Source organism: Ochrobactrum sp. SFR4 (assembly GCF_019730395.1).
GTDB lineage: Bacteria > Pseudomonadota > Alphaproteobacteria > Rhizobiales > Rhizobiaceae > Pseudochrobactrum.
In genome coordinates, this window is sequence record NZ_JAAPBB010000005.1 from 171590 (window position 1) to 229260 (window position 57671).

The following is a 57671-nucleotide window of genomic DNA, read 5'->3' on the forward strand; positions in this document are numbered from 1 at the left end:
CGTACCTTTGTGCCGGAAGATAATGGTGAAATCAGAATTTATCTGAATCATAAAGGGTCAAAAATTCAGGTTGTCGTTGAAGATAATGGTCCGGGTATCGGCGCTGAAAATATTGAGCGTATTTTCGAGCGTTTCTATACGGATCGCCCGTCTTCTGAGGCTTTTGGCCAGAATTCAGGTCTGGGGCTTTCAATCAGCCGGCAGATTATTGAAGCACATGGTGGTACACTGACGGCTTCTAATATTCCTGACCCTGAAGATGCAGAGCATTGGCTGGGCGCACGGTTTCTGATTGATCTGCCGGCGGAATTACAGGAAAACACCAGACGTCAGCGTGCACAGGCAGCACAGAATACGGAAAACGGATAACAGGGCGGAGAAACGCATGAGCAATTCTGAAAGTTTTGTGTTTCACGCCACATCTCTGGTTCTTGGTTCCTTTGGCATTTTAATATGTGGTGCTTCCGGCTCGGGAAAATCATCGCTGGCGCTCACTCTGATAGAACGCGCGCAGCAGACAGGCCGTGTCGGTACATTGATTTCTGACGACCAGACGACGATCAGTGCGGAAGAGGGGAAACTGATTGCTTTCACGCCTTCAGCGATTGCCGGTGCTGTTGAAATTCGCGGGGCCGGTTTATTTGAAGTGCCTTATCAGCCACAGGCAGAGATCAGCTTGCTGGTAGAGCTGGTGAGTGCAGATAAAGCGCCTCGTTATCCGGCAGATGATAAGCGCGAACTGGCAGGAATTATGGTTCCTGTGCTGGTCTTGCCGGAACTGGCAGGGGATTGCGATTCGCTGCAATGTGCCAGAGCGATAGAAGCAACTTTATTTATGAAACGCTGGGGCAGTCGTGAAACTGCCTGAAATCCATTATTTTTTAACGGCTGGTTTATAATAAAATCTGTGTTTCAGTGCGGCATAACCGACGAAAGCCGTGGGGGGCTTTATTTTTTGCTTGCACTCATTATTCTCGGTGCCAACATAGAAGGTCTGGCCAATATTGAAAATCTGAGCCTGAATTCAGATAATATTGGCCACACAATTTATATCTTAGGGGTAAATGTCTGAACTTTTGGTTCGGATTGAGCTTACAAGCTTTTATATTGTGAGTGCGACAATGGAAAAGCGACCAGCAGGAGCAGTTTAATAATGATCGGACTCGTGCTTGTTACGCACGGAAGGCTGGCCGAAGAGTTTCACCATGCTGTTGAGCATGTTGTCGGCCCTCAGGAAAATTTCGAAACCGTTAGTATCGGTGCCGATGATGATATGGAAAAACGCCGTGAGGATATTGTCGCGGCGGTTGATAAGGCTGATCAGGGGCAGGGTGTTATAATTCTGACCGATATGTTCGGCGGAACGCCTTCCAATCTGGCAATTTCAGTGCTTGATGCGGGCAGGGTTGAGGTCATTGCCGGAGTTAATCTGCCGATGCTGATTAAACTGACCAGTGTGCGTCAGTCCGGTGATATGGAAGCATCATTGCGTGAAGCGCAGGATGCAGGCCGTAAATATATTAATGTTGCCAGTCAGGTACTGACGAGCAAATAACAAAGTCAGGTACTGACGAATAATCAGATTAGGTCCTGACGGGAAAAATAAATATGGCTCAGGTTGCTGTCAGCGGATGTTATGAGCCTGATAAGGCAGAGACCCGCAAATTTACAATCGTGAATAAGCGGGGTCTGCATGCGCGGGCTTCGGCAAAATTCGTGCAATTGGTGGATAGTTTTGATGCTCATGTCCGTGTTGAAAAAGACGGAATGAGTGTTGGCGGCACATCGATTATGGGGTTGATGATGCTTGCGGCATCACCGGGATGTTGCATTGATGTCAGCGCCTGCGGCGTTGAGGCAACAGCCGTGCTTGATGCGCTGGAGCAGCTTGTCGGCGATAAATTCGGCGAAGAATGCTAAAGATGCTTACTCTCCGTTTTAAAAACACCGGTCACACCGGTGTTTTTTATTTTTAGCGATTTTTCCAATCAACATAAAGATATAAAGATTGCCTTATATTTTTGTTTGAGCCGCTTTCTCTGATCTGCTACACATATTTTATTGAAGTTGTAACAGCTGAAAGCGGAGTGCAGATGTCTGTATCGGGAGAATATATCATCAAGGATATCGGTCTGGCTGACTGGGGACGCAAGGAAATTGTCATTGCGGAAACAGAAATGCCGGGTTTGATGGCATCGCGTGAGGAATTCGGGCCGAAACAGATATTGAAAGGCGCACGGATTTCCGGTTCTCTTCATATGACAATCCAGACAGCCGTACTGATTGAAACACTGCAGGCGCTGGGTGCGGAAGTACGCTGGGCATCCTGCAATATTTTCTCGACACAGGATCATGCAGCGGCGGCGATTGCGGCTGAAGGCACGCCGGTTTTCGCCATTAAAGGGGAAACGCTGGAAGAATACTGGACCTATACGGACAAAATCTTCCAGTGGCCGGATGGTGAGCCTTCCAATCTGATCCTCGATGATGGCGGCGACGCTACTATGTATATTCTGATCGGTGCACGTGCCGAGGCCGGTGAAGATGTTTTGTCTAATCCTGGCAGCGAAGAAGAGGAAATTCTCTTCGCGCAGATCAAAAAACGTATGGCCGAAACACCGGGCTTTTTCACCCGCCAGCGTGTGGCACTGAAAGGTGTGACGGAAGAAACGACTACCGGTGTGAACCGTCTTTATCAGTTGCAGCGCGCCGGTCAGCTACCTTTCCCTGCGATTAATGTTAATGACAGCGTAACTAAGTCGAAATTCGACAATAAATACGGCTGTAAAGAGTCACTGGTAGACGGTATCCGACGCGGTACCGATGTGATGATGGCCGGTAAAGTGGCAATTGTCTGCGGTTATGGCGATGTGGGTAAAGGCTCAGCACAATCGCTGCTTGGTGCCGGTGCCCGTGTTAAAGTCACAGAAGTTGATCCGATCTGCGCCCTGCAGGCGGCAATGGACGGTTTTGAAGTGGTGACCTTGGATGATGCCGCAGCGGATGCGGATATTGTCATTACCACAACCGGCAATAAAGACGTCATCACCATCGAGCATATGCGCAAGATGAAAGACATGGTGATTGTCGGCAATATCGGCCATTTTGATAATGAAATTCAGGTTGGTGCACTGCGTAATCTGAAATGGACGAATATCAAGCCGCAGGTGGATATGATCACCTTCCCGGATGATAAACGTCTGATCCTGTTATCTGAAGGTCGTCTGCTCAATCTCGGCAATGCGACCGGCCATCCGAGTTTTGTGATGTCGGCCTCTTTCACTAATCAGGTACTGGGTCAGATCGAGCTGTTCACCCGTGGCGAGACTTATAAAAACGAAGTTTATGTGCTGCCGAAACACCTCGATGAAAAGGTTGCGCGGCTGCATCTGGCCAAGCTTGGCGTGAAGCTGACTGTGCTTTCTGAGGAACAGGCTGCATATATTGGTGTGACACCGCAGGGACCGTTTAAATCGGATCACTACAGGTATTAACTATAGTTTAATTAACATACAACATATTGTGGCCGGAAGGATTGACATTCTTCCGGCCTTTATTTTTGCGCCCGCAGCGCTTCAAACAGATTCCCTGTAGCTGTATTGTGCTATGATTCGAAGATAATGGCAGAAAATTCTGCCGCTGATTTTTAAACAGTTATGAAGCAGCAAATGCTGCGGCGGAGAATTTTAAGGCATGTCAGGTGTCAGTTCATTTCGAAATATTGGCTCTGTTATAAGCCGTCATTTTCGCAAAGCTCTGGCAGCGACAGCCGCATTTTCTTCTGTTTTATTCTCCGGTCAGGCACTGGCACAAAGCTATGATATCGGGCGGATTCCGATGCCGGGCGGCAGCACATTAGGCCCGAATGAAGTGGTGCAATTTGCCATTGTTGTAGGGGTAACAGGTGCTGCACTTTTGTCGGTCAGCTGGATCATCCGCAGCCGTAACCGTGTAAATCGCGAGAACAGTGCTTTGCGTGCCCGTGTTGCTGATCTCAGCCATGCGGTAACACGTAGTGAGACCCTGCTTAACCTGAAAGATCAGCGTATTGTGGTTTGGGCAGGGGCAGAACCGGCAAAACGCGGGACACCACAACATAATACGCAGACAGAAGTGCTGGGTCAGTTACCGGTGGCCAGCGGAGTGCCGCAGGATCCTGCGGCTTTTTTAAGTTTCGGGCGCTGGTTGCGCACCGATTCCGTGGTGGCATTGGAGCGCGCGATTTTATCACTGCGTGAATATGGCCGCTCTTTTGATTTTCTGGTTGAGACCAATAACGGCACGATGCTCGAAGTGCAGGGGCAGACAACCGGTGCCTATGCCATTACCCGCTTCATTAATGTAGACGGTGTTCAGGCCAGAGCGGCACAATTGCAGGTGCAGAATAATGAGCTGTCCGACACGCTGACAATGCTCCATGCACTTCTGAACCGTCTGGATCAGACTGTTTGGACACGCGATGTGGAAGGACGGCTGAACTGGGCGAATAATGCCTATGTACAGGCTGTCGGTGCAAATGATCTCGATCAGGTGTTGCAGGAAGGGCGTGAATTGCTGGGCGAACAGGCGCGTCAGAAGATTGAGCGCGAGCGCGTTCTGTCAGCCGATCCGTCCGCGGCTAATCTGAGCCATCAACCGGTTATGATGCAGGCAGCACAACAGGGCACATCCATTGCCACTTTCCGTGACCGGCTGGCCACTGTAATTGCCGGTGACCGTCATATGCTGGATGTGGCGGAGGTTTCCTGTTCAGCCGGTTCTGCCGGTTTTGCAGCCAATATGAGCGATCTGGAGCAGGTGCGGGCAGAATTGCAGCGCACACTCCGCAGTCACGCGGAAACGCTGGATCAGCTTTCAACAGCTGTGGCGATTTTTGATCCTGAAATGAAGCTGCAATTCTTCAATCAGGCTTTTGCCAAATTGTGGTCGCTGGATATTGCCTATCTGGAAAGCCACCCGAGCAATGCCATGCTCTTTGATGGTTTGCGCAGTGACGGTAAATTACCAGAACAGCCGGAATGGCGGCGCTGGAAAGAATCTATGCTATCGGCCTATCGTGCTGTCGATCCGCAGGAACACTGGTGGCATCTGCCGGACAGCCGCACCTTGCGTGTGGTTGCCAATCCGCATCCGCAGGGCGGCGTGACCTGGTTCTTCGAGAATATGACCGAGAAATTTGATCTCGAAAGCCGTTATAATACTTTGATGAAAGTGCAGGGTGAAACGCTGGATCATCTGGCCGAAGGCGTGGCCGTGTTCGGCGCTGACGGGCGTATCCGCCTGTCCAATCCGGCCTTTGCCGAATTGTGGTCGATCCCGCCGACAATTGCCGTTGAAGGCACGCATATTTCAGTTATCCGTAAGCAATGTAAAGAACTGGCCGATGACCGCTATTGGGATGAATTTGTCTCGGCAGTCACCGGTATTGCTGACAAGCGTGAAGGCACGCAGGGGCAGGCAGAACTATCCACCGGCACAATCCTTTCTTATGCCGTGGTACCGCTGCCAAAAGGCCAGATGATGCTGACCTTTGTTGATGTGTCGGATACGGTGCATGTGGAACGTGCGCTGAAAGACAAAAACGAAGCGCTGGAACTGGCTGATCAGATCAAGAATGATTTCGTCCAGCATGTATCCTATGAGCTGCGTTCGCCGCTGACCAATATTATCGGCTTTACCGAATTGTTGCAGACGCCGGGCTTCGGTGAGTTGAACAACCGTCAGCGCGAATATGTTGAACATATCAGCACATCTTCCCTGACTCTGCTGACCATTGTGAATGATATTCTGGATCTGGCGACCGTTGATGCCGGTATTATGGAGCTGGATGTCAGCGATGTACCGGTCCGTGAGGCGGTTGCAGCTGCCGGTGAGCGTGTGGCGGACCGTCTGCGTGAACATAATATTGCGCTGCAGATTAATATTGAAGATGCCGTCACCAGTTTCAGGGGGGATGCCAATCGTGTGCATCAGGTGCTGTTTAATCTGCTGAGCAATGCAGCCAATTATGCACCGGAAGGTTCGGCTATCGGTTTGAATGCGCGTCTTGACGGCGATCATATTCTGTTTAGCGTACAGGACAACGGGCCAGGCATGCCTAAGGAAGTGCTGGACACGGTCTTCAAGCGCTTCCAGTCACACAGCAATGGCGGTCGTCGTCGTGGTGCAGGGCTGGGTCTGTCACTGGTGAAAAGCTTTGTGGAGCTGCATGGCGGCACAGTTGATATCCGCACGGCACCGTCCTCAGGCACAACTGTGCTTGTACGTTTCCCGCTGGATGCACGCCTGTATCGTGCGGCAGCGGAATAACCGGATCAGACTGTCTTTTCCTCTGAATATCATTATTCTCATCATGTCCGGAGTTGACGGGCATAGTGCTTTAATAACGGAAGCTGGCATGGCTGATGAACAGGATAGCAGCACTCTCTATACGCTAGAGCTGGTGCTGGAAAATGAAGCGGCGATGGTCCGTTTTGCGGAAGATATTGCACTGGCTCTCACAAAGGGGGATCTTGTCACCTTAAAAGGTGATCTGGGTGCAGGCAAGTCCACTTTAGCGCGGGCAATTATTCGCACGATTGCCAATGATGATTTCTACGAAGTGCCAAGCCCGACTTTTACACTGGTGCAGTCGTATCCTGAATTACGTTTACCCATAGCCCACACAGATCTCTATCGCCTGTCCTCACCGGAAGAGCTGGATGAGCTGGGGCTCGATGAGGCGCTGGAAAGCGGCGCTGTGCTGGTGGAATGGCCACAGCAGGGCGAGGGCGTTTTGCCTGCACCAACTATTGCGATCAGTATTGATCATGAAGGTGACGGTCGTCGCCTGACGATGGAAGTCACAGCCAAAGCGGCACGGCGTATTTCCCGCTCGCTCGGTATTCGTAGTTTTCTCGGAAAATCAGGTCGTCATCATGCCAGCCGCCGTTATCTGCTGGGCGATGCATCCCCGCGCGGCTATGAACTGATTACCAGTGACAGCGGCACTGAAATCCTGATGAATGCACCGGCAATGCCTTATGATCCGCCGGTCAAAGATGGCCGTCCGTATCGACAGATTGCCCATCTGGCGGAGAATATGGATGCTTTCGTTGCAATGAGCCGGTTGCTGTCTGAGAAGGGCTTTCGCGTTCCGGAAATGCGCGCCATCAATCTCGATCGTGGCTTTCTGCTGATGGAACATCTGGGCACGGAAGGTGTGCTGGATAGCGAAGGTAAGCCATTGGCTGAGCGCTATGTAGCGGCAGCACGGATGCTGGCGCATTTGCATCAGCATGACTGGCCGCAGGATATTACAATCAATGAAGACCGCACGCATCATCTGCATGTGTTTGACCGTGATGCGATGCTGATTGAAGCAGAATTGCTGCCGGTCTGGTATCTGCCTTACTGCCAAGGTGAGCCTGCCAGTGCAGATCAGGTACAAAGCTTTGAACAGGCATGGGACAGCGTGTTCAAAAACCTTGAGCATGCAGAATATAATCTGCTGATGCGCGATTATCATTCACCGAATATTCTCTGGCAGGAGAAGGACGAAGGCATTGATCGCCTTGGCATCATTGATTTTCAGGATGCGATGATCGGCCCGTCGGCCTATGATCTGGCGTCACTGGCAATGGATGCGCGTGTGACAATTGCGGATGATCTGCAGGATCAGATTGTAGCGGCCTATTGTGATGAACGTCGCAAGCTGGCCAAGGCTTTTGACCAAGAGGTCTTCCGTTCGGCCTATGCGATTATGGCTGCGCAGCGTAACACCAAAATTCTCGGCATTTTTGTGCGCCTGTTCAAACGCGATGGTAAGCCGGCTTATTTGCAGCATCTGCCGCGCATTCAGGCCTATGCAGCCCGTGCCTTGCAGCATCCGTCGCTCGCACCGGTGCGCAAATGGTATCAGGACAATGGTCTTTTGCAGGATTAATACCCATGCCGGATAAGAAGAACTCAGAAGTATTCGCCCCTGATACCGCCATGGTACTGGCGGGTGGCTTGGGTACGCGGATGCGCCCGCTGACCCTGACCAAGCCAAAGCCGCTGATCGAAGTTGCAGGACGCACCTTGATTGATCGCGGGCTGGATGCGTTGGTTGAGGCCGGTGTTAAAAAGGCAGTGGTTAATGTGCATTATCTGGCCGATCAGATGGAAGAGCATCTGAAAACCCGTGATGACATTGCGATCACCATTTCCGATGAGCGCGAACTGCTGCTCGATTCCGCAGGCGGTATTGTCAAAGCTCTGCCGGAGCTCGGCGATAAGACATTTTATATCCTCAATGCCGATACATTTTGGGTGGATAGCCAGAATTCCAATCTGAAGCGTCTTGCGCAAAGCTGGGATGAAAGCAGAATGGATATTCTGCTGATGCTGGCAGACCGGCATCACTCCACCGGCCATGAAGGGCGCGGGGATTTTCATCTCAATGAAAACAGCACATTGCGCCGTGTGCCTGTGGATGAGCGTTCCGATTATATTTATGCCGGTGCGGCACTGGTTAATCCGCAGCTCTTTGCCGGTAAAGAGATCAGTGTTTCTTCGCTCAACAGCTATTTTAACGCCGCCATTGCCGCAGGCCGGCTTTACGGTATGGTCATGCAGGGACATTGGCTGACGGTTGGTACACCGGAAGCGATCAGCGAGGCAGAAGCTGCCCTTTTGACACTCGCGTAAAGCAGAATATTCAGTTTTAGGGAGACGGGTCTATGAGCGAGCGGCGTCCGCGTCTTTATTCGATTGCACCGGGAACACCATTTCTGCCGCGTTTTGCCGATGCTTTGCTGAATGGTGAGCTGATCGAAGGCTTTGGCGCTGATGCAGGCAATCCGCTGGCTCTGGCAGACGCGGTAATCTATGTGCCGACACGTCGTGCAGCGCGCGCTCTGCGTGCTTTGCTGGTTGACCGGAATCCGGCTAATGCCGCTCTTTTGCCGTCTATCCGCCCGCTCGGTGACGTGGAAGAAAGTGCCGCGCTGTTTGACAGTGCCGCAGAAGAGTTTCTTCAACTTACTCCGCCGATGAGTGAGCCGGAACGACTATTATTGCTCGCGCAACTGATCCGCCCGTGGCGTGAAAGCCTGCCGTCGCATATTCGTGCTATGTTCGGCGCAGAGGATATTGCCATTCCGGCAACGACTGCTGATGCTATCTGGCTGGCGCGTGATCTGGTGCGGCTGATGGATCAGGTGGAGACAGAAGGGGCAAGCTGGAGCGAGCTTGGTCTGATTGCACCGGAAGAACTGGCCGACTGGTGGCGGGTGACACTGCAATTTCTGGAAATTGTCACCAAAATCTGGCCGGATGTGCTGGCCGAGCGCAACCGCTCCAATGCTTCGCAGCATCGCAACTGGCTGATTGAATTTGAAACACAGCGGATGCAGAAAAATCCGCCGCAAGGCCCTGTGATTGTGGCCGGTTCCACCGGTTCTATTCCGGCAACAGCGAAACTGGTAGCAACGATTGCCCGTTTGCCAAAGGGTGCCGTGGTGTTTCCGGGGCTGGATCGTGATCTGGACGAGAAGGCGTGGACCTTGCTCGCAGACGGGCTGAATAATCCGTCCACCTATGGCCATCCGCAATATGGGTTGCGCAAGCTTTTGGATCAGATGCAATGCCGCCGTGACGATGTTCGGCATCTGGATATTGAAAATCCTGCAAAGCGTATGCGTGAGCACATTGTCAGTGAGGCACTGCGTCCGGCAGAAACCACAGACCTATGGGGGCATTTGCGGCTGGATGCACAGGCTGTGCGCGATGCGATGCAGAATGTGGCACTGATCGAAACCGCCAATGAGCGTGAAGAAGCACTGGCAGTAGCACTGGCTTTGCGGGATGCGATTGAAGCACCGGATAAAACCGCAGCTTTGGTGACGGTTGATCGTAATCTGGCACGGCGTGTGGTGCTGGAGCTTACTCGTTTCGGCATTGATGCGGATGATTCCGGTGGTAAACTCCTGCGCGATACGGAAGCGGTTATTCTGCTGCGCCTGTTGATTACCTGTGTATTTGAACCGGGGGATCCGGTGGCACTGCTGGCATTGGCCAAACATCCGCTGGTGCGGCTGGGGCAAAAGCGCGGTGATCTGCGTCGTGCCGCGGAAATGCTGGAACTGGTTGCGTTACGCGGCGGTACGGGCAGGGCGGATATTGCCGATCTGCCGGGCTTCCTTGAACAAAAAATGATGGAAGCCTCTGCCAAGCCTTATGAACCGGCCTGGCAGGATAATATTGCGGCAGCAGAGCTGCTTCAGTTGCAGACTTTCTGTGCGGCAATGACTGCGGCTGTGGCACCGCTGACCGATCTCATCCGTATTCAGGCGCGGATTGAAGTACCGCAGATCATGCGGGCGAGTGTCGAGGCACTGGAAAATCTGGCACGGGATATCGATGATACGGTGCATCTGCTCTATCAGGGACAGCAGGGCGAGCAGTTCAGTGCATTTCTGCGTCAGCTGATTGCCGCTGATACAGGACTGGATTTTCTGCCGGAAGAATGGCCGGATATGTTTGAAGCGCTGCTGGCCAATGAAACGGTCAAGCCGCATCCGGGTGGCCATCCGCGTGTCTTTATCTGGGGTGCGTTGGAAGCGCGTCTTCAGACTGTTGATACGGTGATTGTCGGCGGGTTGAATGAGGGGATCTGGCCGGCGAAAACCCGCAATGATCCGTTTATGTCACGACCGATGAAGGGCATGATCGCTCTTGATCCGCCGGAAGTGCGTACCGGCCTTGCCGCGCATGATTTTGCCATGGCAACGGGTATGGAGCAGGTGATTTTCTCCCGCTCGCAGCGCTCTGAAAATGCACCGACTGTACCGTCGCGCTGGTTACTGCGACTGGAAACGGTAACGGGTAAAGCGGTAACGGACGCTATGCGTGAGCGCGGCGGGAAATATCTGTATTGGGCGCGTCTGCTTGATGTGAGCCCCGATGTGCCGTTTGTCTCGCGTCCGGAGCCGAAGCCGCCGGTTGATGCGCGACCGAAACATTTCTCGGTGACAGAAATTGAAACACTGCGCCGCGATCCTTATGCAATCTATGCCAAGAAAATCCTGCGTCTGCGTGCTCTGGAACCGCTGATCCGCGATCCGGCTGCGGCTGAGCGCGGAACGCTGTTTCATGACATTCTCGGTGAGTTTACCCGCCGCGATATTGATCCTCTGTCACCGCAGGCAGAAGAAGAATTGCTGGAAATCGGGCGCGGTGCTTTTACCGATGCTGATCTGCCACCGGAGATCGAAGCCGTGTGGTGGCCGCGTTTTACTGCGATGATACCGGAGTTTTTGCATTGGGAGCGTGAGCGCGCGCCTTATGTGCGTGAGCGCCATGCGGAGATTTCATCGGCAAAAGCGGTTGTCGAACCACTGGCCGTGACACTGTCCGGTCGTGCTGACCGTATTGATGTGATGCGCGACGGCACGACGGTAGTGATCGACTATAAGACCGGCTCGACCCCATCAGTGCGTCAGGCTCATGTGCTGTTGTCCCCACAGCTGGCACTGGAAGCGGCCTTGCTTAGGCGCGGTGCCTTTAAAGAGATAGGCCAGAGTGATGCGCAGGATTTGCTTTATGTACGTTTGCAGGGCGGCGGACGGCTCAAGCCGGAATCCATCCTCAGTACGGATCGCGGTGCCAGCGTGAAGACGGCTGTGGAACTGGGTGAAGAATCGTGGGCGCGTCTTGGAGAATTGCTGACGGAATATAATCGTGAGGAGCAGGGCTATCGTTCCCGTGCTTTGCCGTTCCGTGAAAGTGATCTGACAGGTGATTATGATCATCTGGCGCGTGTTCTGGAATGGTCCGCGGGCGGAGCAGACGAAGGCGGAGATGCATAATGAAACCTAAAATCATCCCGCAGGAAACCATTGATGCACAGGCCAAGGCCGCAAACCCTTACGATTCCGTCTGGGTATCGGCCAATGCCGGTTCCGGTAAAACCCATGTGCTCACAGAGCGGGTGATCCGGCTGCTGCTGGAGGGCACAGACCCGTCCAAAATCCTTTGTCTTACCTATACCAAAGCCGCCGCGGCAGTGATGCAGAACCGTGTTTTCCAGCGCTTGTCGGAATGGGCGGTGCTGGACGATGAGGGACTGAGTAAAAAGCTCAAAGATCTGGAAAAGCGCGAACCCGACGTAATCCGTCTTGAAATTGCACGGCGTTTGTTTGCCCGCGCTTTGGAAACGCCGGGCGGTTTGAAAATCCAGACCATCCATGCTTTTTGTGAATCTATCTTGCACCAGTTTCCGCTCGAAGCGAATATCGCCGGTCATTTTGAAATGCTCGACGATATGATGCAGACGGCATTGGTAGGGGAAGCACGGCGACAATTGCTCGAAGTGGCCTCCACCTCTGCCCATGCAGGTCTGGCTGAAGCTTTTGCCACGGTGCTGGAAACTGCCGGTGAAATGGGGCTGGAAAATCTGCTGGATGAAGCGGTGTCGAAGCGCCATGCCTTGCATGGATTTATCCGGCAGACCGGTGTTGCCGAAACCCGTCAGGATGTTTTCTACCGTCATTTTGGTTTTGATCCGGAAGATACTGAAGCCGATATTCTCTCCGCTCTCTGGCCGGTGGCTGAGTTTTCCGAAGATGTGCTGGATGCGGTGATGAACCTGCGCAAGCCTGCTGCCCGTGCGCAGGATGTTGTGCTGCAATTGCGGATGATTAAACCGCAGACCACATCGGCACAAATGCAGGATATTCTGCGCAAGGCATTTCTCAAATCCACAGGCGAGCCGAAAAACGGCTCATGGGTGGCAACCGCTGCGGTTAAAGCGGAACTGCCGGATTTTGAAGACGACTTTAATCGTGTCGCAGCCGATATTCATGAAGGGCTCGACCGGCTTAAACTGCTGAAGCTGATCCGGCTCAATCTTGCAGCCTTCACGCTGATTGATGATCTGCTGTCGCGTTATGAGAAGATGAAGCGCAATCGCGGCTTGCTGGACTTTGATGATCTGATCAACCGCACCGTCTCACTGCTGTCACGCAACGGTGCAGGCATGTGGGTGCAGTATAAGCTTGATCGCGGTATCGACCATATTCTGGTGGATGAGGCGCAGGATACCAGCCCTGAACAGTGGCAGGTGATCAATATGCTCTCCGCCGAGTTCTTCTCCGGCTCAGGGCAGCGCGATGTCCGTCGCACTCTGTTTGCTGTGGGTGATGAGAAGCAGTCGATCTATTCTTTTCAGGGCGCACGTCCTGAGGATTTTGCCGCGACCGGTAAGGCGGTTTCACGAATGGCAGCCCGTGCGGAATTGAGCTTTGAAAAAGTCAGTCTCAACTTCTCTTTCCGCTCCACACCGGATGTGTTGTCGGCGGTGGACACGGTATTTTCGCGTGAAGAGGCTTTTCGCGGACTTGGTATTGAGCGGCAGCCGACCGTCCATGCTGCGATCCGTTCCAATGATGCCGGTGAGGTTGAGGTCTGGGATATTCTGACGCCGGAAAAGGTTGAAGAGGTTGAGGACTGGCGTACGCCGATTGACCAGCTGCCTGCACCGGCCGTCAAGCTGGCTGAGCAGATTGCCACCACTATCCGTCATTGGCTGGATACGGGCGAGCCGATCCATGGCAAGGGGCGGCGCATGGAGCCGCGCGATATTATGGTGCTGGTGCGCAAGCGTGATCTGTTTATGCCTGCGCTGTCCCGTGCATTGAAAAATCGCGGTGTGCCGGTGGCCGGTGCTGATCGTCTGCGCCTCACCAGCCATATCGGGATTAAAGACCTGATGGCTGTCGGGCGCTTTGTGCTGCAACCGGCGGATGATCTGTCACTGGCAAGCGTGCTGAAAAGCCCGCTCTTTGGTTTGACTGAGGAGCAGCTTTATCGCCTTGCGCAACCGCGCGGCACCAAGCAGACGCTTTATGCAGCTATGGAGAAGCTGGGGGACAGCGATGCGCCGGATGCGGGCGCATGGCAGGTGCTGTACACAAAACTGCGTCGCTGGCGCAATATGGCCGATACAATGCCGGTCTTTGAGTTCTATGCCCGTATTTTGGGCCAAGATGGCGGACGGCGTAAATTGCTGGCGCGCCTCGGGCCGGAAGCCGGTGACGTGATCGACGAGTTTCAGAATTACGCATTGGCAACCGAGCGCAGTGGCCTGCCCGGGCTACAGGCCTTTTTGGAAACGCTGGAAGCAGCTTCGCCGGAGATCAAGCGCGAGCTGGATCAGAACCGCGATGAAGTGCGTATCATGACGGTTCATGCCTCCAAGGGGCTGGAAGCGGCTGTGGTTTTCATGGTTGATCCCGGCAATGCCGCATGGTCGGCAGGACGTGCACCAAAGCTGCTGAGCTTTGATATGGCAGAGCCGGATGGGTATGAGGGCAAGGGTTTTCTCTGGCTGCCGAAAAGCGATTACGGCACCGGTTTTACAGCGGAGCTGCTGGAAGAGCTCAAAACCCGATCTGAGGAAGAATATCGCCGCCTGCTTTATGTGGGCATGACCCGTGCGGAAGACCGGCTGATCCTGTGCGGCTATCGCGGTGAGCGCGAGAGCGAAAACACATGGTTGAAGCTGGCCGCTGACGGGCTGGGTGATGAGGCTGTAGCCTATGATCATCCGGTTGAGGGTGTGAGCGCACGTCGCTATCGCAAGACAGAACTGGCGGAACTGGAGATACAGGACAAAGCGGATGCGGCTGAGACCGCCTATCCGCCATTGCCTGAGCATTATCGCAGGCCGCTGGAGCCGGAGCAGGGGCTGCCACGTCCGCTGACACCATCCGGTGCCTCCGCTTTGATTGAGGCTGATGCCGAGCAGGTTGTGCGCAGCGGCTCGCCGGTTCTGGAGCAGGGCGCACAGACCGAGGGCGGTGGCCGCAGTTTTGGTTTACAGCGCGGTACGGTGATCCACACATTGTTGCAACGCCTGCCGGATTTGTCTGCGGAACAGCGCGAGCAGGCGGCACGGCGTTATCTGAATATTGCTGTCGGTGATTGGCACGAATCACAACGCGAAAAAGTACTGGCAGCGGTCAGCACTATTCTGGAAGATTCGCAATTTGCTGCGGTATTTTCACCGGCCTCCAAAGCGGAAATCTCGCTGATGGGTAAGCTGCAGCTGCGCGGCAAAGAACAGGTTGTTTCCGGCCAGATTGACCGGATTTGCGTTGAAGAAGACCGTGTGCTGATTGTGGATTATAAGAGCAATCGCCCGCCTGCACGGACGCAGCAAGAGGTGCCGCAGGCTTACATTACCCAGCTTGCATTGTATCGCGCGCTGGTTGAGCCGCTTTATCCGCATAAACGTGTTGAAGCTGCACTCCTGTTTACTGAAGGGCCGCATCTGATTGTGCTGGATGAGGATGTGATGGAACAGGCGCTGATTGCTCTGGGTAAAGCCGTATGACGGGATGTGAAGCATGATCTGTTAGTTGTAGTTTCCGGTAACAAACCGGCTCCTGTATTGACATGGAAACTGCTTTATTATTGACCTTTCATCACAATGACACCACATATCAGCTAATAATGAATTTCATAGCAGGCTTTGGCCTGTAACAGCGAAAGAGGAAAGCCAATGGCGACCGTTAAAATTGACAATAGCAATTTCGAATCCGATGTGCTGAAAGCTTCAGAACCGGTTGTGGTTGATTTTTGGGCGGAATGGTGCGGACCTTGCAAAATGATTGCACCGGCTCTGGAAGAAATTTCATCGGAAATGTCCGGTCAGGTGAAGATCGCTAAAGTCAATATCGATGAAAATCCGGAACTGGCTGCGCAATATGGCGTACGTTCCATCCCGACATTGCTGATGTTCAAAAATGGTGAAATCGCTGCCAATATGGTTGGTGCTGCACCAAAGAGCCGTCTGGCCGACTGGATTAAAGCTTCGGCTTAATCGGATATGAACTACCAAAAAAGCCCCGCATGAGTGTTCATGCGGGGCTTTTTTATAAAGATCATCGCTTACTGCGGTGGCGTATTGTTCGCTGCCAGCACATCACCTGCCAGATAAAGCGAGCCGCCGATCAGAATGCGCGGCGCAATCACCTCATCTTTGACCTGTTCCTTGATGACTTTCAGCCCTTCAGCCACACTGGCAACCGGCAGAGCTTCCAGACCGGCTCTGCGTGCAGCATCGGCAAGCGTTTCATGGTCGATGCCGGAATCGCTGGAGCTGATCGCTACCGTATAGACCTGTCTGGCCATGCCGGTGAAAGCCTCAAAATAACCGACCGGATCTTTGGTGTTGATCATACCGGTAATCAGATAGAGCGGACGCGGATCGCGTTCTTCAAGTTCGGCAAGCGCCTCGGCAATCACCACGCCAGCACCCGGATTGTGCCCGCCATCAAGCCAGACTTCAGCCTTTTCAGGGGCAAAGCGCATCAGGTCACCCTGTGTCAGACGCTGCATGCGGGCTGGCCATGTCACAGATGTCATAGCTTTCTCAACAGCCTGATCGCTTAGAGCAAAACCGGCTTCGCGTACGGCTTTGATGGCTGCTGCGGCATTGGCAATCTGATGACGGCCCGGCAGGCGCGGTAAGGCTAAATCAATCAGCCCGCTCTCATCCTGATAGACCATGCGGCCATGTTCCTGATAGGCAAGGAAATCCTGCCCGAAAACGCTGACAGGGCAGCGCAGACGGTCTGCAATATCAATCATCACCTGACGGGCATCATCGCTGCTTTGGAAGCCGATGACCACCGGACAGCCGCGCTTGATAATACCGGCTTTTTCGGCGGCAATGATTTCGACTTTATCGCCGAGATAGGACTGATGGTCGAGCGAAACCGGCATAATCAATGAGACAGCAGGCTTGGTGATGACATTGGTGGCATCAAAACGCCCGCCAAGGCCGACTTCCAGAATAACCGCATCCGCAGGATGTTCGGCAAAGAGAACAAAGGTCACTGCAGTCAGAAGCTCGAATACGGTGATCATATGCTCACCATTCGCTTCCGTTACCCGTGCAATAGCATCTGAAAGCGTTGCATCATCAACCAGCTGGCCAGCCTCGCCTTTGCGCCCCAGACGATAGCGCTCATGCCAGTTCACCAGATGCGGGGAGGTATGCACATGCACCGCCAGCCCTTCCGCTTCCAGTAATGCGCGGGCGAAAGCGGTAGCGGAGCCTTTGCCGTTGGTTCCGGCAATATGGATAATCGGCGGCAGCTTGTCCTGCGGATTGCCCAGCGCTTCCAGCAGACGGCTGATGCGCTCAAGTGAGAGATCAAAACCCTTCGGGTGTTTTTCCAAAAGGCGTTCAATACGATGTGCGGCGGTGAGATTTTGTGTCATGGCAGATCCGAAAATGCTCTGATAATCACAGATGAACTGACCAGTTTGCGGTCTGTTTTGCAACAGGTACTTAGAAAAGAAAACGCGCTGCTATAAAAGCAGCGCGACAGGTAAATCGGGCCGACAAAAAAACTGCCGGTCAGAATAAAATCTTATCAGGCAGAAGCGGTGCGGGCTGCTGTTTCAGCAAGCTCAGCCTTCGCTTCACTCGCAGGCTGCTTCATCATGATTTTCAGGATGCGGGCAACGGTTTCCTTCATCTCCAGACGGGAAACCACCATATCAATCATGCCGTGATCCAGCAGATATTCCGCGCTCTGGAAGCCTTCCGGCAGCTTTTCACGAATTGTCTGTTCAATCACGCGCGCACCGGCAAAACCGATCATTGTGCCCGGTTCGGCAATATGAACATCGCCGAGCATGGCATAAGAAGCGGTTACGCCGCCGAAAGTCGGGTTGGTCAGCACCACGATATAAGGCAGACCTGCTTCTTTCAGCATTTCCACAGCAACTGTGGTGCGCGGCATCTGCATCAGTGACAGGATACCTTCCTGCATACGCGCACCGCCGGAAGCGGTGAACAGAACCAGGGGACGTTTCTTTGCAATGGCTGTTTCTGCTGCTTTGATGATCGCGTCACCGGCAGCCATGCCGAGGGAGCCACCCATGAAAGCGAAGTCCTGCACGGTGGCAACAATCGGCAAATCTTCAATCGTACCCAGCGCATTGATGATGCAATCATCCTGCTGCGTGCGGTTACGATAATCCTTCAGACGATCAACATATTTCTTTTCATCGCGGAATTTCAGCGGATCTGTTGCAACCTTAGGGTTTTCCAGAACTTCATATTTGCCTTCATCAAAGAAGAAGCGCAGACGGTCTTTAGCCGGAATGCGCATATGATGGCCGGAAGCTGGGATCACCCACTGATTGCTTTCCAGATCTTTGTGAAACACCATTTCACCGGTTGACGGGTCCTTGATCCAGAGATTCTCCGGCATATCCCGACGCCCCAGCATGGAGTTGAGCTTCGGACGGACATAATTCGTAATCCAGTTCATATGGGCTTTCCGTTGTTCTTAATTTTAGACGTCTTTGTGTCTTTAAACATAAATCGTATAAAACACAAAGAAAGCCGCAAATTTGCGGCACTCTGTTAATTATCTATTTTACGCTGCTTATTGGACAGGAGCAAGGCGGGCGCTGCGAACACCGGATGCAAGCTCACTGACAACAGCTGTTGCTGCGGCTACAGGATCACCCTGAACCTTGTCATTCGCATCCAGTGTACCTGCAATCGCCGCCACAATCGCGGAACCGACAACCACACCATCAGCCGAAGCACCGATAGCCTGTGCCTGTTCAGCGGTGCGGACACCAAAGCCCACGCAAACCGGAAGGTCTGTGTGGCTTTTGATACGGGCAACTGCTTCGCTGACCTGTGCAGTGTCGGCCAGCGCCGAACCGGTAATACCGTTCATTGACACGTAATAAACAAAGCCGGAGGTGTTTTCGAGAACCTTCGGCAGACGCTTTTCATCTGTGGTCGGTGTGGCCAGACGAATGAAATTGATGCCGGCTTTAATGGCCGGAATGCACAATTCTTCATCCATTTCCGGCGGCAGATCGACAACAATCAGACCATCAATACCGGTTTCCAGTGCATCTTTGATGAAGCGGTCAACGCCGTAAATATAGATCGGGTTGTAATAGCCCATCAGCACGATCGGTGTTGTGTCATCGCTCACGCGGAAATCACGCACCATCTGCAGAGCCTTCGGCAAAGTCTGGCCAGCATGTAGTGCGCGCAGGGCTGCTGCCTGAATGGCAGGACCGTCTGCCATCGGATCGGAGAAGGCCATGCCGATTTCAATCACATCAGCACCGGCCTTTGGCAGGGCTTTCATGATTTCAACCGATGTTGTGTAATCGGGATCACCGCCCATGAAATAAGTGACCAGCGCAGGGCGACCCTCAGCGCGGAGTGCCGCGAATTTCTCATCCATACGTTTTGTCATGATTACATTTCCATTCCGAGAATTTCGCCGACAGTGTGCACGTCTTTATCGCCGCGACCGGAGAGATTGACGATCATGATCTGACCCTGATCCATTTCCGGTGCCAGCTTCAGAGCCTGTGCAATCGCATGGGAGGATTCCAGTGCCGGAATAATGCCTTCCGTGCGGGTGGTAATCTGGAAAGCTTCCAGTGCCTCGTCATCCATAACCGGCACGTAATTCACGCGGCCGGTATCCTTCAGCCATGAATGTTCAGGGCCGACACCCGGATAATCGAGACCGGCAGAAACCGAGTGGCCTTCAAGAATCTGACCGTCTTCATTCTGCAGCAAGTAAGTGCGGTTGCCATGCAGCACACCCGGATTGCCTGCGGTCATGGAAGCGCAATGCTTGTCACCATCCAGACCAAGGCCACCGGCTTCAACACCGTAGATTTTTACCGATGTGTCGTCTAGGAACGGGTGGAACAGGCCGATGGCATTGGAACCGCCGCCGACAGCTGCGATAATCGCATCCGGCAGACGACCTTCACGTTCCAGCATCTGTTCACGGGCTTCAGTGCCGATTACAGACTGAAAATCGCGAACCATTTCCGGATAAGGATGCGGGCCGGCAGCTGTACCGATCAGGTAATAGGTGTCTTCCACGTTGGTGACCCAGTCACGCAGGGCTTCGTTCATCGCGTCTTTGAGCGTGCCGTTACCGGCGGTCACGGCATTGACCTTGGCGCCGAGCAGTTTCATGCGGAACACATTCGGCTTCTGGCGTTCAACGTCCGTTGCGCCCATATAAACCACGCATGGCAGACCAAAGCGCGCAGCAACGGTGGCCGATGCCACGCCATGCTGACCGGCACCGGTTTCCGCGATGATGCGGGTTTTGCCCATACGCTTGGCAAGCAGAATCTGGCCGAGGCAATTATTGATTTTGTGGCTGCCGGTATGGTTGAGGTCTTCGCGTTTGAAATAAATCTTCGCGCCGCCCTTGCCGCCTTTGGCTTCAGCCTGCTCACGGACATAGCGGGTCAGACCTTCAGCATAATAGAGCTTGGAAGGGCGACCGGCATAATGAGTGGAGAGTGCCTGCAATTCGGCTTTGAATTCCGGGTCTTCTTTGGCTGCATCATAGGCAGCCTGCAGATCAAGGATCAGCGGCATCAGGGTTTCAGCAACGAAACGCCCGCCGTAAATACCAAACATGCCGTCTTCATTCGGCCCGGTTTTGAAAGAATTGAGCTCGCTCGACATGAGATATGCTTCCGATCTTTGATTCAAATGGATGCCTGATAAGGCAGTCTTATTTCGTATTGCTTGCTTCACGCACGGCTGCAAAAAACGCATCAATCAGATGCACGTCTTTTTTGCCCGGCTCGCTTTCAACACCTGATGAAATGTCGATAGCAAAGCTGCCTGTTTTGGCAAGAGCCACATTAATATTTTCTGCGTTCAGACCGCCTGAAAGCATGTAATTGCCCAGATCCTGCCGTGCTTTCAGAAGGTTCCAGTCAAAAGAGACACCATTGCCGCCCGGCAGTTCTGAACCCTTTGGTGCCTTGGCGTCAAACAGAAAGCGGTCTGCAATGCCCTGATAGGAGGCAACCACATCAAAATCGCTGTTTTCGCGGATGGAAAAGGCTTTCATCACCGGCAGGCCGTAGCGTTGCTTCACCTGAGCCACCCGTTCCGGTGTTTCATTGCCGTGCAATTGCAGAATATCCGGCTGCAGCACAGCGACAATTTCATCAAGCTGTGCATCATCGGCATTCACAGTCACAGCGACGATTTTGGCTTTGCCACGGGCAGCAGCGGCAAGTCTAGCTGCTTGTGCAGGCTCGAGATGACGCGGGCTTTTCGGAAAAAAGATGAAACCGATATGGCTGGCGCCATTTTTCAGCACGGTTTCCACGGCTTCCGGCGTTTTCAGGCCGCAGATTTTAACTTCGATAGCGGAGGAGGACATTTGCTTAATTTCAGACTGTTTATTGAGTAGGTATGGAGTTTAGCGCGTAAAAAGCCATAGGGACAGCTTAATCCGCCACTGAGGCAAAGGAAACCGCATGGAGTGCACTGCCATGTCGTTTGAGCCATGCCCGTGATGTTGGTGTATCTGGGCAGAGTCTGGTGCAAAGCGCCCAGAAATCCGGCCCGTGATTCATTTCGATCAGATGGGCAACCTCATGAGCGACCAGATAATTGATCACCTCTGCCGGTGCCATCATAATACGCCATGAGAATGCCAGATCTCCCTTCGAAGTGCAGGAGCCCCAGCGACTGGTTGTGTCTTTAAAGCGCACAGATGTTGCCGGTTTGCCGATGCGCCCTGTATGTACCAGCACCAGCCCGTTAATATCGAGCTTGGCCAGTTTTTTGAGATAATCGGCAATGCGTCGCCCCATATGGTGGGTATCGCCATGCACAATCAGTATGGCCTGACCGTTTTCATCGTGATCCTGCCGTGTGGTGCCGCGCTTGGCCGGTTCATGCACAACCCGGTGCGCAATGCCACGGATATGAATAGTGCTGCCGTCCATGAAAGGCACCGTGACGGGTACTTTGGATATCTGTGCTTCAATCCAGCCGTGATGTCGGGCGATAAACAAATCAAGCTCACGCTCCGGCAAGCGTGGCGGAACGGTAACACGGATAGCTTTGCCACCGGTTTCAATACGCAGGGTCAGTCTTTTGGCGCGCGGATTTTCCCATACACTCAGCGGCAGATTGCGTCCCGCAACGGAATAAGCCCGCTCGGCACGCAGTGCTTTCGGCGCAGGCTGTTTTTTAGCTGCTTTTTTAAGCGGAGGTTTGCGGAACAAGGACAGGATCATGCGGGGATCATAGGTGATTCGCCAATGGAGTTATAAGCGGAACTATAAGAAAGGCGCATCTGCCGATGCGCCTCTGAGATGGTATGTAAGTATGCGCGCTGGTTACAGCTCAATCACATCATCTTTCGATGTGTTTTTACGGCGCTCAGCCATGAAGCGTTCGAATTCCTCACGGTCGCGGGCGCGACGCAGTTCACGAATATGCGCTTCAAATTCAGAGCGGGCTTCATCAAGCTTGCGGCGTTCTTCATCAAGGCGTTTCAACTCAGCATCACGCCAATCATCAAAGGCGCTGTTGCCGGTCGATTGCATACCGCCGGTGAAGCGGGAGAAATCCTGACCTTTGCGGCGGCATTTACCGACAAATTCATCAGTCGCCTGATTGATGTCACGTTTCACGCCGGGCAGGCGGTCGCCCCAAATGATATAAGCCAGCATGGCAAGACCAAGCGGCCAGAAAAAGATAAAGCCTAAGACCATCAGTGCAATTGTTGCCGGTGTCCAGGCTGGGCGGATCAATGCGGATGTGTTCATGAGATGGCTCCGTAAATCGGCTTGACGATCAGAAGTGATCATCAATTGCTAAAATACGTGGTGTGAGCCGGAGGGAAATTCAAGAAAAACCCCGCAAAATCGGTGTTTTTGCGAGGTTTCAGGATATCGTTTTTCGATAATTCAAAGCTGATTTTTAAGCTTTTTCAAAGATTTAAATTTTCAGCGATTTTTTGATAAATGATCCATTCCGGCAACGATCAGACCGGCAATCAGTGCCCAGAATGCGGAGCCGATGCCCAGAATAGTAATGCCCGAGGCGGTGACGGCAAATGTGATAATAGCGGCAAAGCGCTCATGCTCGTTTTTCAAAGCGAGTGACAAGGCATTGATGAACGGGCCAATCAGGCCAAGACCAGCAATCAGCATAATTAATGCTGGCGGCAGCACTGCGAAGACCGCCACCAGTGATGCGCCGAAAATTGCAAAAATCAGATAGCACAGCGCATAGAACGGGCCGGTCAGCCAGCGCTGTTTCGGATTGGGATGGGTATCATGGCCGGTGCAAATCGCGGCTGAAATTGCCGCCATATTGCTGGTATGGGCACCGAAAGGTGCAGAAATCAGCGAGACAAGGCCGGTTACCTGCAGGCAGGCTGCTGTTGGCGGTTCATAACCGGCAGCGCGCAACACAGCAAAACCGGGCAGGTTCTGGGAAGCCATGGTCACCAGATAAAGCGGCAATGCCAGTCCGATCATGGCAGACAGGGAGAATTCCGGCACGATCATCGTCAGGGTGGAGAGTTCCGGTGTCGGCAGATTATCAGCACGGCCGAGCAGCAATGCGAAAATCACACCGCCGATCAGCACACTGATGACAGCCATTGCCGGATTATAAAGGCGGATAATCAAAAACAAGCCGATCAGCGGCAAAACCAGCAACGGGTCGAGCGACAGTGTTTTGGCAGCATTGATCACAAAGCTCGACAAAACACCGGCCAGCATTCCGGAGGCGATGGATGCGGGAATTCGCTCGACAAATTTTGCCACCGGTTTGATCAGACCGGTGATGATAATTGCAACAGCGGTGACGATGAATGCGCCGACAGCCTCCTGCATGGTAAAGCCGATGCTGGCACCGATTAGCGCCAGCCCCGGTGTCGACCATGCGGTGATAATCGGAATGCGGTAGCGCCAGCTGAGATAACCGGACGAGACAGCAAGCGCCAGTGATATGGCTGTGACCCAGCTTGCCGTCTCGGCCTGCGTTGCGCCAAGTGCAGTCGCTGCCGCAATAATCAGCGCCAAAGTGCCGCCAAAACCAACAAAAGCTGCAACCGCAGCCGATGCTACCACTGAAAACCGCATGATCCCCTCCCGATTATTGCAGACTTTTTATTGTTATATTTGCGCGATCATGGCTTCCACGGTGCGTGTCAGCAAATCAAGATCCTGTGGGCGCGAGAGGCGATGATCACCGTCGCGGATCAGCGTCAGTGTCACATTATCAACCGGCAGATGTTCGACGAGGCGCAGCGCATGGGCATAAGGCACATCAGGATCTTCCATCCCCTGCAGAATATGCACGGGGCAGCCGGTTTCAATAATACCGTTGAGCACCTGATTGCTACGTCCGTCCTCAATCAGATTTTTGGTGTAGATATAAGGCTGTGGTGAATATTCTGACGGCTCTTCCATATAGCCTTGTGTTTCAAGCTGGTTTTTCTGATCTTCAGTCAGCGCTGGTTCCACCAAGGCTTGTGTAAAATCCGGTGCGGGGGCAAGCAGGATCAGGCCGGCAGGCTTTTTTCCGGCTTTGATGAGTTCCTGCGCCATACGCAGAGCAATCCAGCCGCCCATTGAGGAGCCGATCAGAATCTGCGGGCCGGTTGTAAAGGCGTGATAGGTGGCAAGGCTCTGTTCCAGCCAGAGCGAGATTGTACCGGCTTTGAATTCACCGCCGGATTCACCGTGGCCGGAATAGTCAAAACGCAGCATAGCGTGATTGTTTTTCTCAGCCCATTGATCGAGATGCTGGGCTTTGCCGCCGAGCATGTCGGAGCAATAACCGCCAAGCCAGACAAGACCCGGAGCTTTGTGACCTTTTCTGTGGCGCAGGGCAATTGATGTGCCTTTGACATCAAGAAACTGCGGGGCCTGATCGGTCATGGGATACTCCTGACTATGCTTATAAATTTTAGGCGCATAAATTTTGCTTTATGACGAAACATTGCTGTCACAAGCTATAAACTTGAAATTCTGCGAGGCAATGCTCATTTTAAAAGCAGGCACACAGATGCCGATTTCTCATGATAGTAATGAAACTGTGATGAGAAGCAGCTTTTAAGCCGGTTTTCGGGTGATTTTACTGCATTGATATTGCCCCAAGGGGGGTGATTTGCATTTCAAAAGATGCTATTGACTTTCGCGCTGCACTCCGTGTCTTAGATGGCTGAAGATGCAGTTGCGGTATTCGTAGCCCGTATCCGGACATGAATTCACCGTATATGTTTAATAATTCGAGGAGAATACGACCATTCGCCGACCGTTCAGAGCGACGCCGGTCCAGAAAGACGGACCGCGCTCCAACCGAGATATCCGGGTTCCCCGGGTTCAGCTTATTGACGCCGAAGGCCAGAACCATGGCACAGTGACGATTCAGGAAGCCATTGCACTCGCTGAAGAGGCGGGTCTGGATCTTGTTGAGATTGTTCCTAATGCGGAGCCGCCGGTCTGTAAGATCGTTGATCTTGGCAAGCTGAAATATCAAAACCAGAAAAAAGCTGCCGAAGCGCGTAAGAAGCAAAAGACGGTTGAGATCAAAGAACTCAAAATGCGTCCGAATATCGACGATCACGATTATGAAGTGAAGTTGAAGGCTGCAGGACGTTTCTTTGAAGACGGAGATAAGGTCAAAGTTACTTTGCGTTTCCGTGGCCGTGAAATGGCGCATCAGGAACTTGGCATGAAGCTGTTGCAGCGTGTTAAGGAAGATACTGCGGAAATCGCTAAGGTTGAAGCAGAGCCAAAGCTTGAAGGCCGTCAGATGATGATGGTTCTCGCACCGCGCGGATAAGCGTTGACGCATATTGCGTGCAGAAGCGATAGCAGTTTCTGTTTTTGCAAAATGAAATGGCCGCCTACGGGCGGCTTTTTATTTAGACTCTTTAGAGTTGCTTTTTACTGTATTTATGCGTATTGAAGCGCTGTTCAAACCGACCGGCAGGGCATGCCGTGGCGGTTTTGTATGCTTTTCGGGCTTTGGTCGGCCTGAAAGTACAATCGAGTCTTTGTCTTATTGCAGACAAAACGTCTTGAAAATAAGACCCGGAGTGCAGCGCACGAGGGGGATTTAAACAAGAGGCGTGGAGTATCGCAGATACGACAGGGACTAAAATTAAGGAGTAGCAAAATGCCCAAGATGAAGACCAAATCTGCTGCCAAGAAACGGTTCAAAATCACCGGTACTGGTAAAGTGATGGCTGCTGCAGCTGGCAAGCGTCACGGTATGATCAAACGTTCAAACAAGTTCATTCGCGATGCACGCGGCACTATGGTTCTCTCCGAGGCCGATGCCAAAGTTGTTATCAAGAATTACCTGCCGAACGGCCTGTAAGCATTAGTTTAAGGATATCATACCATGGCACGTGTTAAACGCGGCGTGACAGCTCACGCAAAGCATAAAAAAGTCCTGAAGCAGGCTGAAGGTTTCCGCGGTCGTCGTAAAAATACGATCCGCACTGCTAAAGCTGCTGTCGATCGTTCGAAACAGTATGCATACCGCGATCGCAAGAATCGCAAGCGCACTTTCCGCGCTCTGTGGATTCAGCGTATCAATGCTGCTGTTCGCATGCATGGCCTGACCTATGGCCGTTTCATCGATGGTCTTGCTAAAGCGAACATCGAAGTAGATCGTAAGGTTCTGTCGGATCTGGCTATTCATGAGCCAGCAGCATTCGGCGCGCTCGTTGCATCCGCAAAGAAAGCGCTTGAATATCTGAAAGACACAACTCCAAACGCTTTTGAGTCCGCTGTCAACTAAGCCAGCCGCTCTTCCAAAGCTTTTGAAATTGTATTTGGAGAACCCGCGCTGGTGGTACTGGCGCGGGTTTTTCGTTTGAAATATCAAAGCATATCGCAAAGCGCGGAAACCGGTTTTCCTGTTGCGACATGCGACAGTGAATAGAATCTGGAGCGAGCGCAGTGGGTACGATTAAACTCAACACGCTCTAGAAAAACATCAGATGTTGTTGCACGGCACAATTATCAAGGATCTGAATAATGAGCGATCTCTCACTACTCGAACAGGGCATTATGGCAGAGATTGCCGCTGCCGGTGATGAACAGGCGATTGAGGCCGTGCGTGTTGCCGTTCTCGGTAAAAAAGGATCGGTTTCTGAGAAACTGAAATCCTTGGGCGCTATGTCTCCTGAAGAGCGTCAGACGCAGGGACCGGCCATTAATGGTCTGAAAAACCGCGTCACTGAAGCGCTGGCGACCCGTAAAACCGACCTGCGTAAAATTGCGATTGCTGAGAAGCTGGAGCGCGAAAAGGTTGATGTGACCTTGCCGGTGCGCCCTTCCGCTGCATCGCGTGGCCGTATTCACCCGATTTCTCAGGTGATTGATGAGATTACGGCAATTTTTGCCGATATGGGCTTCTCGATTGCAGAAGGCTCGGACATTGAAACCGATTATTACAATTTTACAGCGCTGAACTTTCCTGAAGGTCATCCGGCGCGTGAAATGCATGATACATTCTTCTTCAAGCCGGATGAAAATGGCGAGCGCAAATTGCTGCGCACCCACACATCGCCGGTTCAGGTGCATACGATGGAGAAGTTTGCTGCTCTGCGTGACAAGGAAGGCCGCGATGAGCCGATCCGTATTGTCATTCCGGGTAAGACCTATCGCATGGATTCCGATGCTACGCATTCGGCAATGTTCCATCAGGTTGAAGGTCTGGTTGTCGATAAATCGTCGAATGTCGCCAATATCAAATGGGTTCTGGAAGAATTCTGTAAGGCGTTCTTTGAAGTGCCTTCGGTCAAAATGCGCCTGCGCCCGAGCTTCTTCCCTTTTACTGAACCGTCGATGGAAGTTGATATCCAGTGCGATCGCTCCGGTGGCAATGTGAAGTTCGGCGAAGGTAATGACTGGCTCGAAATTCTCGGTTGCGGCATGGTGCATCCGAATGTGTTGCGCAATGCAGGTTTTGATCCGGATATCTATCAGGGCTTTGCCTGGGGTATGGGGATCGACCGCATCGCAATGTTGAAATATGGCATGCCTGATTTGCGCGCTTTCTTCGATGCGGATGTGCGCTGGCTCAATCACTATGGTTTCCGCCCGCTTGATCTGCCGACATTGTTCGGCGGTCTGAGCGCGTAAATACAGGAAGGTATAAACAGATGAAATTCACACTTTCCTGGCTCAAGGATCACCTTGAAACCGACGCCACGCTGGAAGAAATCCTTGAAAAGCTGACAGATATCGGTCTGGAAGTGGACGGGGTTGATGATCGCGCGGCCTTCAAAACTTTTAAAATCGCCAAAGTGCTGACCGCTGTTCAGCATCCGGATGCGGATAAGCTGCGCGTTCTCACCGTGGATACCGGTGAAGGCCAGCCTGTACAGGTTGTGTGCGGAGCGCCAAATGCCCGCGCCGGTCTGGTGGGCGTGCTCGGCAAGCCCGGCGATTATGTGCCGGGTCTGGATGTTACATTGTCTGTCGGTAAAATCCGTGGTGTTGAAAGCTTCGGCATGATGTGTTCCGAGCGTGAGCTGGAACTGTCGGATGAGCATAACGGCATTATCGATCTGCCGGAAGATGCGCCGGTAGGCATGAGCTTTGCGACCTATATGGGCATTGATGATCCGATTATTGAAGTCGGTCTCACACCAAACCGTGCGGATTGCACCGGTGTGCATGGTATTGCCCGTGATCTGGCCGCAGCCGGTCTTGGCAAGCTGAAAGGTGATGTGATTGCGCCGGTCAAAGGTGCAGGCGCTACACCGGTTAAAGTTATTCTCGATCAAGATGCTGACAAGCCGTTCTGTAACGGTTTCTCGCTGCGTCTGGTGAAGAGTGTTAAAAACGGCCCGAGCCCGAAATGGCTGCAGCAGCGCCTCACAGCAATTGGTCTGCGTCCGATCAATGCGCTCGTAGATATTACCAATTATGTGACCTTCGATTACGGCCGTCCGCTGCATGTGTTTGATGCTGCTAAAGTGCAGGGCAACCTGACCGTTCGTGCTGCCAAGGACGGTGAGACCGTGCTGGCTCTCGATCAGCGCGAATATAAGCTGTCTGCAAATCATTATGTGATTACTGATGAAAAAGGCGTGGAATCCATTGCCGGTATCATGGGCGGTGAACATTCCGGTTGCGATGAAAACACCACCGATGTGCTGATCGAATCCGCTCTCTGGGATGCACGCATGATTGCGCGTACCGGCCGTGAGCTGGGTATCATCACCGATGCACGTTATCGTTTTGAACGTGGCGTTGATCCGGAAATGATGGAATCCGGTGTGGAGCTGGCGACAAAACTGGTGCTGGATTTCTGCGGCGGTGAACCAACCGAAACAGAGACTGTCGGCTATACACCATATAGCCCGCGCGCCATTGCGTTTCCGGTATCGGAAGTCAAGCGCCTGACAGGTCTTGAAGTTGCCTATCAGGATGCCGCTGATATTCTGACACGTCTCGGCTTCGCCGTTGAAGGCGATGGCAAAGCTGTTCTGCAGGTCAAGGTGCCGTCATGGCGCGGCGATGTGGAAGGCAAGGCCGATCTGGTTGAGGAAGTGATGCGTATTCACGGTATCAATCAGATTGAACCGCAGCCATTGCCGAATATGGGCAGTGTAAACACCAAAATCCTGACCACGTTGCAAATCCGTACTCGTCTTGCCAAGCGCATTCTGGCAACACGCGGCATGATGGAAGCTGTGACCTATTCCTTCATTTCGGAAGAACAGGCAAAAGCTTTCGGTGGTGGTAAGCCGGAACTGAAGCTGGCAAACCCGATTGCTGCGGATATGTCGGATATGCGTCCGAGCCTTTTGCCGGGTCTGCTCTCGGCAGCGCAGCGTAATGCTGACCGTGGTTTTGCTGATCTGGCACTGTTTGAAGTGTCGGGCACCTATGAAGGCGATAAGCCGGAAGACCAGCGCCGTGTGGCTGGCGGTATCCGTCGTGGTACGGCCGGTGTTGAAGGTGCAGGCCGCTTCTGGTCGGGCAATGCGCAGAATGTTGGCGTGTTTGATGCCAAAGCTGATGCGCTGGCTGTTCTTGAAGCCTGTGGTGCACCGGTTGACCGCATTCAGGTCGAAGCCGGTGGTCCGTCATGGTATCATCCGGGCCGTTCCGGCACGCTGAAACTCGGTCCTAAAGTAGTGCTCGGTTACTTCGGTGAGTTCCATCCGGATGCACTGGAACTGCTGGATGTGTCCGGCGCTCTGTGCGGTTTTGAGGTGTATATTGATGCGATCCCTGAGCCTAAGCAGAAGTCCGGTGCAACCAAACCTGCACTGACATTGTCTCAGTTCCAGAGCGTGAAGCGTGACTTTGCTTTTGTCGTCGACAGCACAGTTGAAGCAGCAGCAATTGTCCGTGCGGTAAATTCTGCTGAGAAGAAGCTGATTGCCGGTGCGCAGGTGTTTGATATCTTTACAGGTGCATCACTGGGTGAAGGCAAGAAGTCCATCGCCGTGGAAGTCGTCTTGCAGCCGCTCGACCGCACCCTGACTGAAGAAGATCTGGAAGCAACAGCTAAGCGTATCGTCGAAGCTGTGACCAAGCAGACCGGCGGCACATTGCGCGGTTAATCCGGACGAGGCTGATTTAGCTAATATTGAAAACAAAAAACCCGCCATTCCGGCGGGTTTTTTATAACTCTGTATTTAGCCGCGCAGGCCTATGCAATTGCCCCACGGATCGCGGATCTGGCACATGCGTAATTCGTCCTGAATATTTAAAGGACCCCGATAGAGAGTGCCGCCAATAGAGAGCAAATGCGCGATAGCTTTATCAAAATCCTCCACCTGCCAATAGACGACAGAGCCGGCAGCACCTGAGGCTACTTTTTCATCCGCCGGTACAATTTCCAGATCAACGGAACCGATTTTAAGATAGTCAAAGTCAAATTCTTCCAGCCGCTGTGCCACAGCCTGCGGAAAAGCCCGCTGATACCATTGCAGGGCTGCAGCAACATCACTGACATGGATGAGGACGGAGGCGATTGTCTGATTGGTCATGTGTTTCTACCGGTGATCCGGATGCCACCAATCGGGCTTCATATCTTCGAAAGACGTGTATTCCGGTGCAAATTCCGGCTGGTTATTGTCGTCAAAACAGCCAAGCAGCAGGGCTACAACCGGCTCATCATCAATTGCCCCGATGGAGCTGCCACAGGCAGAACAGAAGGCGCGCTGGGAATAATGGGAAGAACGATAGGTGGCCGGTTTTTCGCCTTTACCTGTCCAGCGCACAGCTTGGGCTGCAAATTCCACCCAGACGGCGGTGAGCGCACCGGTATGTTGCTGGCAGTTCTTGCAGCAGCAGCTGTGGGGTTTAAGCTTCAGAGGATCGCCTATGGCCTCAAAGCGGATGGAGCCGCACAGACAGCCGCCGCGATAGGTTTTCATCATTGTTTTGATGTCCCGATTCGTCAGGCAGCTACTGTTACCCGCTGCGGCATGGCACGCATAGCCATTTCAATAATGCTTTGGATCACTTCTCTGTTGCCGCCATCGCGGGCTTCATAGGACAGGCTCTGCAACATAGCATGATAGAATTCCGCCATCTGGGTCAGATCGGTGCCTTTCGGCAGATCACCGTCTTGCAGAGCACGTTCACAACGGGCAAAAATCCGCTCAAAAGAAGTCTGGCGAATAGCTTTGAGAAACTCTTTGACTTGCTTGTTTTCCGGTTTGCACTGGATGCTGCTGACGCTGACCATGCAGCCGCCTGCAGGGCAGGCATAGACCTTATCCGCATGGGTTTCGAGCATAGCGCGAATGCCCTGCTGAATGGTTGCAGCCTGATCCAGTGCAACAAGCGGCGCACCGCCGATTGTTGCGGTATAGTGATCGACCGCCTCACGGAAGGCCTGCTCCTTGGAGCCGAAAGCCGCATAGAAGCTGGGTGGTGTAATGCCGATGGCCGCAGTAAAGTCGTTAATCTGGGCGCATTCATAGCCTTTTTCCCAGAAAACCTTCATCACACTGTTCAGCGCAACTTCCCTGTCGAAACTGCGGGGTCTGCCGCGTAAAGCCATCTCATACCTTTCTTTAGTATGTCTTATATAATTCACTTGACCGCAGCATTCAAGTTGCTATGAATTATGTAATCTTCACTACATAATGAGATTCACGATGAATGATGTTTGCGATTCTGCATTAGCCGCAGAACGAGCGCCTGATATTTCTGTTAGCACAATTACAAAATCCGGAACGGATAAACCTGCAATTCCGCTGGTTGTTTATTGCTTATCACTTGGTTTTTTTGCTCTTACCACGTCTGAACTGATGATTTCCGGCATGTTGCCCTCGTTGCAGCAGGCTTTCGGCCGTTCCATTGCCGATATCGGCAATCTGATTTCACTCTATGCCATGGGCATGGTTGTTGGTGGCCCGCTGGTGACAATCCTGTTTCTGGCGCTGAAAATCGAGAATAAACGCGGGCTTTTATTTCTGCTGATTTTCTATGCACTGGCACAAAGTGTGGCGGCCTCAACCAGCAATTTTGAAGTTTTAATGGTGGCGCGTGTTGTAACCGGCATGGCAGCGGCGACCAGTTTCGGTCTGATGCTGGCGATTACGGCTCAATTGGTTGATCCGAGTATTCGCGGGCGTGCCTCATCGCTGGTTTTTGCCGGATTGATGATTTGTACAGTCTTTGGTGTGCCTGCGGCGACAATGATTGATCATGCATTTGGCTGGCGCGCCAGTTTCTGGGCGATTGTGGTGCTGGTATTGTTTTGTGCGCTCGTCATTGCACTGAAAATTGAAACTGCGCCGGAAGGAAAGGGCGCCGATCTGCGCTCGGAACTGAAAGAAATGGCAAAACCGAAGCTCTGGGCTGCCTATACAACCAGCGCGCTGGTAATTGGTTCGTCCTTCGCGGCCTATAGCTATTTCTCTCCGATCATAACGGAACTGTCCGGTTTCACATCTGGGCAGGTGCCGGTGCTGCTGGCGGTCTATGGTGCCGGTAACATCCTTGGTAATTATATCGCAGGGCGTTTTGCTGATCGTTATACGTTCAAAACTTTGTCGATCGGTATCAGCCTGATGGTCTTTGCGATGTTGCTTTTTGCCTGTCTCCCGCAGTCAAAAATTGCTGCTGTGACTGCAATCATAATGATTGGTCTGACCGGTATCGCGCTTAATCCGGCTTTGGTTGCCCGTGTTATGCGGATTGCGCATCCGGGTGCATTGGTCAATGCTATGCACGCCTCGGTGATCAATATTGGTCTGGCATTCGGCCCATGGGCGGGTGGTCTGGCAATCTCATCGGGTCTGGGGTTGAATGCGCCACTGTTTGTCGGCTTCGGCATGGCTTTGGCCGGGTTGCTGACAATCCTGCCGCGCGCTTTACGTAATGTGTGAAAGAAAAGGCGCTGTTTGACAGCGCCTTTTTTGTTTGAAAGACTCGTTTTTACAGATAGGTCATGGCCAGCGAGGCGTCGGTATAGCGTTTGCCTGCAACCTGATCCGGTGTGATAGCTGCACCGATATGTGCAAGTTCTTCTGTACTGAGTACAACATCCAGCGCCTTCATATTCTCATCAAGCCGGCTGATTTTACGGGTGCCGGGGATCGGCACAATAAAATCTGCCTGATGAAGAACCCAAACCAGCGCCAGCTGTGCCGGTGTGATCTGCTTATCGGCAGCAATCTGTTCGAGGAGATCAATCTGGGCATTATTTGCTGCGAGATTTTCCGGCTGGAAGCGCGGCAATCCTTTACGGAAATCATCATCTGCCAGATCAGCCTGTGTGCGGACACTGCCTGCAAGCATACCGCGGCCAAGCGGGCTGTAAGGTACAAAGCCGATGCCAAGTTCACGGCAAACCGGTAAGACGCTGTTCTCCGGATCACGCACCCAGAGCGAATATTCGCTTTGCAAGGCAGCAATCGGATGCACTGCATGAGCGCGGCGCAGTGTTTCAGGTCCCGCCTCAGACATGCCGATGGTGCGGATTTTACCCTCATTGATCAGATCTTTCAGCGTACCGATCACATCTTCAATCGGTACAGCCGGATCAACACGATGCTGGTAGAACAGGTCAATGACATCTATGCCGAGCCGTTGCAGGGAGGCTTCAGCCACGGCACGGATATGATCGGGATGGCTGTTCACGCCGGTTGTTTTGCCATCTTCGATTTTAAAACCGAACTTCGTGGCGATGGTCACTTTATCACGGTATGGTTTCAGTGCCTTGCCGAGCAGTTTTTCATTCTCAAAAGGCCCGTAAACTTCTGCGGTGTCGAATAGTGTTACCCCAATATCAACGGCATGGTGCAAGGTGCGGATCGCTTCCGATTCATCCTGCCCGCCATAGGCATAGCTCATCCCCATGCAGCCAAGACCAAGGGCTGAGACTGTGAGTTCGGCGCCAAGTTTACGCATTTTCATGATTGTTTCCTTCCGCAGAGCGATGATACATTTTGTATTTCATCCGGTGATGAAAACATATGCTTGTTCGCATTGTTCGATAATCCGGTTTTATTTTTACAGGCTGTTCTGTAAAACAGATCAATGAAACGTTCACAGCTCTCTCAATTAGCGGTTTTTGCTGCAGTTGCCGATCATGGCAGTTTTCGCGCGGCGGCAAAAGATCTGGCCATTGCTCCTTCCGCCGTCAGTCAGGCTGTTGCGCAGCTTGAAACGGCGCTTGGTATAACCTTGTTGTTACGCACCACACGCTCAGTGCATCTGACAGAAGCAGGGCAGAAACTGCTTGCCGAACTTGCACCAGCACTGGGTAATATTGATACGGCATTGCAGACTGTGCAGGATATGCGTGACGCACCTGCAGGAACGGTAAAAGTCAGCACACCGCGTTCAGCCGCACATATTTTTCTGGCGCCAAAATTCAAAAGCTTTGGTGAAGCCTATCCGGATATTGTGCTGGATATCCACATTGAGGATCAGTTTGTGGATATTGTCGCGGCTGGCTTTGATGCCGGTATCCGGCTTGGGGAAAGTCTCGCAAAAGATATGATTGCGGTGCCGCTCGGGCGCGCCTTGCGTTGTCCCGTTGTCGCTTCTCCCGCCTATCTGGAGCAGTATGGGACGCCGCAGCACCCGCAGGATTTAATCGCGCATCGTTGTATCCTGAAGCGGTATTCTTCGGGTAGCTTGCACCAATGGGAGTTTGAAAAACAAGGGCATAGACTGGACGTTACCCTCAACGGCCCGCTGATACTGGATGATAATCATCTCCTGTTACAGGCAGCGCTGGACGGTGCAGGGCTTGTCTCATTGCTGGAGCCATCTGTGGCAGAGTATCTGCAAAAAGGTATGCTGACAGAGGTATTGCCGGACTGGGCACAACAATTTCCGGGCATGTATATTTATTATCCGAACCGGCGTAACATGCGTCCGGCGCTTCGTGCTTTTATTGATTTTTTCAAATTATAACGGACGGAAATCCCATGTCGCATCTGCGTTATTCCGGCTTGCCTGCTGAACAACAGCAAGCCGTTTTTCTGGATATTGTCCGTAGCAGTCCGCTTCTGAAGGATGTGCTGAGCCGCGCACAACTATTGAACCTGCCTGATTGGTATATTGTATCGGGCGCGCTCTATAATCTGGTGTGGAATGTGCTGACCGGCAGGCCGGAAACCCATGGTATCAAGGATGTGGATCTGTTTTATTATGATGCATCCGACATATCTTACGAGGCAGAAGACCGGATTATTAAATCAGGTGATGAGATATTTTCCGGGGTCACTTTGCCAGTGGAAATCCGTAATCAGGCGCGGGTACATTTGTGGTATGAAAAGCATTTCGGACTGGTGTGCCCGCCTTTGCGCTCCAGTGAGAACAGTATTGACCGCTTTGCTTCAAAAACCCATGCGGTTGGCACAAGACTTGAACCGAATGACAGTCTGAAACTCTATGCGCCTTTCGGTCTGGATGATATTTTCTCGCTCCGGCTGACACCCAATCCGGTGGCTGATAATCGTGAAACACATCATATCAAAGGTCTGCGGGCACAGCAAAACTGGCCGGAAGTGACAGTTGTTCCGTGGCCTGAAATGACTGCACTCAATTCATAACGGAAAGGTATCCTTATGTTCCGCTGGGGTATTTTATCAACCGCCAATATTGGTATCACGCAGGTACTTCCTGCAATTGCGGCATCTGAAACCGGTGTGGTTCAGGGCATTGCCAGCCGTGATGCAGCACGCGCCCGTGCTGTGGCTGACCGTTTTAATGCGCCTTTGAGTTTCGGATCCTATGAGGAATTGCTGGCAAGCGATCAGATAGACGGCGTTTATATTCCGCTGCCGACATCCCAGCATATTGAGTGGTCTTTGAAAGCGGCAGAGGCAGGCAAACATGTGCTCTGTGAAAAGCCGGTTGCTTTGAAGGCAGAGGAGATTGACCGTCTGATCACTGCGCGCGATCGCTATCAGGTAGTGATCTCCGAAGCTTTCATGGTTTATTATCATCCGCAATGGGCAAAAGTGCGCGAGCTGATCTCCTCCGGCCAGATCGGCCGCTTGCGCATGGTACAGGGCTGCTTCACATATTTTAATAATGATCCGGCGAATATGCGCAATCAGGTTGGACTTGGCGGCGGTGCTTTGCCGGATATCGGGGTCTATCCGACTGTGGTGACGCGTATGGTGACAGGGCAGGAGCCGCAGGAAATCTTTGCCCGTATTGAACGCGATCCGGATTTCGGCACTGACCGTTATGCAACTGTGCTGGCACGTTTTGCGGATTTTGATCTGAGTTTTTATGTGGCAACACAGCTATCTGGGCGTCAGCAGATGGTCTTCCATGGCGATAACGGGATGATTACGGTTCATGCGCCGTTTAACGCCGGAAAATATGATCATGCACGGGTCACATGGCATGACGGTTCACACACCGCTTCACAGGAATGGACTTTTTCCAATATCAACCAATATAGCCTGCAGGCTGATGCTTTTGTGCGCTTTGCCCGCGGGGAGAAAGAAGTGCTTTTCAGTCTTGAAAATTCAAAAGCTAACCAACATGTTATTGACAGGATTTATACAGCAGCCGAAAAGCAGTGACATAAAGCGCATCCTAAAAAGCGGAAACCGGTTTTTAGATAAGATGTGCGGCATGCTTCGTGCTGTAATAATTTTTTAAATTCTGAAAAAACCGTCAAAATCGATCAAAACAGATAAAAAACGCATCAAAATGCGGGATTTTTGTCGCAACCGCGGGCTTGTGGCTTGCAGTGAAAATCCCCCCTTCTTATATACCCCTCGACTCGTGGCGATCAGGCGTTTAAAAGCCGGTTCGTTTTGTCAAAAACCCGATAGGGGCTGCCACATGGAATGCTCGGCAGAGGTCCCGGCAGTTCGCTGAATGGAGAAGAATAAATATGGCTAAAGTAATTGGTATCGATCTGGGAACGACCAACTCCTGCGTCGCCGTTATGGACGGTAAGACTGCGAAGGTCATTGAGAATGCTGAAGGTGCACGTACAACGCCTTCGATTATTGCTTTTACCGATGGTGACGAACGTCTCGCTGGCCAGCCTGCGAAACGTCAGGCTGTTACCAATCCGGAAGGCACGCTGTTTGCTGTTAAGCGCCTGATCGGCCGCCGCTTTGATGATCCGATGGTCACCAAAGACAAAGATCTCGTACCTTACAAGATCGTTAAGGGCGACAATGGCGATGCATGGGTAGAAACCCATGGCAAGAAATATTCACCTTCGCAGGTATCCGCGATGATCCTTCAGAAAATGAAGGAAACCGCTGAATCCTATCTCGGTGAAAATGTAACGCAGGCTGTTATTACAGTTCCTGCTTACTTCAACGATGCTCAGCGTCAGGCAACCAAAGATGCCGGTAAGATTGCCGGTCTGGAAGTTCTGCGTATCATCAACGAACCAACCGCTGCGGCTCTGGCCTATGGTCTCGATAAGAGCGAAGCCAAAACTATTGCTGTTTACGACCTTGGTGGTGGTACATTCGACGTATCGATCCTCGAAATCGGCGATGGCGTGTTCGAAGTGAAGTCCACCAATGGTGATACTTTCCTCGGCGGTGAAGACTTTGACATGCGTCTGGTTGAATATCTGGCAGCAGAATTCAAAAAAGAGCAGGGCATTGATCTGAAGAACGACAAGCTCGCTCTGCAGCGCCTCAAGGAAGCCGCTGAAAAAGCGAAGATCGAACTGTCTTCTGCTCAGCAGACCGAAATCAACCTGCCGTTCATCACCGCTGATGCAACCGGTCCTAAGCACCTTGCCATCAAACTGTCGCGTGCGAAGTTTGAAAGCCTGGTGGATGATCTGGTTCAGCGCACCATTGAACCATGTAAAGCTGCACTGCGCGACGCTGGCCTGAAAGCCGGTGAAATCAGTGAAGTTGTGCTGGTTGGTGGTATGACCCGTATGCCGAAAATTCAGGAAGTTGTTAAAGCTTTCTTCGGCAAGGAGCCACATAAGGGTGTGAACCCTGATGAAGTGGTTGCAATGGGTGCTGCTATTCAGGCCGGTGTTCTGCAGGGTGACGTTAAAGACGTTCTGCTGCTCGACGTAACACCGCTGTCGCTTGGTATTGAAACACTTGGCGGTGTGTTCACTCGTCTGATCGACCGCAACACAACCATTCCGACCAAGAAATCGCAGACTTTCTCGACCGCTGAAGATAATCAGTCGGCTGTGACGATCCGCGTTTCGCAGGGCGAGCGTGAAATGGCTGCAGACAACAAGATGCTCGGCCAGTTTGATCTGGTTGGCATTCCGCCTGCACCACGCGGCGTACCGCAGATTGAAGTGACTTTTGACATCGACGCGAACGGTATCGTGAACGTGACCGCGAAAGATAAAGGCACCGGTAAAGAACATCAGATCCGTATTCAGGCATCCGGTGGTCTGTCCGATGCTGATATTGAGAAGATGATCAAAGATGCGGAAGCCAACGCCGATGCCGATAAGGCGCGCCGTGAAGCTGTGGAAGCCAAGAACCAGGCTGAAGCTCTGATCCATTCAACCGAAAAGTCGCTGAAAGATTACGGCGATAAAGTTTCCGGTGATGACAAGGCTGCGATTGAAACAGCTCTTGCTGCACTGAAAACCGCTGTTGAAGGCGATGATGCGGAAGACATCAAAGCGAAAACACAGACCCTTGCTGAAGCTTCCATGAAGCTTGGTCAGGCTATGTATGAATCAGCACAGGCTGAAGAAGGTGGCGATGAAGCCGCTGATGTCCGTGCTGATAAGGACGATGTTGTTGACGCCGATTTCGAAGAAATCGACGAAGACAAAAAGAAATCCTGATTTATCAGGTTGAAAGGCAAAGCCCGGCTTAGTGCCGGGCTTTTGTCCATTCAGTTGCCTGCGGTCTTGCAAGTCTTTCACGGCATAATGCAAAATTCCGGGCGCATGAATTTACCCGTCTCTGGACATCGGTTTGCGGTGTCACCACATAAACCGGACGGGATGAACAGGTCAGCGCCGGATATTGGTTTGTTAAAAATCAGGGCTGCGACAACCTTCAATGACTGTCTGAAAATGTTCTGATCGGGGCGGCATCATCAGACAACAGCCATCGGGACGAATGGTTTATGAAAGTGGATTATTACGAAACGCTCGGCGTTATCAGAACTGCGGATGATAAGGTTATTAAAACGGCCTATCGCAAACTGGCAATGCAATATCATCCGGATCGCAATCCGAATGATGCGGAAGCAGAGCGCAAATTTCTTGAGCTGGGCGAAGCCTATGACGTGTTGAAAGACCCGCAAAAACGTGCGGCCTATGACCGTTTCGGTCATGCAGCCTTTGAAAATGGCGGTGGCGGTGCCGGCGGATTTGGCGGCTTCGGTGGCGGCGGTTTTGGTGCCGGTGGCTTTGCTGATATTTTCGAGGATATTTTCGGCGATGTTATGGGTGGCGGTCGCAACCGTCGGACCAATGGCCGTGAGCGCGGTGCTGATCTGCGCTATAATATGGAAGTAACACTCGAAGAAGCCTATGCCGGTAAAACGGCACAGATCAGTGTTCCGGGCTCTATTTCCTGTGAGGAATGCACGGGCACGGGTGCCAAGAAAGGCACACAGCCGGTTACCTGTACAACTTGCGGCGGCGCCGGTCGTGTGCGTGTGGCTCAGGGCTTCTTCTCAGTGGAGCGTACCTGCCATACCTGTAACGGCCGCGGCCAGATGATTAAAGATCCGTGCCCGAAATGTGACGGCGCGGGACGTATCAGTCAGGAACGCAATCTGTCGGTTAATATTCCGGCAGGAATTGAAGACGGCACACGCATTCGTCTGACCGGTGAAGGTGAAGCCGGTACACGCGGCGGACCGAGCGGTGATCTTTATATCTTCCTGTCGATCAAGCCGCATGAATTCTTCCAGCGCGACGGATCTGACCTTTATTGCAAAGTGCCGATCTCGATGGCGACAGCGGCTCTTGGCGGTCAGTTTGAAGTGGCAACGCTTGACGGTACACAAACCCGTGTGAAAGTGCCGGAAGGCACCCAGAACGGCAAACAGTTCCGCCTCAAGGGTAAGGGCATGCCGGTGCTGCGCCAGCAGACAACCGGCGATCTTTATATCCAGATTGCGATTGAAACACCGCAGAACTTAAGCAAGCGTCAGCGTGAATTGCTTGAAGAGTTTGAGCAGATTTCGTCAAAGGAAAACAGCCCGCAATCGACCGGCTTTTTCTCGCGGATGAAAGAATTCTTTGAAGGCATCCGCGATTAGAGTGCCGTGCGCCCCATTGGGCGCACAAAACTCGCTCTGACACTTTAAAATTATGCTCTAATCGCTTTGACTGCAGAAAATAACCGGAGCGGCATTTGTATTTCATGCGAATGCCGCTTTTTTATGCGCCATATTTTATGGTGTTCCTGAAGAAAAATATCATCTCTCTCCGTTTTTGCCTTGCTTCCGCCGTGAAACGCGGCAATTCTTTGTCTGCTGGCGACATATGGGAGTATTTGATGGCTGGGCTGATACCAAAGAAACTTGCACAAAAATTCGATGAAGAGATTCGCTTCTTCAAAGGCTGGATCGATAAGCCGAAAGCTGTTGGTGCCATTTTGCCAACAAGTGGTGTTACAGCACGCCGCATGGCCAGCATTGTTAACCCGTCATCGGGGCTGCCGGTTCTGGAACTGGGACCCGGCACCGGTGTGATTACCAAAGCCATTCTTGAGCGCGGGATTGAACCGCAGAACCTGTATTCAGTTGAATATTCGGCTGAGTTTTTCCACCATTTGCAGAACACTTATGCGGGGGTGAACTTCCTGCAGGGGGATGCCTTTGATCTTGATAATGTGCTCGGTGAAGCACGGGATCAGCAGTTTGACAGCGTGATTTCCGCCGTGCCGCTGCTCAATTTCCCGATGGAAAAACGACTGGCATTTCTTGGCGATTTGCTAACCCGTATTCCTGCGGGGCGTCCGGTCATGCAGATTTCTTACGGGCCGGTTTCACCGCTGCCGGTCGGGCGTGGTGCTTATAGTGTCGAAGGCTTCGATTTTATTCTGCGCAATCTGCCGCCTGCGCGCCTGTGGGTTTATCGCCGGATTCTGGTGTAGATTGCGGCCATCCGTAAAGTGCAGCACAGAACGCCGTATCAGAATGTTGATGCGGCGTTGCTTTTTTATATGCGGCGCTAAATAGTGATGTTCTGACTATTTAATTTGCGTGTCATTGAAAGGATCAGCTCTATGTCCTCAGTTCTCGTTTTTGCCGGTTCCACCCGTAAAAATGCCTATAGCGGTCAGCTTGCCGGTGCTGCTGTGCAGGAACTGACACGGCAGGGCGCAGAAGTAACCTATATTTCGCTGAAAGATTATCCGTTGCCGATTATGGATCAGGATCTGGAGGCGGAAGAGGGCATTCCGGAAAATGCTTATAAGCTTGCACGGTTGTTTGCGGCGCATAAAGGACTGCTGATTGCTTCGCCTGAATATAATTCATCGATCCCGCCGCTTGTGAAAAACACGCTGGACTGGATCAGTCGTATTCATGAAGATGGTGGTAAACCATTTCAGCCGACATCGCATCTGACTGTGGCACTGTGCTCGTCTTCACCTGGCGGTTTTGGCGGTATGCGCGGTCTTTATCATCTGCGCTCAGTTATGATGATGCTTAATACCCAGATTATTTCTGAACAATGTTCGGTTGCTCATGCCCATCAGGCCTTTAACGAGGATGGTGCATTGCGCGATGAACGCACAGCGCAGACCCTTGCTCGTGTTTGCCGCAGCCTTATCAGCAAGATCTGATCTTTTCACTCAGCACTTGTTGTGCGATGAGGGATAAATTTCAGATCAGAATGAAGTGCGGAGACAGATTATGGATGTGAGCAGCGTGCGCGACCGGTTGATTGTTGGCCTTGATGTGCCGGATGTAATTGCGGCGGAAAAGATCGTTGAGGAACTTGGCGATACGGTTTCGTTCTATAAAATCGGTTACCAGCTGGTGTTTTCGCAAACGGCAAAGGGCGGTGGTCTGGATTTTGCTTCACACCTGCTCTCGATGGGCAAAAAAGTCTTTCTCGATGTGAAACTACTCGATATCGATAATACAATCGCTAAGGGCGTGGAAAATATCGCCAAGCGCGGTGTGACCATGATGACGCTCCATGCCTATCCGAAGGCGATGCGTGCAGCTGTGGAAGCTGCCAAAGGCTCAGACCTCTGCCTGCTTGGTGTGACTGTGCTGACCTCGATGGATCAGGCGGATATGCTGGAGGCCGGTTACACTATGTCACCGGAGGAACTGGTGCTGCGCCGCGCGCAGCAGGCAAGTGATGCAGGGATGGGCGGTATTGTAGCCTCTGCCGCTGAGTCGGCCGCTATCCGTAAAATAGTCGGGCCGGATATGGCGATTGTCACGCCGGGTATCCGTCCTGCGGGCAGTGAAGCCGGAGACCAGAAACGTGTGATGACACCAGCAGATGCACTTCGCGCCGGTTCGAGCCATCTGGTTGTGGCGCGTCCGATTGTTGGTGCTGCAGACCGTAAAGCGGCGGCACAGAGCATTCTGGAAGAAATGGCCGCGGCTGTGTGAAAATTATGAATGGGAGTAAATGATGACGAAAGCTTACTGGATTGCCCGTGTCGATGTGCGTGATGCTGAGCGTTACAAAGATTATATCAGCACAGCCAAGCCCGCTTTTGAGCGCTTCGGTGCCAATTTCATTGCCCGTGGCGGCGTTGCCCATGCGGTAGAAGGGCAGGGACGCGCGCGTAATGTCATCATCGAATTTCCAAGCATGCAGCATGCACTGGATTGTTATAATTCGCCGGAATATCAGGCAGCGGTGGTAATTCGTCAGACTGTTGCCGATGGTGAGGTTATAATTGTTGAAGGCAATGCAGCCTGATCACATTAATGTAGTTAGCATTATAAATACCGGCCTTTACTGGCCGGTATTTTGTATTAAATATGCGTAGCAGTTACTGAAATTATGAAACAGAGGGCACTATGGCTTTGAAAATTGCGGTTCAGATGGACCATATCAATTCCATTCGTATCGCGGGTGATACCAGCTTTGCTTTGTGCCTTGCGGCACTCGATCGCGGCCATGAGCTTTATCATTACACACCGGATCGCCTGTCGATGCGTGATGGTGTTGTCAGCGCGGCTCTGGAGCCGTTGCAGGTGCGTGATATTGAAGGCGATCATTTCACACTCGGTGAAGCCGTGCATACGGATTTGTCGGAAATGGACGTTATCCTGCTGCGTCAGGATCCGCCTTTTGACATGAATTATATCACCACAACCCATCTTCTGGAGCGTATTCATCCGAAGACATTGGTGGTGAATGATCCGGCATGGGTGCGTAACAGCCCTGAGAAAATCTTTGTTACAGAATTTCCGGATCTGATGCCGGAAACACTGATTACCAAAGACTTGCAGGAAGTGCTCAAATTCCGCAGGGAGTTCGGCGATATCATCATCAAGCCGCTTTACGGCAATGGCGGCGCAGGCGTCTTCCACCTGACGACAGATGACCGCAATCTGACCTCACTGCTGGAAATGTTTGAACAGATGTATCGTGAGCCGTTTATCGCCCAGCGTTATCTGAAAGATGTACGCTCCGGTGACAAGCGCATCATCCTCATCGATGGTGAACCTGTCGGTGCCATTAATCGTGTGCCTGCGGAGAGCGATGCCCGCTCCAACATGCATGTCGGCGGCCGTGCTGAAGCCACAGAGCTGACGGCACGAGAAAAAGAAATCTGCGCACGCATCGGACCATCGCTGAAAGAGCGTGGCTTTATTCTCGTCGGCATTGATGTGATCGGTGACTATATGACCGAAATCAACGTGACTTCACCAACCGGTATCCGTGAGATCAAGCGCTTCGGCGGTGCGGATATTGCGCAATTGTTCTGGGATGTGGTTGAAGCCAAGCGCGCTTAAATTTCATCTTTATAACTAATTGATATAATTAATAAAACACCGGAAACTCATTTGCGGTTCCGGTGTTTTTGTTTGTTGATGTTGTGCATTTCCCCTGCTTAAAATGACGTATCGGGTGGGGGCGTGAAATGATTGCACGGGTCAGTACAGTTGCTTTTCAGGGCATAGAGGCCAAGCTTGTTGATGTGCAGGTGATGGCTGCACCGGGCAAGATGAGTATGTCGATTGTCGGCCTGCCGGACAAAGCAGTGGCTGAGAGCCGTGAGCGGGTGCAGGCGGCGCTCCATGCTTCCGGTCTGTCAATGCCGGTGAAGAAAGTGACCATTAATCTGGCACCGGCGGATTTGCCCAAAGAAGGTTCGCATTATGATCTGCCGATTGCTATGGGGCTGATGGTAGCGGTCGGTGCGCTACCGGAAGATTGTCTGCAATCCTTTGTCGTGCTCGGAGAACTGGCGCTGGATGGCACAATCGCGCCGGTTGCCGGTGTGCTACCCGCAGCGATAACCGCCAATATGCATGATCTCGGATTGATCTGCCCGCAGGCTTGCGGGGCAGAGGCTGCATGGGCTGATGCGGATATGCCGATCCTCAATCCGCGCAGTTTGATCGCACTTGCCAATCACTTTCGCGGAACACAGGTATTGTCCCGTCCGCAACCGGCCATACAGAGCTTTTCAGAGGGGCCGGAGGCATTTCCTGATCTGGCGGATGTCAAAGGGCAGGAAACAGCAAAGCGCGCGTTGGAGGTGGCTGCAGCGGGCAATCATAATTTGCTGTTTGTCGGCCCTCCGGGATCGGGTAAGTCCATGCTGGCGCAGCGTCTGCCCGGTATTCTGCCGCCCTTGTCTCCACGGGAGATGCTCGATGTCTCGATGATTGCCTCAGTTTCCGGCATGTTATCCGGCGGTAAGCTCACAGACCGGAGGCCGTTTCGCAGCCCGCATCATTCGGCTTCTATGGCGGCAATGGTTGGCGGCGGGCATAAAGCAAAGCCCGGCGAGATATCCATGGCTCATCACGGGGTGCTGTTTCTTGATGAATTACCGGAGTTTTCGCCGCAGGTGCTGGATTCGATGCGTCAGCCCTTGGAAACCGGTGAATGTATGATTGCCCGTGCCAATCATCGCATCAGCTATCCGGCGCGGTTTCAATTGGTAGCAGCGATGAATCCGTGCAAATGCGGTATGGCCGGAGAGCCGGGCTTTACCTGTGCGCGGGGGCCGCGCTGCCGCAGCGATTATCAGGCGCGGATATCAGGGCCATTGCTGGATCGTATTGATCTGCGTGTGGATGTGGCTGCTCTCAAACCTTCTGATTTGATTTTAACAGGGCAGGCAGAAAGCAGCGCTGCTGTGGCTCAACGTGTGGCGCAGGCGCGGCAAATCCAGCAGGAGCGTTACCGGCAATCGGGCATGGCGCATATTATGACCAATGCGGCCTGTCCGCCCAATATTCTTGAGGAGGTAGCCGCAGTCAGCAATGACGGACGCAGATTGCTTTATGATGTGAGTGAGAAATTGCGGTTGTCAGCACGTGCCTATCATCGTGTTTTGAAAGTAGCACGCACGCTGGCTGATCTTGATGCGGTGGCGCATGTGGAGCGCAGACATATGGCTGAGGCTGTTTCCTATCGTACCTCGACGGAAATGGTCAGCACCTGACGCGGTTTATATTACGCTGCAGGCTTATTTAACCGCGCCGACAACCAGATTGCCCGGAGTTTCAATGGAAACCCAACGACCGGTATGGTTCGCAGCCTGACGCTTCAAATAAGTGTAATCGGTTTCCTGCCAGTTTTTCACGGCATCGGTCAGATTATCGAGAATGAAATCACCGCGATCTGTACGCACGGTCAGAACCGCATGACCTTCACCGTCCGGCTTGCGAAGAACAGTGATGAGCAATGAGCTGAGCGGAATGCCGGCTTTGGCCAGTTCACGGCGCTTGAGCAGTACATATTCTTCACAATCGCCGACAGTGGTCGAATAAGTCCAGTATTCTTCTACGCCGTAGATTTCCATATCAGTCATTGGCTGGATCAGCGCGTTGACTTCAACATTGACCTGAACAATTTTCGCCCATGTTGCCTGATCGAGTTTGACAGGAGCTGTTTGCGCAGAAGTAACATTGCACTCGGCTGGCAGCCGTTTGCAGAATTCGTAATGACCGATTGGCTGTGATGTCAAACCGCCGGTTGCCATGAACGGGCTGCCTGTCTGTGCCGCAAGTGTTGATGAGCCGAGCGCTAATACCAAACTTGCTGCCAAGCCTGCGACTGACAATGTCAGATTTTTTAAATTTACAAAACTGAACATACACAACGCCTCAGCCACAGTCACTTATTAACGAAATGTTAATATCGGTAACAGGTAAGAGTCAATTGTGCCGGACGCGCTGCGCCCGAGTTTATTAAGAAATGGTTAACAGGCATTAAGAGGCAGTTTTGCCCCTTTGATGTTCCCGTAAAAGCGGAGACCGGTTTTGCGTCCGGAAATGCGTGAAAACAAACAGGCAGAGCATTTCCGGTGTTCAGAAATGAACAGGAAATGCTCCGGCGTTGATTACAGCTTGTTGTAGCAAACCTTGGTATGGCCTGCGCCGACAAAGCCGAGTTTCTGAGCTGCGCCTTTGGAAAGATCCAGAACACGGCCTTTGATGAACGGGCCGCGGTCGTTAATCCGTACCACGAGCGATTTTCCGTTGTTCTGATTGGTCACACGTACTTTGCTGCCGAGCGGCAGGGTACGGTGTGCGGCAGTCATACCTGCCGGATTCATGCGTTCACCTGATGCGGTTTTTGATGTCAGTGCATACCAGGAAGCGCGGCCGCAATTGGCAGCAGCAGCTTCAGCCTGACTGCTGGAAAAAGCAGAAACTAAAAAGACAGCGGCGGAAAATGCAAAGAGGGCAGGCAGGCGCTTGGTGCGGATCGTCGTCATAGGTCGTACCGGTGTCAGCAGCCGGAGGTTGTACAATCATTGTACAAAATATCGGGCGCGACGGTTGTGTCAGAGCGCGGGCGCAGAATGCGGATAGATTGCAGTCAGTCATCCGGTCTGTCGTTATCAATAATCTGAAGTAACAGAAGTTCAGGTGCTCAACTGCAATGTAAATGTGGCGCTGAAATGGTCACAAATGGAATATATCTTGGATTGAATTTTAGGTTAACAATCTGTAAAATTTCGTTATATTGAGTATATATTCTGATTTAAATCTTTAATATTTTCTATTTTATCTTTTTTGAATCAAAAATATATATAGAATTATTTATTTTTATGAAAATATGACTCTTCGCCTGATCGCGCTTTAAGAACTGGACATGTTTAATTTCGGATTCAAGACTGACTCCAAGGAGACAGCGGTACAATCTGTGTTTGCAGGACAAGTTTAAAACGCTTTCCGCCAAGGTGTAAATATTATGGCGAAATTGTGATTTTGGCCGGTGATCACGTTTTTGAAAGCTGATTGCTTGTCTCACCTTTTGCGTTTAGAGCTTAATACAGGCGTTTTTGGATGCACAATAAGACCGGCAGGCAGAATCGGGGAGGATGGTTTTGCTGCTGAAAAACGTGCAAACTCTGCCCGAAAGTGTTGGTAAGCAAACGCTGGCAGGCAAAAGCCGGAACAGAAGATTATATCGGATCGTATTATGTCGCTTCCTCCATCGGATCATTCCCTGAGTAAGCCGGAACCCAAGCCGGTCACTACACCGGAGCGCGTGCAGCAAGAGCAGACGCCTGCACAAGCGGTTGTTTTGTCCGGCCCGCAACGCTTTCTTTATCTGTGTCTCGGTTTTCTGATGCTGGGATTGGGGATTATCGGTGCAATTCTGCCGGTGATGCCGACGACAATCTTCATTATTCTGGCAGCATGGTTTTTTGCCCGCTCATCACCCAAGCTTGAAAAGCGCATTCTGGAACATCCGCAATTCGGTCCGCTGGTGATTAAATGGCGGGATCGCGGGGCGATTCCGCGTCGTGCCAAGAAATTCGCTTGCGGCGGTATGATGATCGGCTATGCGATTTTTCTCTGGAGCGCCCAGCCCGGATTATATTTAGGCGCAGGCGTTGCGCTTTTTATGTTGGCTTGTGCTTACTATGTGGTATCCCGACCAGAGGAGTAAAATCCGGCGCTGAGGGTGTTGCCGGATTCAATTATCTGGGAGCCTATTATGAGTGACAATGCTGCGCCGCGGATTAATCCGGCAGTTTCTGCTTTATCATTACCGCCAATTCCCGCTGTCAAGGCATGGGCGCAGGCCTATGACGGTGCTTTAGGACCGTTGATTGATTTGTCACAGGCTGTGCCGGGCTATCCGCCGCATGATGAAATGCTGCGCCTTTCCGGTGAAGCGGCATCCTCTAAAGCTTTTGCCAATTACGGGCCGATTGAAGGACTGCCAGCACTGCGTGAAGCCTATGCCGCGCATGTCAGCCAGCTTTATAAAGCCAAACTGGATGCAGCGCAGGTGCAGATTACAGCCGGTTGTAATCAGGCTTTTATTGCAGCCGTCATGGCGCTGGCCGGTGCCGGTGATACGGTGATGCTGAGTAATCCGCTCTATTTCAACCATGAAACGTCACTGGCCATGCTCGGTATCAAGCTGGAGCTGATGCCATGTCGTGCGCAGAACGGTTTTGTGCCTGATCCGCAGGAACTGAAGCAGGTTCTCCATGCGGATATTAAAGTGCTGGCGTTGGTCACGCCGAATAATCCGACCGGAGCAGTTTATTCCGCAGATGTGCTGAAGCAGATTTATGAGATTTGCCGCGCTAACGGTACATGGCTAATTCTCGATGAGACCTACCGCGACTTTCTCGAAGATGCCGATGCCGTGCCGCATCATTTGTTCGATGAGGCTGACTGGAATGACTATCTGATCCAGCTTTACAGCTTTTCCAAATCCTTCTGTATTCCGGGTCATCGTCTTGGTGCGATTATCGCGGCGGAAGCTGTGATCTCAGAGATTGCCAAGATCATGGACAATCTGCAGATTTGTGCGCCGCTGCCGCCGCAGGCTGCAATTGCGCAGGCGATTGAACCGCTGACCGGATGGCGCAATGAAAACCGCCGTGAAATTACACATCGGGCGCAGGCTTTGCGCAGTGCAATAGCGCAGATGGATGGCTGGGAAGCCATTTCTGTTGGTGCCTATTTCGCCTTTGTGCGTCATCCGTTTAAGGGTATCGAATCTGCGGCGGTGTCAGAGAAACTGGCAAAGACCTGCGGAATTATCACCATTCCCGGCGCTTATTTCGGTGAAGGACAGCAGGACTTCCTGCGCTTTGCCTTTGCCAATGTGGATGCTGAAACCATTACGATGCTGCCGGAACGTGTGGCGGCACTGCGTTTTTAAGCTGCGCCTATTCTGCCGCATCTGATGAGCTAGTATTTTATTTGATTCTTCCCCTATAGTGGCAGACGGTCTGCTGCATATCGGGGAGGAATGCATGTTTGAACTGGCAATTGCGTGGGACTGGCTCGGCTTTGCTGCCCGCTGGCTTCACGTTATCACCGCAATCGCGTGGATCGGCTCATCTTTTTATTTTATTGCTCTTGATCTGGGCTTACGCAAAGCGCCTGATCTGCCGCCCGGTGCCTATGGCGAGGAATGGCAGGTTCACGGCGGCGGTTTCTATCACATCCAGAAATATCTGGTCGCACCGTCACGGATGCCGGAAGACCTGATCTGGTTTAAATGGGAATCCTACGCCACATGGCTGTCGGGCTTTGCGCTGCTGGCCATTGTCTATTACGGCGGTGCAGATCTCTATCTGATTGACCCTCAGGTGCTGAATGTTTCCCGCACCACGGCGATCATCATTTCACTGGCTTCAATTGCCGGTGGCTGGGTCATTTATGATCTGCTGTGCAAATCCCCGCTCGGGCGCAACACCACCCAATTGATGGTGATCCTCTATTTTGTGCTCGTTCTCATGGCATGGGGCTATACGCAACTGTTTACCGGACGCGCGGCCTTCCTGCATCTGGGCGCTTTCACTGCCACGATCATGTCCGCGAACGTGTTTATGATTATCATACCGAACCAGAAGAAAGTGGTTGCGGATTTGATTGCAGGGCGCACACCTGATCCGAAATATGGCGTGATTGCCAAGCAGCGCTCCACTCATAATAACTATCTGACACTGCCGGTTATCTTCCTGATGCTGTCGAACCATAATCCTCTGGCCTTTGGTACGAAATATAACTGGATTATTGCGTCGCTGGTGTTTCTGATGGGGGTAACAATCCGCCATTGGTTCAATACACGCCATGCGCGCAAGGGCAGTCCGACATGGACATGGCTGGCAACGGTGCTGTTGTTTATTGTGATTATGTGGCTGTCCACCGAACCGAAACAGCTGGACAATGCCGGAGAGGCACAAGCCTCGACTATCCAGCAAAAATACATCAATACACCCGAGTTTGAGACGGTGCGCGATACTGTTCTGGGGCGTTGTTCCATGTGCCATACGGCAGAGCCGTCTTGGGAAGGCATTTTAGTGCCGCCTAAAGGTGTCATTCTCGACAGTGATATTGCGATCGCCGCTCATGCCAAAGAAATCTATCTTCATGCAGCGCGTTCTCATGCCATGCCGCCTGCCAATCTCACAGGGATGAGTGCTGAGGAGCGTCTGTTGTTGCGGCGCTGGTATGAGACCGCTTCAGCTTCTAAACTCTGATCGAATCTATGTTGTAATACTGACTATTTCTGCTTTTCAGCGAGGGTATTTTCATGTCTGTGAATATGACACAAAAGCATAATCAGCGTCTTATCCGCGGGCGTGTTTTGAGTTTTATCCGTGAACCGCAAGATATCAGCGATACTGCGTCTTATATCTATCATGAAGATGGTGCGCTGCTTGTTGAAGGCGGGGTGATTAAAGCCGTTGGCGATTATGCGGCTGTAGCAGCGCAGAAATCACCGGACGCACCGGAAACCGATCATCGCCCGCATCTGATCCTGCCCGGATTCATTGATACGCATATCCATTTCCCGCAAAGTCAGGTGGTTGCATCCTATGCGGCGGAACTGCTTGACTGGCTCAATGATTATACTTTTATCGAAGAGCAGAAATATGCCGATGAGCAATTTGGCGAGCATATTGCCGAACGCTTTATTGATGAATTATTGCGTCACGGCACCACGACTGTTGTGGCCTATGGTTCTGTGCACCCGCAAAGTGTGGATGCATTTTTCCGTGCCAGTGAGCGGCTTAATATGCGCAATATTGCCGGTAAGGTGATGATGGATCGCAATGCGCCTGCTGCTTTATGCGATACGGCACAGTCCGGCTATGATGACAGCAAGGCGCTGATTGCCCGCTGGCATGGCAAGGGGCGTCTGGATTATGCGATTACGCCGCGTTTTGCGATTACCTCAACACCGGCACAGCTGGAGGCAGCGCAGGCTTTGGTGCGTGAACATCCGGAATGTTATGTGCAGACGCATTTGTCTGAGAACCATGCCGAGATTGAATTTACCTGTTCGCTCTATCCCGATGCGCCGGATTATACCGGTATTTATGAGCATTATGGTCTGCTCGGGGACAAGACATTGCTCGGACATTCCATTCACTTGTCAGAACGGGAAGTGAAAGTGTTGGCGGAAAGCCGGTCTGTGGCGGTGTTCTGCCCGACCTCCAATCTGTTTCTCGGCAGCGGGCTGTTTGACCGTGACGGCCTGCGTGATGCCGGTGTACGCATTGGTGTGGCGACCGATATTGGCGGCGGCACCAGCTGGTCAATGCTGCGCACATTGGATGAGGGCTATAAAGTGCTGCAATTGCGCGGCCAGCGGCTCAATCCGCTCAGTTCATTCTATATGATGACATTGGGTAATGCGCGGGCACTGTCGATGGAAGACAAGATCGGTACGCTGGATGCGGGTACAGAAGCGGATTTTGTGGTTTTGGACAGTCGTGCCACATCTGCGATGCGGCTGCGCATGGATGCAGGTTCCAATCTGGCGCAGGAATTGTTCCTGTTGCAGACACTCGGGGATGACCGTGCGATTGTGGAAACCTATGTGGCTGGTCACCCTGTAAAAGCAGTTTAAAGAAAACCGGCCGGAAAGTGATTTCCGGCCGGCTCATTATTCTCAATCTTCGTGGATCAGGCTGTGATCACGGGTCTCTTTCATGCGGATATAGATAATCAATGAAAGACCGATCATGATTGTCACATACCAGAAGAACCAGGTTTCATAGCCGGATAGTTTGAACTTCAGAGCCACCCATTCAGCGGTACCACCGAAGATCGTATTGGCTAGCGCATAAGGCAGAGCAACACCAAGCGCACGGATATGCGCAGGGAACATTTCTGCCTTTACCACCGCATTGATCGAGGTGTAACCGGTCACGATAATCAGACCTGCCAGCGACAAACCGAAAGCGACATACGGATCGGTTGTTGTCGAGAGGGTCGAGAAGATCGGATAGGTGAATAGCACACCCATCACACCGAAGCCGATCATCAGTGGCTTACGGCCAACGCGGTCGGAAAGTGCACCGGCCAGCGGCTGGATCAGCATGAAGATCAGCAGCGCGAGCGCGGTGATTTCACTGGCGGATTCCTTGCTGAAACCGGAAGTGTTGACGAGGAACTTCTGCAGATAGGTGGTGTAGGTGTAGAAAGCCAGCGTACCACCGGCAGTCAGTGCCAGAACGGTGAAGGCTTCTTTCGGATAATGTTTGAACAGGGCAAAACCGCTTGAGCGTGGTTTGTCGCTGGTTTTGGCATTATCGAATGATTTTGTTTCAACAAGACCACGGCGAACCCAGAAGACAAAGATCGCCAGCAGACCGCCGATAAAGAACGGAATACGCCAGCCCCAGTCACCGAGCTGTTCCGGTGTGAGAAGGCGCTGCAGGATCAGCAACACGCCGAGGGCTGTCAGCTGACCGGCAATGAGGGTCACATACTGGAAACTCGAGAAGAAGCCGCGACGGCTTTTGCCGGCCATTTCACTCAAATAGGTTGCGCTGGCGCCATATTCACCACCCACGCTCAGACCCTGCAACAAGCGGGCAAAAACCAGCAATGCCGGTGCAAGCACGCCGATTGTTTCATGGCCAGGTGTTACGGCAATAATCAGTGAGCCGATACACATCAGTGTAACGGAGAGTGTCAGTCCGGCTTTGCGGCCTTTACGGTCGGCATAGATACCCATGATCCATGCACCGATCGGGCGCATCAGGAAGCCGACGGCAAACACAGCCGCAGCACTCAGCAGCTCTGCTGTCTGGTTGCCTGACGGGAAGAATTTAGGCGCAAAATAAAGCGTAAAAGCAGCATAGACATACCAGTCATACCACTCAACAAGATTACCGGCAGAACCGCCGAGAATAGACTTTATGCGGGTTTTTCGGTCGAGCTCCGGCACCGGAGAAGCATTGTCTTTAGGCGACATTTCAAATCCAATCTTACACCAAAAAGCAAAACCGGATTTAGTAAAGCGTAATATCACTCTGAAAGCCTGAAAACGGAAACGTCTTGGGAGATACGTTTATCTGTTTGGCTGCGGGTCATACGCTTTGTCCGGTCTTGCCGTTCTCTAAAAAGGAAACGAAAAACACTCTGCTGCCGCAGATATTATCCGGCGCACAGAGCCAGACTATGTATTTAACTACAGTCTGGCTGATCGGGAGATGCAGCCTGAAAAATGTCTGAACAGAGAGGTTCTTTGACTTTAACGTAAACGGCCTATGCTGATAAATTCGTTTTGTCTACTGGCTGGCGGTTAATTTATGAAGCATCGGCTCGTATTCTTTAAATGCTTGAAAGTTTCGTGCGTATGAGAGTTTTAAAATGTTATAAAATTGCATGTGCCCTGCCGTTGAAGAGAATGGATACGGGGCATTGTTAAAATCGAAACAGCTCTCTTGCTTTCTGCAAAAGAAACAGTAACGTCGCGCTCGCAACAGAGCCTTATGTTTCAGACTTTGATCTGGTGCCGGTAATTGATCTGACGTCACATGCTGAATGTGAAGGGGCTGAGTGTGGGGAGCGCCAGTCTGCCGGAATACTCTCCGAAAACCCGCACATTTACGGCCTCTCATTTTTACGGCCAGGCACTTTTACGGCAGTGACAGTATGAATACGCAAACGCATAATCTCCGCGCAGCTCTGATCGCCTTTATTGCTTTCACAGCATTTTCAGGGGCGGATACAATTGTTAAAACACTGAGCGCCCGCATCGGTGTTTATGAGACAACATTTTTGCTGTCCGTTTTTGCTCTGTCTTTTATTGTTGGTCATGGTTGTCTCAGCGGGCAGGCAAAGCGTTTGCTGCCGGTTTATCCTAAGCTGGCCTTTGGCCGTGCGCTGCTGTTGTCGATGAACACGCTGCTGATCTATTATGCGTTTTCGGCTTTGCCGCTGGCTGAAGCTTATGTGCTGGGCTTTCTGTCTCCAATTTTTGTCGCGATTGTCGCTTTTATCATGGTAGGAGAGCGCCTCTCCTTGCGCGGTTGGTTCGGCGTTCTTCTCGGCTTTGCCGGCGTGATCTGGATTTTACAACCGGGCGCGGCACCACTGTCTGCCGGTCATCTGGCTGCATTAGGCTCGGCCTTGTTTTTCGCCATCGCACAGGTTTTGCTGCGCCGTGCCAAAAGTGATGAATCCGATAAGGCGCTGGTTGTTGCTCTTCTGATCGTCCAGTCCTTTTTTGCCGGATTGCTGGCACTTTATAACGGCCTGATCACACCGCAATGGCAGGATCTGGGGCTGGCGCTTCTCGGCGGCGGGCTGATCGCTTTTGCGCAGACGATGATTGTTAAAGCCTTCCGTCTGGGTTCTGCCGCTATTGTTGCCCCTGTTCAATATAGCCAGATTATCTGGGGACTGTTCTATGGAGCATTGTTGTTTAATGCTCCGGTGGAAATTCATATGCTGGCCGGTGCTGTTGTTATCCTGATTTCCGGCTGGCTGGTGCTGAACTAAGATATGCTTTTGCTTTGAACCAGCCGGATCATGCCGGCTGGCGGGCTATATTTATCGCTTTATATTGACGGCATTGCTATCTCCCTTAATTTACCGGCATAGCGGGAATAATCCGCACAGGAATGAGGGGGAGGCGGATGCAAATGCCGCATGAGAATAAGACATCGATATCCGATGCTGAGAATGGGCTTATTTATCCGGCGCATCCTTTGCCTGAAAGCGGAAACCTGCAAAATCTGGCGAAATATGTACGTACAGCCCGCGCAATGCTGACCGGTATTTTTCTGATGATGCTGGTTTATGCGCTGTATTTTGCACGGGATTTTTTCATGCCGGTCACGCTGGCCATTTTGCTGGCTTTGATGCTGACGCCGATTGTGCGCTTCTCCAAAAAACGGCTCGGCATTTCTGAAGCTATTTCTGCCACTCTGCTTGTGGTCTTTTCTTTCTCATTTATCGGCGTGACCGGTTATCTTTTAAGCGGGCCGGTTACGGAAATGGTGAGTGAAGCACCGGAGATCGGACGGGAACTGACAGAGAAACTGCACCGGTTGCGGGCACCGGCGGAACATTTGCTCAACATAAGCAAACAGGTCGATCAGGTCGCACAAATGGGACAGGATCCGAAAGTGCAGACAGTTTCGCTGGCGCAGCCCGGAATTCTTTCACAAGCCGCGGGTAATGTCTTGTCAGGCGGCACGACAATCGCAGTGACGTTTATTCTGACACTGTTCATTCTTGCCTCGGGAACCATGTTCTATGAAAAGATCATTCAGTCTTTTGGCAAGCTGAGCGAAAAAAAGCGTGCCTTGCGTGTCGTCTATGACGTGGAACAGGTTATTTCCAGTTATCTGCTGACGATCACGATCATTAACGGGCTTTTAGGGCTGGCAATCAGTCTGGGGCTGTGGGCATTGGGGATGCCGACACCGTTTGTCTTCGGTGTGATGGCAGCTCTGCTCAATTTCCTGCCCTATATCGGCGCATTGACGACAATTGTCGTGGTCGGGATCATAGCCATCGTGTCTTTTGACCAGATCGCCTATGCCATGCTGGCTCCGGCTTTTGTTCTGGCCTGTAATATTCTCGAAGGGCAGATTGTGACACCGACCATTATCGGCCGGCGTCTGGAGTTGAATACGGTTGCGGTTTTTGTGGCAGTAGCCTTCTGGTCATGGCTGTGGGGCTTTATCGGTGCCCTGATTGCGGTGCCGCTTCTGGTTGTCATAAAAGTTTTCTGTGATCACTTTGAAACACTGCGCCATGTGGGCAATTTTTTGTCCGCACAGGCAGCCGAGGATGAGAGCGAACCGGAAGAAAGAAAAGCGAAGCCATCTTAACCGGTTGTTTTCATTTTCTTTTCAGCAGATGGATTTTCGGGCTTTGTATTGACCGTGCGGGAAATTGCATTTTTTTATTATAAAATGCTGAATTGAGCACTGATACAAACCTGTAATATTAGTGTCATATAGCTGTTATATAGAGCGCGTAGATGGCTGGTAACGTCGAAAACGTTACCTCATTCTTCTAACTGGAGCTGCTCCTATGAACAAGCTGATTACAACGACTGCTGCATTGGCAATTGCTGCTGTAGCCGGTGCTACTGCCGCTCAGGCTCGCGACCAGATTCAGGTTGCCGGTTCGTCAACCGTTCTGCCATATGCCAAGATCGTTGCTGAAACTTTCGGCGAAACCTATCCGGATTTCAAAACCCCTGTTATTGAATCCGGCGGTTCGGGCGCAGGCATCAAAGACTTCTGTAAAGGTGTAGGCGAAAACACAATTGATATCGCCAATGCATCCCGCGCAATGAAGTCTTCTGAGTTGCAGTCCTGCATTGATGCAGGTGTAAAAGATGTTCAGGAAGTGCGCATCGGTTATGACGGTATCGTTTTCGCAACCGACATTAACGGTCCGGACTGGAAGCTGGCTCCGGTTGATGTTTACAAGGCTCTTGCAGCGAAAATCGTTGTAGACGGTAAGCTGGTAGATAATCCGAACACCAAGTGGAATCAGGTTAACGCCGCTCTGCCGGATTGGGATATTGCTGCTTATATTCCGGGCGAAAAGCACGGTACCCGTGAAGTTTTCGAAGAAAAACTGCTCGCTGACGGTTGTAAAGAAAGCGGTGCGCTGGAAGTCATCAAAGCCGGTGGTGCAGATGACAAGGCAGCTGCCAAGACTTGTATCGCTGTGCGTAAAGACGGCAAGGCTGTTGATATTGACGGTGACTACAGCGAAACACTCGCCCGCATCAGTGCCAACAAAACCGGCGTTGGCGTATTCGGTCTGTCCTTCTATGAAAACAATGCTGACAAGCTGAAGGTTGCAACTGTGAACGATATCGTTCCAAGCGTTGAAACCATTGCCAAAGGCGAATATCCGGTTTCCCGCCCGCTGTTCTTCTACGTGAAGAAAGCACATCTGGGCGTGGTTCCTGGTCTGAAAGAATATGTGGAATTCTTCCTTTCCGATCAGATGATTGGTGATGAAAGCCCGCTGGCAGACTATGGTCTGGTTCC

At 52.1% G+C, this 57671-nt stretch carries 50 protein-coding genes and 1 pseudogene (2 of these 51 running past the window's edge); 35 read left to right on the plus strand and 16 right to left on the minus strand.

The window, feature by feature from the left end; translation table 11 throughout:
• The 11 genes from HBA93_RS08360 to trxA all read left to right on the plus strand — a co-directional run.
• Positions 1-369, plus strand: partial view of a sensor histidine kinase gene (locus HBA93_RS08360; protein ID WP_221722965.1) — the final stretch only. Its footprint begins 1476 nt before the window's first position; 369 of the gene's 1845 nt are visible here — the last part of the coding sequence; the start codon falls outside the window, past its left edge; the stop codon is at positions 367-369.
• A 16-nt stretch (positions 370-385) separates the two neighbouring features.
• Positions 386-868 (plus strand): HPr kinase/phosphorylase, encoded by a 483-nt coding sequence (locus tag HBA93_RS08365; RefSeq protein ID WP_221722966.1) that lies wholly within the window; start codon positions 386-388, stop codon positions 866-868.
• Between the two features lie 285 nt (positions 869-1153).
• Positions 1154-1555 (plus strand): PTS sugar transporter subunit IIA, encoded by a 402-nt coding sequence (locus tag HBA93_RS08370; protein ID WP_121992141.1) that lies wholly within the window; start codon positions 1154-1156, stop codon positions 1553-1555.
• A gap of 53 nt (positions 1556-1608) precedes the next feature.
• Positions 1609-1920 carry an HPr family phosphocarrier protein gene (locus HBA93_RS08375; protein ID WP_022709257.1) on the plus strand — a complete coding sequence of 104 codons (312 nt, stop codon included), beginning with the start codon at positions 1609-1611 and terminating at the stop codon, positions 1918-1920.
• 173 nt (positions 1921-2093) lie between these two features.
• Positions 2094-3494, plus strand: a complete 1401-nt coding sequence (ahcY, locus tag HBA93_RS08380; RefSeq protein WP_221722967.1) for an adenosylhomocysteinase — start codon at positions 2094-2096, stop codon at positions 3492-3494.
• A gap of 199 nt (positions 3495-3693) precedes the next feature.
• Positions 3694-6309: a sensor histidine kinase gene (locus HBA93_RS08385; protein WP_221722968.1), complete on the plus strand. Its 2616-nt coding sequence runs from the start codon at positions 3694-3696 to the stop codon at positions 6307-6309.
• Between the two features lie 88 nt (positions 6310-6397).
• A complete protein-coding gene (gene tsaE, locus HBA93_RS08390; RefSeq protein WP_221722969.1) occupies positions 6398-7924 on the plus strand; it encodes a tRNA (adenosine(37)-N6)-threonylcarbamoyltransferase complex ATPase subunit type 1 TsaE in 1527 nt (508 codons plus the stop codon).
• A gap of 5 nt (positions 7925-7929) precedes the next feature.
• Entirely contained in the window at positions 7930-8670 is a 741-nt protein-coding gene (locus HBA93_RS08395) for a nucleotidyltransferase family protein (protein ID WP_221722970.1), read from the plus strand.
• Positions 8671-8702: 32 nt separating this feature from the next.
• Positions 8703-11831, plus strand: a complete 3129-nt coding sequence (gene addB / locus HBA93_RS08400) for a double-strand break repair protein AddB (RefSeq protein ID WP_221722971.1) — start codon at positions 8703-8705, stop codon at positions 11829-11831.
• A complete protein-coding gene (gene addA / locus HBA93_RS08405; protein WP_502910066.1) occupies positions 11828-15358 on the plus strand; it encodes a double-strand break repair helicase AddA in 3531 nt (1176 codons plus the stop codon). Before addB ends, addA begins: the two co-directional genes overlap by 4 nt.
• Before the next feature lie 168 nt (positions 15359-15526).
• Positions 15527-15847, plus strand: a complete 321-nt coding sequence (gene trxA / locus HBA93_RS08410) for a thioredoxin (RefSeq protein WP_022709960.1) — start codon at positions 15527-15529, stop codon at positions 15845-15847.
• Positions 15848-15915: 68 nt separating this feature from the next.
• Here the strand turns inward: trxA and HBA93_RS08415 are convergent, their stop codons facing one another.
• From HBA93_RS08415 to HBA93_RS08455, 9 genes are all read right to left on the minus strand, one after another.
• Positions 15916-17253: a bifunctional folylpolyglutamate synthase/dihydrofolate synthase gene (locus HBA93_RS08415; protein WP_221722973.1), complete on the minus strand. Its 1338-nt coding sequence runs from the start codon at positions 17251-17253 to the stop codon at positions 15916-15918.
• A gap of 155 nt (positions 17254-17408) precedes the next feature.
• Complete coding sequence (gene accD / locus HBA93_RS08420; protein ID WP_121992134.1) at positions 17409-18314, minus strand: acetyl-CoA carboxylase, carboxyltransferase subunit beta; 906 nt, start codon at positions 18312-18314, stop codon at positions 17409-17411.
• A gap of 117 nt (positions 18315-18431) precedes the next feature.
• Entirely contained in the window at positions 18432-19271 is an 840-nt protein-coding gene (gene trpA, locus HBA93_RS08425; protein WP_221722974.1) for a tryptophan synthase subunit alpha, read from the minus strand.
• A gap of 2 nt (positions 19272-19273) precedes the next feature.
• Positions 19274-20518: a tryptophan synthase subunit beta gene (gene trpB, locus HBA93_RS08430; protein WP_221722975.1), complete on the minus strand. Its 1245-nt coding sequence runs from the start codon at positions 20516-20518 to the stop codon at positions 19274-19276.
• Positions 20519-20567: 49 nt separating this feature from the next.
• Entirely contained in the window at positions 20568-21230 is a 663-nt protein-coding gene (locus tag HBA93_RS08435) for a phosphoribosylanthranilate isomerase (RefSeq protein WP_122092974.1), read from the minus strand.
• Between the two features lie 67 nt (positions 21231-21297).
• The gene (locus tag HBA93_RS08440) at positions 21298-22095 is read right to left on the minus strand and encodes a M48 family metallopeptidase (RefSeq protein WP_221722976.1); all 798 of its coding nucleotides are present in this window, start codon (positions 22093-22095) and stop codon (positions 21298-21300) included.
• A 102-nt stretch (positions 22096-22197) separates the two neighbouring features.
• On the minus strand, positions 22198-22629 hold the full coding sequence (locus tag HBA93_RS08445; RefSeq protein WP_121992129.1) for a DUF2852 domain-containing protein: 432 nt from the start codon (positions 22627-22629) through the stop codon (positions 22198-22200).
• Positions 22630-22809: 180 nt separating this feature from the next.
• Positions 22810-23955 (minus strand): benzoate/H(+) symporter BenE family transporter, encoded by a 1146-nt coding sequence (locus tag HBA93_RS08450; protein ID WP_221722977.1) that lies wholly within the window; start codon positions 23953-23955, stop codon positions 22810-22812.
• A gap of 33 nt (positions 23956-23988) precedes the next feature.
• Positions 23989-24756 (minus strand): alpha/beta hydrolase, encoded by a 768-nt coding sequence (locus HBA93_RS08455; protein WP_221722978.1) that lies wholly within the window; start codon positions 24754-24756, stop codon positions 23989-23991.
• A gap of 367 nt (positions 24757-25123) precedes the next feature.
• Here HBA93_RS08455 and infC point away from each other — a divergent pair, with 367 nt between their 5' ends.
• From infC to pheT, 5 genes are all read left to right on the plus strand, one after another.
• Positions 25124-25663, plus strand: coding sequence for a translation initiation factor IF-3 (gene infC / locus HBA93_RS08460; protein WP_075653946.1), 540 nt, complete (start codon positions 25124-25126; stop codon positions 25661-25663).
• Positions 25664-25999: 336 nt separating this feature from the next.
• Positions 26000-26203: a 50S ribosomal protein L35 gene (gene rpmI, locus HBA93_RS08465; RefSeq protein ID WP_121992126.1), complete on the plus strand. Its 204-nt coding sequence runs from the start codon at positions 26000-26002 to the stop codon at positions 26201-26203.
• A gap of 24 nt (positions 26204-26227) precedes the next feature.
• On the plus strand, positions 26228-26629 hold the full coding sequence (gene rplT, locus HBA93_RS08470; protein WP_022709387.1) for a 50S ribosomal protein L20: 402 nt from the start codon (positions 26228-26230) through the stop codon (positions 26627-26629).
• A 239-nt stretch (positions 26630-26868) separates the two neighbouring features.
• Positions 26869-27978, plus strand: a complete 1110-nt coding sequence (pheS, locus tag HBA93_RS08475; RefSeq protein WP_121992125.1) for a phenylalanine--tRNA ligase subunit alpha — start codon at positions 26869-26871, stop codon at positions 27976-27978.
• A 20-nt stretch (positions 27979-27998) separates the two neighbouring features.
• Entirely contained in the window at positions 27999-30416 is a 2418-nt protein-coding gene (gene pheT, locus HBA93_RS08480) for a phenylalanine--tRNA ligase subunit beta (RefSeq protein ID WP_221722979.1), read from the plus strand.
• Between the two features lie 75 nt (positions 30417-30491).
• On the opposite strand, the gene HBA93_RS08485 is transcribed toward pheT, so the two are convergent.
• From HBA93_RS08485 to HBA93_RS08495, 3 genes are read right to left on the minus strand one after another with little or no spacing between them, the layout of a single operon-like run.
• A complete protein-coding gene (locus tag HBA93_RS08485; RefSeq protein ID WP_221722980.1) occupies positions 30492-30845 on the minus strand; it encodes a VOC family protein in 354 nt (117 codons plus the stop codon).
• A 6-nt stretch (positions 30846-30851) separates the two neighbouring features.
• Positions 30852-31238 carry a GFA family protein gene (locus HBA93_RS08490; RefSeq protein ID WP_221722981.1) on the minus strand — a complete coding sequence of 129 codons (387 nt, stop codon included), beginning with the start codon at positions 31236-31238 and terminating at the stop codon, positions 30852-30854.
• A gap of 20 nt (positions 31239-31258) precedes the next feature.
• Positions 31259-31867 (minus strand): TetR/AcrR family transcriptional regulator, encoded by a 609-nt coding sequence (locus tag HBA93_RS08495; protein ID WP_122092966.1) that lies wholly within the window; start codon positions 31865-31867, stop codon positions 31259-31261.
• A gap of 97 nt (positions 31868-31964) precedes the next feature.
• Here HBA93_RS08495 and HBA93_RS08500 point away from each other — a divergent pair, with 97 nt between their 5' ends.
• A complete protein-coding gene (locus HBA93_RS08500; protein ID WP_221722982.1) occupies positions 31965-33200 on the plus strand; it encodes an MFS transporter in 1236 nt (411 codons plus the stop codon).
• 49 nt (positions 33201-33249) lie between these two features.
• Here HBA93_RS08500 and HBA93_RS08505 read toward each other — a convergent pair whose 3' ends face one another.
• On the minus strand, positions 33250-34230 hold the full coding sequence (locus HBA93_RS08505; protein WP_221722983.1) for an aldo/keto reductase: 981 nt from the start codon (positions 34228-34230) through the stop codon (positions 33250-33252).
• Positions 34231-34353: 123 nt separating this feature from the next.
• Between HBA93_RS08505 and HBA93_RS08510 the strand changes: the two genes are divergently transcribed.
• The 11 genes from HBA93_RS08510 to HBA93_RS08560 all read left to right on the plus strand — a co-directional run bounded on the left by HBA93_RS08510 (position 34354) and on the right by HBA93_RS08560 (position 45866).
• On the plus strand, positions 34354-35238 hold the full coding sequence (locus tag HBA93_RS08510; protein ID WP_221722984.1) for a LysR family transcriptional regulator: 885 nt from the start codon (positions 34354-34356) through the stop codon (positions 35236-35238).
• A 14-nt stretch (positions 35239-35252) separates the two neighbouring features.
• Complete coding sequence (locus HBA93_RS08515; RefSeq protein WP_221722985.1) at positions 35253-35879, plus strand: nucleotidyltransferase family protein; 627 nt, start codon at positions 35253-35255, stop codon at positions 35877-35879.
• A 15-nt stretch (positions 35880-35894) separates the two neighbouring features.
• Positions 35895-36866 (plus strand): Gfo/Idh/MocA family protein, encoded by a 972-nt coding sequence (locus tag HBA93_RS08520; protein ID WP_221722986.1) that lies wholly within the window; start codon positions 35895-35897, stop codon positions 36864-36866.
• A gap of 317 nt (positions 36867-37183) precedes the next feature.
• A complete protein-coding gene (gene dnaK, locus HBA93_RS08525; protein ID WP_221722987.1) occupies positions 37184-39091 on the plus strand; it encodes a molecular chaperone DnaK in 1908 nt (635 codons plus the stop codon).
• A 287-nt stretch (positions 39092-39378) separates the two neighbouring features.
• The gene (dnaJ, locus tag HBA93_RS08530; protein ID WP_221722988.1) at positions 39379-40524 is read left to right on the plus strand and encodes a molecular chaperone DnaJ; all 1146 of its coding nucleotides are present in this window, start codon (positions 39379-39381) and stop codon (positions 40522-40524) included.
• 239 nt (positions 40525-40763) lie between these two features.
• Complete coding sequence (gene pmtA, locus HBA93_RS08535; protein WP_122093079.1) at positions 40764-41363, plus strand: phospholipid N-methyltransferase PmtA; 600 nt, start codon at positions 40764-40766, stop codon at positions 41361-41363.
• A 132-nt stretch (positions 41364-41495) separates the two neighbouring features.
• A complete protein-coding gene (locus tag HBA93_RS08540) occupies positions 41496-42056 on the plus strand; it encodes an NADPH-dependent FMN reductase (RefSeq protein ID WP_221722989.1) in 561 nt (186 codons plus the stop codon).
• Between the two features lie 70 nt (positions 42057-42126).
• Positions 42127-42843 (plus strand): orotidine-5'-phosphate decarboxylase, encoded by a 717-nt coding sequence (gene pyrF, locus HBA93_RS08545; RefSeq protein WP_286201820.1) that lies wholly within the window; start codon positions 42127-42129, stop codon positions 42841-42843.
• 22 nt (positions 42844-42865) lie between these two features.
• Entirely contained in the window at positions 42866-43159 is a 294-nt protein-coding gene (locus HBA93_RS08550) for a DUF1330 domain-containing protein (protein ID WP_220160463.1), read from the plus strand.
• A gap of 101 nt (positions 43160-43260) precedes the next feature.
• Positions 43261-44202: a glutathione synthase gene (gene gshB / locus HBA93_RS08555; protein WP_221722991.1), complete on the plus strand. Its 942-nt coding sequence runs from the start codon at positions 43261-43263 to the stop codon at positions 44200-44202.
• Between the two features lie 128 nt (positions 44203-44330).
• Entirely contained in the window at positions 44331-45866 is a 1536-nt protein-coding gene (locus HBA93_RS08560; protein WP_221722992.1) for a YifB family Mg chelatase-like AAA ATPase, read from the plus strand.
• 24 nt (positions 45867-45890) lie between these two features.
• On the opposite strand, the gene HBA93_RS08565 is transcribed toward HBA93_RS08560, so the two are convergent.
• Both HBA93_RS08565 and HBA93_RS08570 read right to left on the minus strand, forming a co-directional pair.
• Positions 45891-46520 carry a transglutaminase-like cysteine peptidase gene (locus HBA93_RS08565; RefSeq protein ID WP_220158773.1) on the minus strand — a complete coding sequence of 210 codons (630 nt, stop codon included), beginning with the start codon at positions 46518-46520 and terminating at the stop codon, positions 45891-45893.
• A 246-nt stretch (positions 46521-46766) separates the two neighbouring features.
• Positions 46767-47054: pseudogene (locus HBA93_RS08570) on the minus strand (septal ring lytic transglycosylase RlpA family protein); the annotation flags it as partial.
• An 800-nt stretch (positions 47055-47854) separates the two neighbouring features.
• Here HBA93_RS08570 and HBA93_RS08575 point away from each other — a divergent pair.
• The 4 genes from HBA93_RS08575 (at position 47855) to guaD (ending at position 52264) form a co-directional block, all read left to right on the plus strand.
• Entirely contained in the window at positions 47855-48328 is a 474-nt protein-coding gene (locus tag HBA93_RS08575; RefSeq protein ID WP_221722993.1) for a YbaN family protein, read from the plus strand.
• 48 nt (positions 48329-48376) lie between these two features.
• Positions 48377-49561 carry an aminotransferase gene (locus tag HBA93_RS08580; RefSeq protein ID WP_221722994.1) on the plus strand — a complete coding sequence of 395 codons (1185 nt, stop codon included), beginning with the start codon at positions 48377-48379 and terminating at the stop codon, positions 49559-49561.
• A gap of 94 nt (positions 49562-49655) precedes the next feature.
• On the plus strand, positions 49656-50888 hold the full coding sequence (locus HBA93_RS08585; protein ID WP_221722995.1) for a urate hydroxylase PuuD: 1233 nt from the start codon (positions 49656-49658) through the stop codon (positions 50886-50888).
• 53 nt (positions 50889-50941) lie between these two features.
• Complete coding sequence (guaD, locus tag HBA93_RS08590; RefSeq protein WP_286201821.1) at positions 50942-52264, plus strand: guanine deaminase; 1323 nt, start codon at positions 50942-50944, stop codon at positions 52262-52264.
• A gap of 42 nt (positions 52265-52306) precedes the next feature.
• Here guaD and HBA93_RS08595 read toward each other — a convergent pair whose 3' ends face one another.
• Entirely contained in the window at positions 52307-53617 is a 1311-nt protein-coding gene (locus HBA93_RS08595; protein ID WP_121992110.1) for an MFS transporter, read from the minus strand.
• Between the two features lie 683 nt (positions 53618-54300).
• On the opposite strand from HBA93_RS08595, the gene HBA93_RS08600 reads away from it, so the two are divergent.
• From HBA93_RS08600 to HBA93_RS08610, 3 genes are all read left to right on the plus strand, one after another.
• Positions 54301-55149, plus strand: a complete 849-nt coding sequence (locus HBA93_RS08600) for a DMT family transporter (protein WP_121992109.1) — start codon at positions 54301-54303, stop codon at positions 55147-55149.
• 266 nt (positions 55150-55415) lie between these two features.
• Positions 55416-56489 carry an AI-2E family transporter gene (locus HBA93_RS08605; RefSeq protein ID WP_286201829.1) on the plus strand — a complete coding sequence of 358 codons (1074 nt, stop codon included), beginning with the start codon at positions 55416-55418 and terminating at the stop codon, positions 56487-56489.
• 205 nt (positions 56490-56694) lie between these two features.
• On the plus strand, positions 56695-57671 hold the 5' portion of the coding sequence (locus HBA93_RS08610) for a PstS family phosphate ABC transporter substrate-binding protein (RefSeq protein WP_221722996.1). The gene runs 70 nt beyond the window's last position; only the first 977 of its 1047 coding nucleotides appear in the window; its start codon is at positions 56695-56697; the stop codon falls past the right edge of the window.

Bases quoted from the DNA above. Each gene is read 5' to 3' on its own strand.
- rplT (WP_022709387.1), top strand. From the start codon at position 26,228: ATGGCACGTGTTAAACGCGGCGTGACAGCTCACGCAAAGCATAAAAAA.
- HBA93_RS08510 (WP_221722984.1), top strand. From the start codon at position 34,354: ATGAAACGTTCACAGCTCTCTCAATTAGCGGTTTTTGCTGCAGTTGCC.
- HBA93_RS08440 (WP_221722976.1), bottom strand. From the start codon at position 22,095: ATGATCCTGTCCTTGTTCCGCAAACCTCCGCTTAAAAAAGCAGCTAAA.
- HBA93_RS08560 (WP_221722992.1), top strand. From the start codon at position 44,331: ATGATTGCACGGGTCAGTACAGTTGCTTTTCAGGGCATAGAGGCCAAG.
- trpA (WP_221722974.1), bottom strand. From the start codon at position 19,271: ATGACAAAACGTATGGATGAGAAATTCGCGGCACTCCGCGCTGAGGGT.
- HBA93_RS08540 (WP_221722989.1), top strand. From the start codon at position 41,496: ATGTCCTCAGTTCTCGTTTTTGCCGGTTCCACCCGTAAAAATGCCTAT.
- HBA93_RS08485 (WP_221722980.1), bottom strand. From the start codon at position 30,845: ATGACCAATCAGACAATCGCCTCCGTCCTCATCCATGTCAGTGATGTT.
- HBA93_RS08415 (WP_221722973.1), bottom strand. From the start codon at position 17,253: ATGACACAAAATCTCACCGCCGCACATCGTATTGAACGCCTTTTGGAA.
- HBA93_RS08365 (WP_221722966.1), top strand. From the start codon at position 386: ATGAGCAATTCTGAAAGTTTTGTGTTTCACGCCACATCTCTGGTTCTT.
- HBA93_RS08495 (WP_122092966.1), bottom strand. From the start codon at position 31,867: ATGGCTTTACGCGGCAGACCCCGCAGTTTCGACAGGGAAGTTGCGCTG.
- pyrF (WP_286201820.1), top strand. From the start codon at position 42,127: ATGGATGTGAGCAGCGTGCGCGACCGGTTGATTGTTGGCCTTGATGTG.
- trpB (WP_221722975.1), bottom strand. From the start codon at position 20,518: ATGTCGAGCGAGCTCAATTCTTTCAAAACCGGGCCGAATGAAGACGGC.
- HBA93_RS08600 (WP_121992109.1), top strand. From the start codon at position 54,301: ATGAATACGCAAACGCATAATCTCCGCGCAGCTCTGATCGCCTTTATT.
- ahcY (WP_221722967.1), top strand. From the start codon at position 2,094: ATGTCTGTATCGGGAGAATATATCATCAAGGATATCGGTCTGGCTGAC.
- HBA93_RS08455 (WP_221722978.1), bottom strand. From the start codon at position 24,756: ATGACCGATCAGGCCCCGCAGTTTCTTGATGTCAAAGGCACATCAATT.
- HBA93_RS08375 (WP_022709257.1), top strand. From the start codon at position 1,609: ATGGCTCAGGTTGCTGTCAGCGGATGTTATGAGCCTGATAAGGCAGAG.
- dnaJ (WP_221722988.1), top strand. From the start codon at position 39,379: ATGAAAGTGGATTATTACGAAACGCTCGGCGTTATCAGAACTGCGGAT.
- HBA93_RS08395 (WP_221722970.1), top strand. From the start codon at position 7,930: ATGCCGGATAAGAAGAACTCAGAAGTATTCGCCCCTGATACCGCCATG.
- pheS (WP_121992125.1), top strand. From the start codon at position 26,869: ATGAGCGATCTCTCACTACTCGAACAGGGCATTATGGCAGAGATTGCC.
- HBA93_RS08505 (WP_221722983.1), bottom strand. From the start codon at position 34,230: ATGAAAATGCGTAAACTTGGCGCCGAACTCACAGTCTCAGCCCTTGGT.
- HBA93_RS08575 (WP_221722993.1), top strand. From the start codon at position 47,855: ATGTCGCTTCCTCCATCGGATCATTCCCTGAGTAAGCCGGAACCCAAG.
- guaD (WP_286201821.1), top strand. From the start codon at position 50,942: ATGTCTGTGAATATGACACAAAAGCATAATCAGCGTCTTATCCGCGGG.
- tsaE (WP_221722969.1), top strand. From the start codon at position 6,398: ATGGCTGATGAACAGGATAGCAGCACTCTCTATACGCTAGAGCTGGTG.
- gshB (WP_221722991.1), top strand. From the start codon at position 43,261: ATGGCTTTGAAAATTGCGGTTCAGATGGACCATATCAATTCCATTCGT.
- pheT (WP_221722979.1), top strand. From the start codon at position 27,999: ATGAAATTCACACTTTCCTGGCTCAAGGATCACCTTGAAACCGACGCC.
- HBA93_RS08490 (WP_221722981.1), bottom strand. From the start codon at position 31,238: ATGATGAAAACCTATCGCGGCGGCTGTCTGTGCGGCTCCATCCGCTTT.
- HBA93_RS08585 (WP_221722995.1), top strand. From the start codon at position 49,656: ATGTTTGAACTGGCAATTGCGTGGGACTGGCTCGGCTTTGCTGCCCGC.
- HBA93_RS08445 (WP_121992129.1), bottom strand. From the start codon at position 22,629: ATGAACACATCCGCATTGATCCGCCCAGCCTGGACACCGGCAACAATT.
- accD (WP_121992134.1), bottom strand. From the start codon at position 18,314: ATGAACTGGATTACGAATTATGTCCGTCCGAAGCTCAACTCCATGCTG.
- HBA93_RS08565 (WP_220158773.1), bottom strand. From the start codon at position 46,520: ATGTTCAGTTTTGTAAATTTAAAAAATCTGACATTGTCAGTCGCAGGC.
- addB (WP_221722971.1), top strand. From the start codon at position 8,703: ATGAGCGAGCGGCGTCCGCGTCTTTATTCGATTGCACCGGGAACACCA.
- HBA93_RS08500 (WP_221722982.1), top strand. From the start codon at position 31,965: ATGAATGATGTTTGCGATTCTGCATTAGCCGCAGAACGAGCGCCTGAT.
- HBA93_RS08605 (WP_286201829.1), top strand. From the start codon at position 55,416: ATGCTGACCGGTATTTTTCTGATGATGCTGGTTTATGCGCTGTATTTT.
- HBA93_RS08515 (WP_221722985.1), top strand. From the start codon at position 35,253: ATGTCGCATCTGCGTTATTCCGGCTTGCCTGCTGAACAACAGCAAGCC.
- rpmI (WP_121992126.1), top strand. From the start codon at position 26,000: ATGCCCAAGATGAAGACCAAATCTGCTGCCAAGAAACGGTTCAAAATC.
- HBA93_RS08435 (WP_122092974.1), bottom strand. From the start codon at position 21,230: ATGTCCTCCTCCGCTATCGAAGTTAAAATCTGCGGCCTGAAAACGCCG.
- HBA93_RS08450 (WP_221722977.1), bottom strand. From the start codon at position 23,955: ATGCGGTTTTCAGTGGTAGCATCGGCTGCGGTTGCAGCTTTTGTTGGT.
- HBA93_RS08385 (WP_221722968.1), top strand. From the start codon at position 3,694: ATGTCAGGTGTCAGTTCATTTCGAAATATTGGCTCTGTTATAAGCCGT.
- trxA (WP_022709960.1), top strand. From the start codon at position 15,527: ATGGCGACCGTTAAAATTGACAATAGCAATTTCGAATCCGATGTGCTG.
- dnaK (WP_221722987.1), top strand. From the start codon at position 37,184: ATGGCTAAAGTAATTGGTATCGATCTGGGAACGACCAACTCCTGCGTC.
- HBA93_RS08595 (WP_121992110.1), bottom strand. From the start codon at position 53,617: ATGTCGCCTAAAGACAATGCTTCTCCGGTGCCGGAGCTCGACCGAAAA.
- pmtA (WP_122093079.1), top strand. From the start codon at position 40,764: ATGGCTGGGCTGATACCAAAGAAACTTGCACAAAAATTCGATGAAGAG.
- HBA93_RS08580 (WP_221722994.1), top strand. From the start codon at position 48,377: ATGAGTGACAATGCTGCGCCGCGGATTAATCCGGCAGTTTCTGCTTTA.
- HBA93_RS08550 (WP_220160463.1), top strand. From the start codon at position 42,866: ATGACGAAAGCTTACTGGATTGCCCGTGTCGATGTGCGTGATGCTGAG.
- HBA93_RS08520 (WP_221722986.1), top strand. From the start codon at position 35,895: ATGTTCCGCTGGGGTATTTTATCAACCGCCAATATTGGTATCACGCAG.
- HBA93_RS08370 (WP_121992141.1), top strand. From the start codon at position 1,154: ATGATCGGACTCGTGCTTGTTACGCACGGAAGGCTGGCCGAAGAGTTT.